At 61.8% G+C, this 47,825-nt stretch carries 43 protein-coding genes and 1 pseudogene (1 of these 44 running past the window's edge); 16 read left to right on the forward strand and 28 right to left on the reverse strand.

The genetic code is table 11. The annotated features are described in order from the left end of the window. Positions 1 to 151, forward strand: the 3' portion of a protein-coding gene (locus HX783_RS22180; RefSeq protein ID WP_106579636.1) for a nucleoside-specific channel-forming protein Tsx. It extends 797 nt beyond the left edge of the window; 151 of the gene's 948 nt are visible here — the last part of the coding sequence; its start codon lies beyond the left edge, outside the window; it ends in the stop codon at positions 149 to 151. 14 nt (positions 152 to 165) lie between these two features. Beyond that, positions 166 to 1,191, forward strand: a complete 1,026-nt coding sequence (locus HX783_RS22185; protein ID WP_177018245.1) for a purine nucleoside permease — start codon at positions 166 to 168, stop codon at positions 1,189 to 1,191. A gap of 123 nt (positions 1,192 to 1,314) precedes the next feature. Here the strand turns inward: HX783_RS22185 and HX783_RS22190 are convergent, their stop codons facing one another. The 4 genes from HX783_RS22190 to HX783_RS22205 form a co-directional block, all read right to left on the reverse strand. Beyond that, positions 1,315 to 1,650, reverse strand: coding sequence for a DUF6124 family protein (locus HX783_RS22190; protein WP_159957388.1), 336 nt, complete (start codon positions 1,648 to 1,650; stop codon positions 1,315 to 1,317). A gap of 476 nt (positions 1,651 to 2,126) precedes the next feature. Continuing rightward, positions 2,127 to 3,086: a zinc-binding alcohol dehydrogenase family protein gene (locus HX783_RS22195; RefSeq protein ID WP_177018246.1), complete on the reverse strand. Its 960-nt coding sequence runs from the start codon at positions 3,084 to 3,086 to the stop codon at positions 2,127 to 2,129. A 30-nt stretch (positions 3,087 to 3,116) separates the two neighbouring features. Then, complete coding sequence (locus HX783_RS22200) at positions 3,117 to 3,290, reverse strand: DUF1427 family protein (protein WP_145166095.1); 174 nt, start codon at positions 3,288 to 3,290, stop codon at positions 3,117 to 3,119. An 89-nt stretch (positions 3,291 to 3,379) separates the two neighbouring features. Then, positions 3,380 to 4,144: a helix-turn-helix transcriptional regulator gene (locus HX783_RS22205; RefSeq protein WP_159957392.1), complete on the reverse strand. Its 765-nt coding sequence runs from the start codon at positions 4,142 to 4,144 to the stop codon at positions 3,380 to 3,382. 119 nt (positions 4,145 to 4,263) lie between these two features. On the opposite strand from HX783_RS22205, the gene HX783_RS22210 reads away from it, so the two are divergent. Beyond that, complete coding sequence (locus tag HX783_RS22210) at positions 4,264 to 4,536, forward strand: hypothetical protein (protein ID WP_159957394.1); 273 nt, start codon at positions 4,264 to 4,266, stop codon at positions 4,534 to 4,536. Positions 4,537 to 4,572: 36 nt separating this feature from the next. On the opposite strand, the gene HX783_RS22215 is transcribed toward HX783_RS22210, so the two are convergent. The 3 genes from HX783_RS22215 to HX783_RS22225 form a co-directional block, all read right to left on the reverse strand. Then, entirely contained in the window at positions 4,573 to 4,743 is a 171-nt protein-coding gene (locus tag HX783_RS22215) for a metallothionein (RefSeq protein WP_177018247.1), read from the reverse strand. Positions 4,744 to 4,831: 88 nt separating this feature from the next. Then, positions 4,832 to 5,287, reverse strand: a complete 456-nt coding sequence (locus HX783_RS22220; protein ID WP_177018248.1) for a DMT family transporter — start codon at positions 5,285 to 5,287, stop codon at positions 4,832 to 4,834. 4 nt (positions 5,288 to 5,291) lie between these two features. Continuing rightward, positions 5,292 to 5,780, reverse strand: a complete 489-nt coding sequence (locus tag HX783_RS22225) for a DMT family transporter (RefSeq protein ID WP_177018249.1) — start codon at positions 5,778 to 5,780, stop codon at positions 5,292 to 5,294. A 117-nt stretch (positions 5,781 to 5,897) separates the two neighbouring features. On the opposite strand from HX783_RS22225, the gene HX783_RS22230 reads away from it, so the two are divergent. After that, positions 5,898 to 6,830, forward strand: a complete 933-nt coding sequence (locus HX783_RS22230; protein ID WP_159961509.1) for a LysR family transcriptional regulator — start codon at positions 5,898 to 5,900, stop codon at positions 6,828 to 6,830. Positions 6,831 to 6,956: 126 nt separating this feature from the next. Beyond that, entirely contained in the window at positions 6,957 to 7,211 is a 255-nt protein-coding gene (locus HX783_RS22235) for a type II toxin-antitoxin system prevent-host-death family antitoxin (protein ID WP_177018250.1), read from the forward strand. A 12-nt stretch (positions 7,212 to 7,223) separates the two neighbouring features. On the opposite strand, the gene HX783_RS22240 is transcribed toward HX783_RS22235, so the two are convergent. The 3 genes from HX783_RS22240 to HX783_RS22250 form a co-directional block, all read right to left on the reverse strand. Next, on the reverse strand, positions 7,224 to 8,543 hold the full coding sequence (locus HX783_RS22240) for an Nramp family divalent metal transporter (protein ID WP_177018251.1): 1,320 nt from the start codon (positions 8,541 to 8,543) through the stop codon (positions 7,224 to 7,226). A 41-nt stretch (positions 8,544 to 8,584) separates the two neighbouring features. Further along, complete coding sequence (locus HX783_RS22245) at positions 8,585 to 10,138, reverse strand: DUF726 domain-containing protein (RefSeq protein WP_177018252.1); 1,554 nt, start codon at positions 10,136 to 10,138, stop codon at positions 8,585 to 8,587. 87 nt (positions 10,139 to 10,225) lie between these two features. Beyond that, positions 10,226 to 11,008, reverse strand: coding sequence for a helix-turn-helix domain-containing protein (locus HX783_RS22250; protein ID WP_177018253.1), 783 nt, complete (start codon positions 11,006 to 11,008; stop codon positions 10,226 to 10,228). A 99-nt stretch (positions 11,009 to 11,107) separates the two neighbouring features. Here HX783_RS22250 and HX783_RS22255 point away from each other — a divergent pair, with 99 nt between their 5' ends. Then, on the forward strand, positions 11,108 to 11,974 hold the full coding sequence (locus HX783_RS22255; RefSeq protein ID WP_177018254.1) for an EamA family transporter: 867 nt from the start codon (positions 11,108 to 11,110) through the stop codon (positions 11,972 to 11,974). On the opposite strand, the gene HX783_RS22260 is transcribed toward HX783_RS22255, so the two are convergent. From HX783_RS22260 to HX783_RS22275, 4 genes are all read right to left on the reverse strand, one after another. Further along, entirely contained in the window at positions 11,922 to 12,167 is a 246-nt protein-coding gene (locus HX783_RS22260) for a hypothetical protein (RefSeq protein WP_256347241.1), read from the reverse strand. The genes HX783_RS22255 and HX783_RS22260 overlap by 53 nt on opposite strands. Before the next feature lie 7 nt (positions 12,168 to 12,174). Continuing rightward, on the reverse strand, positions 12,175 to 12,480 hold the full coding sequence (locus HX783_RS22265; protein WP_159957410.1) for an XRE family transcriptional regulator: 306 nt from the start codon (positions 12,478 to 12,480) through the stop codon (positions 12,175 to 12,177). Beyond that, positions 12,473 to 12,838 (reverse strand): type II toxin-antitoxin system RelE/ParE family toxin, encoded by a 366-nt coding sequence (locus HX783_RS22270; protein WP_177018255.1) that lies wholly within the window; start codon positions 12,836 to 12,838, stop codon positions 12,473 to 12,475. Before HX783_RS22270 ends, HX783_RS22265 begins: the two co-directional genes overlap by 8 nt. Positions 12,839 to 13,042: 204 nt before the next feature. Beyond that, on the reverse strand, positions 13,043 to 23,539 hold the full coding sequence (locus tag HX783_RS22275; RefSeq protein WP_371317702.1) for an autotransporter-associated beta strand repeat-containing protein: 10,497 nt from the start codon (positions 23,537 to 23,539) through the stop codon (positions 13,043 to 13,045). A 304-nt stretch (positions 23,540 to 23,843) separates the two neighbouring features. On the opposite strand from HX783_RS22275, the gene HX783_RS22280 reads away from it, so the two are divergent. Continuing rightward, complete coding sequence (locus tag HX783_RS22280) at positions 23,844 to 25,652, forward strand: monovalent cation:proton antiporter-2 (CPA2) family protein (protein WP_177018256.1); 1,809 nt, start codon at positions 23,844 to 23,846, stop codon at positions 25,650 to 25,652. A gap of 72 nt (positions 25,653 to 25,724) precedes the next feature. Next, positions 25,725 to 26,282, forward strand: a complete 558-nt coding sequence (locus HX783_RS22285) for a hypothetical protein (RefSeq protein WP_177018257.1) — start codon at positions 25,725 to 25,727, stop codon at positions 26,280 to 26,282. A 132-nt stretch (positions 26,283 to 26,414) separates the two neighbouring features. Here the strand turns inward: HX783_RS22285 and HX783_RS22290 are convergent, their stop codons facing one another. From HX783_RS22290 to HX783_RS22305, 4 genes are all read right to left on the reverse strand, one after another. Beyond that, a complete protein-coding gene (locus tag HX783_RS22290) occupies positions 26,415 to 27,134 on the reverse strand; it encodes an alpha/beta hydrolase (RefSeq protein WP_177018258.1) in 720 nt (239 codons plus the stop codon). Between the two features lie 12 nt (positions 27,135 to 27,146). Further along, positions 27,147 to 27,902 carry a precorrin-6A synthase (deacetylating) gene (gene cobF, locus HX783_RS22295; RefSeq protein ID WP_177018259.1) on the reverse strand — a complete coding sequence of 252 codons (756 nt, stop codon included), beginning with the start codon at positions 27,900 to 27,902 and terminating at the stop codon, positions 27,147 to 27,149. Positions 27,903 to 27,947: 45 nt separating this feature from the next. Further along, positions 27,948 to 28,502 carry a histidine phosphatase family protein gene (locus HX783_RS22300; RefSeq protein ID WP_177018260.1) on the reverse strand — a complete coding sequence of 185 codons (555 nt, stop codon included), beginning with the start codon at positions 28,500 to 28,502 and terminating at the stop codon, positions 27,948 to 27,950. A 130-nt stretch (positions 28,503 to 28,632) separates the two neighbouring features. Then, positions 28,633 to 29,181, reverse strand: a complete 549-nt coding sequence (locus HX783_RS22305) for a DUF4865 family protein (protein ID WP_177018261.1) — start codon at positions 29,179 to 29,181, stop codon at positions 28,633 to 28,635. 93 nt (positions 29,182 to 29,274) lie between these two features. On the opposite strand from HX783_RS22305, the gene HX783_RS22310 reads away from it, so the two are divergent. After that, on the forward strand, positions 29,275 to 30,141 hold the full coding sequence (locus HX783_RS22310; RefSeq protein ID WP_177018262.1) for a LysR family transcriptional regulator: 867 nt from the start codon (positions 29,275 to 29,277) through the stop codon (positions 30,139 to 30,141). A 1-nt stretch (position 30,142) separates the two neighbouring features. Here the strand turns inward: HX783_RS22310 and HX783_RS22315 are convergent, their stop codons facing one another. The 4 genes from HX783_RS22315 to HX783_RS22330 form a co-directional block, all read right to left on the reverse strand. Beyond that, positions 30,143 to 30,610 carry a YbjN domain-containing protein gene (locus tag HX783_RS22315; RefSeq protein ID WP_177018263.1) on the reverse strand — a complete coding sequence of 156 codons (468 nt, stop codon included), beginning with the start codon at positions 30,608 to 30,610 and terminating at the stop codon, positions 30,143 to 30,145. A 72-nt stretch (positions 30,611 to 30,682) separates the two neighbouring features. Next, positions 30,683 to 32,011, reverse strand: a complete 1,329-nt coding sequence (locus tag HX783_RS22320; protein WP_177018264.1) for an MFS transporter — start codon at positions 32,009 to 32,011, stop codon at positions 30,683 to 30,685. 43 nt (positions 32,012 to 32,054) lie between these two features. After that, on the reverse strand, positions 32,055 to 33,590 hold the full coding sequence (locus tag HX783_RS22325; protein ID WP_177018265.1) for a class I adenylate-forming enzyme family protein: 1,536 nt from the start codon (positions 33,588 to 33,590) through the stop codon (positions 32,055 to 32,057). Between the two features lie 3 nt (positions 33,591 to 33,593). Continuing rightward, the gene (locus tag HX783_RS22330) at positions 33,594 to 34,772 is read right to left on the reverse strand and encodes an acetyl-CoA acetyltransferase (protein ID WP_159957426.1); all 1,179 of its coding nucleotides are present in this window, start codon (positions 34,770 to 34,772) and stop codon (positions 33,594 to 33,596) included. A gap of 131 nt (positions 34,773 to 34,903) precedes the next feature. On the opposite strand from HX783_RS22330, the gene HX783_RS22335 reads away from it, so the two are divergent. Further along, positions 34,904 to 35,491: a LuxR C-terminal-related transcriptional regulator gene (locus HX783_RS22335; RefSeq protein ID WP_159957428.1), complete on the forward strand. Its 588-nt coding sequence runs from the start codon at positions 34,904 to 34,906 to the stop codon at positions 35,489 to 35,491. A 232-nt stretch (positions 35,492 to 35,723) separates the two neighbouring features. Next, positions 35,724 to 36,287 carry a manganese efflux pump MntP gene (gene mntP, locus HX783_RS22340; protein WP_177018266.1) on the forward strand — a complete coding sequence of 188 codons (564 nt, stop codon included), beginning with the start codon at positions 35,724 to 35,726 and terminating at the stop codon, positions 36,285 to 36,287. 123 nt (positions 36,288 to 36,410) lie between these two features. Here the strand turns inward: mntP and HX783_RS22345 are convergent, their stop codons facing one another. Beyond that, on the reverse strand, positions 36,411 to 37,478 hold the full coding sequence (locus HX783_RS22345) for an NAD(P)-dependent alcohol dehydrogenase (RefSeq protein ID WP_177018267.1): 1,068 nt from the start codon (positions 37,476 to 37,478) through the stop codon (positions 36,411 to 36,413). 148 nt (positions 37,479 to 37,626) lie between these two features. Here HX783_RS22345 and HX783_RS22350 point away from each other — a divergent pair, with 148 nt between their 5' ends. Both HX783_RS22350 and HX783_RS22355 read left to right on the forward strand, forming a co-directional pair. Next, positions 37,627 to 38,445, forward strand: a complete 819-nt coding sequence (locus HX783_RS22350; RefSeq protein WP_177018268.1) for an alpha/beta fold hydrolase — start codon at positions 37,627 to 37,629, stop codon at positions 38,443 to 38,445. Positions 38,446 to 38,588: 143 nt separating this feature from the next. Further along, a complete protein-coding gene (locus HX783_RS22355) occupies positions 38,589 to 39,587 on the forward strand; it encodes an NAD(P)H-quinone oxidoreductase (protein ID WP_177018269.1) in 999 nt (332 codons plus the stop codon). Positions 39,588 to 39,753: 166 nt separating this feature from the next. Here the strand turns inward: HX783_RS22355 and HX783_RS22360 are convergent, their stop codons facing one another. The 3 genes from HX783_RS22360 to HX783_RS22370 form a co-directional block, all read right to left on the reverse strand. Beyond that, positions 39,754 to 40,875, reverse strand: a complete 1,122-nt coding sequence (locus tag HX783_RS22360) for an alkene reductase (RefSeq protein WP_177018270.1) — start codon at positions 40,873 to 40,875, stop codon at positions 39,754 to 39,756. Between the two features lie 79 nt (positions 40,876 to 40,954). After that, positions 40,955 to 41,632 (reverse strand): type 1 glutamine amidotransferase domain-containing protein, encoded by a 678-nt coding sequence (locus HX783_RS22365; protein WP_177018271.1) that lies wholly within the window; start codon positions 41,630 to 41,632, stop codon positions 40,955 to 40,957. Next, entirely contained in the window at positions 41,629 to 42,258 is a 630-nt protein-coding gene (locus HX783_RS22370) for a TetR/AcrR family transcriptional regulator (protein WP_177018272.1), read from the reverse strand. Before HX783_RS22370 ends, HX783_RS22365 begins: the two co-directional genes overlap by 4 nt. A 173-nt stretch (positions 42,259 to 42,431) precedes the next feature. Here HX783_RS22370 and HX783_RS22375 point away from each other — a divergent pair, with 173 nt between their 5' ends. After that, positions 42,432 to 43,373: a GlxA family transcriptional regulator gene (locus tag HX783_RS22375; protein ID WP_159957442.1), complete on the forward strand. Its 942-nt coding sequence runs from the start codon at positions 42,432 to 42,434 to the stop codon at positions 43,371 to 43,373. Here the strand turns inward: HX783_RS22375 and HX783_RS22380 are convergent. After that, positions 43,370 to 43,636 carry a hypothetical protein gene (locus tag HX783_RS22380; RefSeq protein WP_177018273.1) on the reverse strand — a complete coding sequence of 89 codons (267 nt, stop codon included), beginning with the start codon at positions 43,634 to 43,636 and terminating at the stop codon, positions 43,370 to 43,372. The two genes, HX783_RS22375 and HX783_RS22380, sit on opposite strands and share 4 nt — an antisense overlap. Positions 43,637 to 43,716: 80 nt before the next feature. Beyond that, a pseudogene (locus tag HX783_RS22385) lies at positions 43,717 to 44,293 on the reverse strand (GNAT family N-acetyltransferase). A gap of 120 nt (positions 44,294 to 44,413) precedes the next feature. Here HX783_RS22385 and HX783_RS22390 point away from each other — a divergent pair. Both HX783_RS22390 and HX783_RS22395 read left to right on the forward strand, forming a co-directional pair. Next, entirely contained in the window at positions 44,414 to 45,286 is an 873-nt protein-coding gene (locus HX783_RS22390; RefSeq protein ID WP_177018274.1) for an undecaprenyl-diphosphate phosphatase, read from the forward strand. A gap of 58 nt (positions 45,287 to 45,344) precedes the next feature. Beyond that, positions 45,345 to 47,330: an NERD domain-containing protein gene (locus tag HX783_RS22395; RefSeq protein WP_177018275.1), complete on the forward strand. Its 1,986-nt coding sequence runs from the start codon at positions 45,345 to 45,347 to the stop codon at positions 47,328 to 47,330. Positions 47,331 to 47,825 lie beyond the last annotated feature (495 nt).

The raw sequence follows: 47,825 nt of genomic DNA on the forward strand, positions 1-47,825 counted from the left end.
GTTCACTCACCTGCGCTTCACCCTGGTCGGCCGTTACTTTCACAACGGCGGCAACTGGGAAGACGGCAGCGAGCTGAACTTTGGCGAAGGCAACTTCCGCGCCCGCTCGGACGGCTGGGGTTATTACGCCGGTGTCGGCTACCAATTCTGATCAAGGAGTATTAGATGAAAGCATTTACCCGTCTCTCGCTGGCCGTTGGCTTGGCACTGCTGCCTCACGTGGCGCTGGCGGACACTGCGCCGATCAAGCCCAAAGTGATGCTGATCACCATGTTCGCCCCCGAGGCGCAAACCTGGATCGATCGCCTGGAACTCAAGCAGGAAGTACGCGTACCGGGCCTTTCCGCCGAGTACCCGGTGATTCGCTGCAACACCCAGGACGTGTGCCTGCTGGTCACCGGCATGGGCCAGACCAACGCCGCCGCGTCCACGCTGGCGTTGGCCTTGTCGCCCAAATTCGACCTGCGCCAGAGCTATTTCCTGATCGCTGGGATTGCCGGCATCAGCCCTAAACACGGCACCATCGGCACCGCCGCCTGGGCACATTACCTGGTGGAGTTCGGCACCCAATGGGAGCTGGATTCGCGCGATGCGCCTAAAGACTGGCCGACCGGCTACATCGGCATCAACACCAAAGGCCCCAACGAAAAACCGCCGCTGGATTACAAGACCGAAGTGTTTGAGCTCAACCCCAAGCTGCAAGCCAAGGCGTTCGCCCTGTCGCACAAGGTTGAGCTGACCGAAAGCAAGGAGTCCAGCGCCTGGCGCAAACACTACCCGGCCGCCCCGGCCAACCAGCCGCCGCAGGTCACCCAGTGTGACACCCTGGCGGGCAACACCTGGTTCTCCGGCACGCGCCTGAGCGAACGCGCCGAGGTCTGGACCAAGTTGCTCACCGACAACAAAGGCGAATACTGCACCACCCAGCAGGAAGACAACTCCACCTATGAAGCCCTGCTGCGCGCCAGCCGCGAAGGCTTGGTGGATATCCAGCGCCTGGCCGTGGTGCGTGCCGGGTCCGACTTTGACCGGCCGTACCCTGGCTACAGCGAGGTGGACAACCTGTTGAAATATGCCGACCAAGGCGGGTTTGTGCCGGCGCTGGAGAACCTGTATCGAACCGGCAATCCGCTGGTACAGGCCATCCTCAAGAACTGGTCCGCCTGGGAAAAAGGCGTCCCCGAAGCCTAGTGAAGATCAAAATGTGGGAGCGGGCTTGCTCGCGAAAGCGGTGTTCCAGTCAACCTTTCCGTGACTGACCCACCGCATTCGCGAGCAAGCCCGCTCCCACATTTTTGACCGTGTTAACAATCCTTATGCCGTTGGATGGGCCACATTCAGTGCCTTATCCACCAACAACTGCACCCCTTCCAGCATCCGACAAATGCCCAGCGCGACATTACGTTGCGAGCCCTCGATTTCAAACGCCATATGGTTAGCAATCTCGCTGATGGACGCCAAGTCCTGGGAAGCATTGACCAGTAAGGTTTCCGTGCCCAGGTCGGCACGAACGGTGAAGAGCCCGTCGGTGGGTTCGGGGATGGGTTTTGCGGGGTTGAGGTAGTGGTTGATCGCGCGGTAGGCCACTTCGTGCAGGGTGCTGGTATCGAAGTCTGGTTGGCCTGGGGGGTTTGGGCTGTCTTTGATCATGGTGGAACTCCGTCGACAAGTTAAGCTGCCAACGCTCGCGGTCAAGCGAGTTAAGGTGGCAGCTGTACGCGGGTTGACCGACCGGTTGTCAACGAACCCGGCATACCCAAAGGTATCCCGCGCACAACTGCCGCGACACAATACCTCAGGCATAAAAAAAACGCCTGGGATAGGTACAGGGCGTAGCGTTTCGTTAACAAGGTCGGACGGTCAAATCCGATCGCTGAATGGTCAGCGACGGCAGTGAGGTTAGTCAGCGCCCTTCCGACCGACAACCTGAAACCCTTGTGGGAAACGTCTGATCGAGCGCGCCTCCTGAAGCCCAGTGAAGATCAAATTGTGGGAGCGGGCTTGCTCGCGAATGCGGTGTTCCAGTCAACCTTTCAGTGACTGACCCACCGCTTTCGCGAGCAAGCCCGCTCCCACAGTTTGAGCTCAGTACATCAGGTAAATGTGTGTACTCGGTCAAATGTGATTTAAGGCAGGAAGATGATCTTGTCCCCACTGCCCGTGTTCACTTCCTCGTAGCACTGCACGCCATCCGCCAACGCCACTTCACGCAACCCTGTCGGCAGTGGCAACGTCCCTTCATCAAAGAAGCGCCCAAACTGCTCCAGCATCACCGCGCACTGCTCGCAGTTGTAGAGCAACGAGTTGATCCCCACCACCGAACCGCCTTTGCGATACAACGCCAACGCCGGCAGTTGCACGTGCCCATCCACCGGGGCGGCGATGATTGCAATACGGCCGAACGGCGCCAGACCGGCGACCGCCGCCGGCAACCAGAAACCGGTGGTGTCAAAGATCACATCCGCGCCGCCCTTGAACACGGCGTTAACCTGCGCGCCCAATTCTTCCGGTTTGCCCAGGGTAATCGCGTCAAACCCTTGAGCCTGCAGCGCCTCCGCCTGATCAGCCTTGCGCACCGCTGCCAGCACCTGCGCACCGCGGATTTTCGCCAATGCCAAGGCTGCGCTGCCCACGGCGCCATTGGCACCAATCACCAACAACCGCGTGCCTTTGGCGACACCGCTACGCTCCAGGGCATCCCACGCGGTGGTGTACGGCACGCCAAGGCTGGCGGCCTGGGCGAAGCTCAAGTGGGTTGGTTTATGCGCCACGCCTTTGGCCGACACGGTGAGGTATTGAGCGTGGGAGCCGTCAGCAAAAAAGCCCAGGTCTCGGCCCGTGCCCCACACTTCTTGACCGACCAGTTCCTGCGGCCCCTCGACCACAACCCCGGCGAAATCCCGGCCGGGAATTCGCGGTAATGTGGTGTAGGGAAAACGCCCGAGCACGTTTTTAACGTCGCTGGGGTTCAGGCCGGCGGCTTTGACCTGCACCAGTACTTCACCGGCAGCCGGCACCGGCTTGGCAACGTCAACGAAACTCAGGGCGGCGAGGTCGCCGGTGGCGGAAAATTGCAGTGCGTTCATGGCCAATATCCATTGAAGGGAAACAGGGAATCAGGACAACCAACCGCTGACCCACTCGCGCCCCATGGGCCAGAGTTTCTCGCCGAGCAACATGCCCATCAAACCGACCAGGGCAATGGCAGGTGGCGCGGGTGAACGGAAGTCCAAGGCACCGTAGATCACGCCGACAAACAGGCCGATGGCGAGGGAAATCAGGTAGTTCATAGGGGCGGCGCCTTGTAGGTTGATGGGCTCAGTGTAGTGAGCGCCTGCCTGAAGCATCGGCCAAGTGCTTCAGGATTTCGGCCAAACCCTCAACCCGCGTAGTGCGACGGCGCCACGCCGAGTTCACGGCGGAACATGTCACTGAAGCTGCTCGGCGAATAACCCAAAGACCGCGCAATGCCGCTGACCGACTGGCCCTGGATCAGCTCGGCCACAGCCGTAGCCAGTTGCACCTGGCGGCGCCATTCGGCAAAGCCCATGCCCAGGTGGTTCTGGAACAGCCGCGCCAGGGTGCGCACGCTGGCACCGGCCGCCTCGGCGTGTTGTTCGAACGGGATCTCCAGCGATGGCGCCGCCATCACCGCCTGGCAAGCGTTGACCAAACGGCGGTCGGCGTCGACCGGCATGGCGATGCGGATCTGCGAGCGGCGTGCCCGCTGCAATTCCAACAGGGCCAGGCCGACCACCGCCTCGTAGTAAACCGCCTCGCCGTTATCGCCCTGATCGACCAACGTGACGATCAGCTCGCGCAACAGCCCACCCACTTCAATCACCTGCACCTGGCTGTCCAGCGTCGCCGCCAGGGCCGGGCGCAAGTAGATGTTGCGCATCTGCAGGTCCGAGACCACGCGAATCCCATGCTCCACGCCGGGCGGCAACCACACCGCACGCTGGGGCGGCACAACCAGGGCTTCGCGAGGCGTCTCGACCCACATCACGCCGCTCATGGCGTAGAGCAACTGGCCCCAGTCATGGCTGTGGGGCTCTACGTACAACCCACGCGGGTAGGTGCGCGCCAGGGGTTGTACGGGCACGGCGTGATCACTGAGGTCGGGGGGCGCGGCCAGGGCCATGGGCTCTACGTCATTGAGGGTGAACCGCCATGGTAATGACCGCCGCGCGACAATCCGAGTGAATTTTTACCGCCCACAAGGATCTTTTGCTTACACCATGAAGGCAGGGAGCACTCACGATGGACTTTTCAGCACCGGTCAATGGCAAGGCGCGCATTGACTACACCCAGGACACACTGTTCGGGCCGATGGCCAAGCATGCCGAGTGCCAGGTAAGCGTACAGCGCACGCCGGAGCGCACCGTATTGCGGGTGTTCCAGCCACTGCCGGATGATCTGCACGCGGCGCAAACCGTGGTGTTTGCACTGGAGGGGCGGCGTACCAGCGCGGTAGTGAAAGGCCGCCAGCGCATGGCGGACCACAGCGTCAGATTCGAACTCAAACCCCAATAAAAAGAGGCCGGTAAAACCGGCCTCCCGCTGACACGCTTAACCGTGAGCCGACTTGGCGCACTCACAGCCCGTTGGCGCCACACACGGCTCACCATGGGCATGGTGCTCGGCACAGCCCTGGCAGCAATAGCCCTTACCGTCCTTCATTACCGCGTCGGCGCCCAGTACACATTTGCAGTGTGGGCAGGCACAGGTTTTATCTGGCATGGTCAGACTCCTTTTTCATGGTCGTCCCGGTGCAGCGAACGCGGCACCTTAAGAGATGACTCCCGGCAACGCGCCAAGGTTCAGCCCGTTAATCGGCCTGACGGGTATTGCTGCGGTACATGAACACCAGGGCCAGCGCCAGGCAGAGCATCGCCACGATGCGGCTGCCCGACAGTTCGATGGCCGGGTTGCCGAGCCAGCCGAAGTTGTCGATCAGCATGCCCATGCCCAACTGGCCGACGATCACCGCAACCGTCGCTACCGCCGTACCGACGATGGGCACCGCGCCGACCATCACCATCATGTACACCACGCCGAACAACGCGCCGGTCAATTGCCATTTGGGCACGTCCAGCAGGCTGACGGCCTGGGCGGGCTCGAAGAAGAAAATCAACAGCGCGGTGGTGATTGCGCCGACCGCAAAGGTCAGCAAACTGCTGCGCAACACGCCCACCGCCTGGCCCAGGCGACCGTTGATGGCGGCTTGCACACTCAACACCGCACCGGCGGCAATCACCAGTACTAACAACACAATCAGATTCATCGCCTTACCCTCGTGCAATCAAAACAAGTGCCGCCACAATCAACACCAAGGCGATCCAGCGCTCGCCATTGACGCGCTTGCGCGCCGTGCCGAACCAGCCGAAATGGTCGATCAACACACTCTTGCCGACCTGGCCCGAGAGGATCGCGATCATGGTCATGGCAATGCCGATATGCGGCGTGGCCAGGGTCAGCACCACCACGTACATCGGCCCCAGGAAGCCGCCGATCAACTGCCAGCGCGGCAAGTCGGTCAGCGCCGGGCCTTTTTGCGGGCCGCTGAACAGCAGCAGCAAAAACAGGATTGCCGTGCCGACGCCGAAGATGCTCAAGGTCGCCCATAGATGGCCCACCTGCACACCCAGCGGCCCGAGCAGCCCGGCCTCCACCGACAGGCCCATGCCCGCCAAAATCACCAGCGGCAATAACAGCAGCCGTAGAAGGTTTTTCTTCGGCGTGGCCTGGGCCACACCCTCGATTGAACGAGCCTGCATACATCACCTGCGTTTCAAGAAATGAACATGGCGCGCATTATCCGGTGGCCGTGCTGTGCAATAAATGGGAGCATGCGGATAACACCTTTGCGCATTACGCACAGCTTGGAGGCCATGATGCAGGGCTTGAATGAATTGAGTTTCAAGGCATTGCGCCTGTTTGTTGCGGTGTTGGACCACGGCAGTTTTTCCGAAGTGGCGCGCCGCGAGAGCCTGGCGCCCTCTTCTATTTCCCGGCAGATTCAGTTGATGGAGCAGGCGCTCGGCCAACAGTTGCTCTACCGCCACACCCGTGCCGTCAGCCCCACCGAGGCCGGGCGCCTGCTCGGGCACCATGCGCGGTTGATGCTGGAACAATTGGAAACCGCCGGCCAAGCCCTGCAGGAACAGGAAAGCGAACCCAGCGGCCTGGTGCGCATCAACGCACCGATGGTGTTCGGCCAGCGCCACCTTTCACCGTGGCTGGGCGAGTTGTGCCGCCGCTATCCAAAGTTGCAACTGGATATCCAGCAAACCGACACCTACGTCGACCCACTACAAGACGGCACCGACCTGCTGTTTCGGATCGGCGTGCTCAACGATTCCGGCATGCAGGCACGCATCTTCGCGCCGCAACGCTTTCGCCTCGCCGCCAGCCCTGCCTACCTGGCCCGGCATGGCACACCGCGCCACCCCGACGAGCTGGTTAACCACCAATGCCTGGCCTACAAAGGCATCACCGGCCAGCAACGCTGGTTCTTCCGCCGCGACCAGGGCGACTGGACGCCCTACAGCGTCAAAGGCCCGATCACCGGCAACCACGCCGACACCCTCACCCACGCCGCCGAGCAAGGCCTGGGGTTGGTGGTGTTTCCGTCCTGGCTGATCGGCGAAGGCTTGCGCGCAGGCACCTTGCAGGCGGTGCTGACCGAGTACGACGTGGCGACGACGTTGGAGCCGCAGCAGATTGCGGCGTTATGGCCAGGCAGCCGACGGCTGTCGCTGAAGGTGCGCACGGTGATTGATTACTTTGTGGAGTGTTTTGGGGCGGTGCCGTATTGGGATCGGTGAGCTGGCCGGGGTTAGAGGTAAAAATTCCTCGGCGAAAAAGTAGGCTTGTTCTGATTTTGCGGGCCAGCATTCCCCGGCACAGTATGCTGCGCCAGACTCTGGTCACTTCCGTACAGGAGAGACACCATGAAGTCACCGCGCACCGCAATCCCTGTCTCGTCGGACCAGGCCAGCGCCGATCTTTCAAAGCGGTTTCATCAAGCCAGTACCGGCCAAACCATCGTTATTACCGAGGATGGATGTGCCCTTGCCCGGCCTGCGCCAGCCGGGCAATTTCACGGGAAGCGAATCGGTTCCATGAAAGGAAAACTGGTTATTCCGGACGACCTGGATGCGCCACTGCCTGACGAGTTGCTGAACGCGTTTGAGGCAGGCTTATGAACAGAACTCTGATCAGAACAACCACTGCCCAATCAACCACGCATTCGCCCCACTGATCAGCGCAAACAGAAACCACGCCAATAACCGCGTGGGCAGGCGGTTAACAAACGGCCCCATCAATTGCTTGTCATCGGTCATGCGAATCAGCGGATACAGCGCGAACGGCAACTGCAGGCTGAGCACCACCTGGCTGAGAATCAGCAACTTGCCGATAGCATCGTCGCCCATCAGCCACACCCCGAGAAATGCCGGGATCAGTGCCAGGCCGCGGGTGATCAGGCGTCGCTGCCAGCAAGGGATACGCAGGTTGAGATAACCCTCCATGATCACTTGCCCGGCGATAGTGCCGGTAAACGTCGAGCTTTGCCCCGAGGCCAGCAACGCGACGCCGAACAGGATACTGGCGAACGCCCCGCCCACCAGTGGGTCAAGCAGGTGGTAGGCATCCTGGATCTCAACCACGTCGGTGTGGCCGGTCTTGTAGAAAGCGGCGGCGGCCAGCACCAGGATCGCGGCATTGACCAGCAAGGCCAGGGCCAGCGAGCCGATGGTGTCGATGCGCGCCAGTTTGACCGCGTCCTGCTTGCTGGCGAGGTCTTTGCCGATCAGGCGGGTTTGCACAATCGAAGTGTGCAGGTAGAGGTTATGCGGCATGACGGTGGCACCGAGGATGCCGATGGCCAGGTACAACGGCGCCGCATCGCTGATGGCCGACAGTGACGGGGTAAAACCACTCAATACGTCTGGCCAGTAGGGTTTGATCAGCACCAGCTCGATAAAGAAGCACACGCCGATGGTTGCGACCAGCGCCAGCATGATCGCCTCAAGGCGACGGAAGCCGCGGTTTTGCAAGGCCAGGATCAACAGTGTGTCAAAGGCGGTGATGACAATGCCGGTGGTCAGCGACACACCGAGCAACAGGTGAAACGCCAGGGCGCAGCCGAGCACTTCGGCAAGGTCGGTGGCGATGATCGAGATTTCCGCCAGCAGCCATTGCGTGCGCGCGGAGCGTTTGCTGTAGCGCTCACGGCACAGTTGCGCCAGGTCTTTGCCGGTGGCGATGCCCAGCCGTGAACACAGGCACTGCACCGCCATGCCCGCCAGGCTGGCCAACAGCACCACGAATAACAGGCTGTAGCCGTAGCGTGAACCGGCCTCGATGGCCGTGGCCCAGTTGCCGGGGTCCATGTAGCCGATGGAGATCAACAGGCCGGGGCCGGCGAACATCAGCGCCCGTTTGAAAAACGACGCCTTGGGGTCAACGATCACGGAACCCGCCACTTCCGGCGGGCAGAACGGGGCGGTAGCGATTTTCGGCAGGCTGAATTTCACGCGGTATCCCAGGCAAACACACAAGTCAGAGCCGCAGCTTATCAGTCCGACGTGACCGTGCGCATCACCGTCTCCCGGGGCAGGTCAAAGGTGTCGACCACTTGCACCACCAGGTCCAGCTCCTGGTTCAGCGCCTCGCGTTCCATGCGCTGGCGAATCATGCCGATCATCAACACCGACAAGGTGGTAATCGAGTACGCCGGGCCGGAGAACGCCCGCACACCAGTGACGAGCAACATTGCCGCCGCCAATGCCTGGCCCACCACCGGAATCGCCGAGGCGGCGCCACGGCGTACGATAAAACCGGTAAACCCCGCCAACGCCGTGCCGCTCAAGGCGGTGGTGGCCGAGCGGCTGATATCGATACGGTTGAACACGCCCTGCTCTTTTTGCGCGGCGGCCTTGAGTTCGGCGTCGAAGGCCTGCCGGTCAGCGCGGCTGAGTTTGTCTTTGTATTGCTCGATCAACTTCTCGGCAACCTGCGCCTCAATGTCCGCCAGTGCCACGGTTTCAACCGGTTCATCGAACTTGATCCCCAACCGCTGCGCGACATCTTCGGCGATCTGGCGGTAACTCACGCCGTGGCCACGGGCAACGTTCATAAAGCTGTCACCGCCCATGCGTTGCAACTCAATGGCCAGCTTCAGCGGCTCACGCACGCTGGCATCGATTGACGCACTGCGCTTTTGCGCCATCAATTCGGCGAGGAACTTCAGCTCGTCGGGCCGTGCGTGCAGCAATGCCGGGAACAGTTCCCCGTCCTCTTCGGCAAAGCGCACTTCGCTGCTGCGTTGATCGGCGCGGATCATGCCGCGCCGCTCCTGCAACAGGTCAGTGTACTGCACCACGGTCTTGAGCTGCGGCCAATACGCCGCATGGTCGAAAGTGGCCAGGTGCACATTGGTGACCTTGGCCTTGAGCGCAGGCGTGACCTCAATGGCATAACGGCCGATGCAGCGCTCGGTATCCGGTTTCATCGCCAGTGCCCAGTCCTTGCTGGAATGGCAATTGATCACCCGGCCCTTGAGCGGCGCCGACACTTGATCCCACGGGCTCGACGTACAGATCGCCCCGCCCATCAGCAACAGGTTGTTCAACGGCAGTTCACGCGCGACCTCGGGGCTGGCCAGCACACTCTTGACCAGAATGCGTGCGCCGAGGGAATGGCCAATCAGGTTGATGCGCCGTACCGCCAGCGACTCGGCGTGCAGGTAGCTGGCCAGCTCGGGCAACAGGGTCTTGGCCACTTCGTCGACCCGCGCCTCGACACTTTTGTAATGGTCGAGGAAATAGGCAATCGCCTTGCCCACGCCCACCGTCGCCGCACCCAGGCCACCACCGCCGAGCATCGAGGTGATGACGTCTTTGAACGGCGCAAACAGGTTTTCCAGGAAATGCCCCGCCGGCCAGAACAGCATCAGGTTGGTCGAGCCTTCGATGCTCGCCAGCTGTTGCTTGAAATTGCCCAGTTGCTGACGGTTGAAGAACGCCGAATAACCGTGAACGTAGAGATTGAGCACATCCCCCTGGGGCTCGCCGCACTGTACAAAGGTGGGCTTGCGGGTGCGGTGCATTTCATCCCACTGGTGTTGCATGGGCCGGTGACTCCTGGTGACGATGGACGGCGATAGTAACAAAGCATGACGTTGACGAAGGTGAATCCTGACCGACGTGTGCAGTTATCAGAACAGGGATGCCGCTTTGGATTTGGCCAGGTAGCGCGCCGGGGAATCACCGAGGTTGCGTCGAAACACCGAGGTAAAGGCGCTGGAACTGCTGAAACCCAGCGCAAATGCGACCTCGGTGATCGACGCACCTTGGCTGAGCTGCGCCGTGGCTTCGAGCAAGCAAACCTGCTGGCGCCAGGCCACGAATGTCATGCCGGTGCTGTCGTTAAAATGACGCGTGAAGGTCCGTCGACTCATGTTCGACCACTCGGCCATTTCATCCAGGGAGACGGTTTGCGAGGGCGCATCCAGAAAACGCTGGCAAGCGCGGGCCAGACGCGGCTCGGCTGGCAAAGGCGCACTGAGGGGCAATGCCGGCAGCGTGCCAATTTCATCGATCAGCAGCGTCAATACGCAGTGCCGGCGGACACTCGACGCCGCCGCTGGCTCGATCGCCAGCGCCGCTTCCAGCAAATGCCTGAGCAGCGGCGACACCTCGAATGCCTGGCAACCCTGCCCCAGCCCTGCTCGCTCAGCCGCTTGAGCATCGAGGTAGGTATTGAGCATGAGCACATCGCCGCGCATGTGCATTTCATGGGGCACGCCGCCCGGCACCCAAATCGCCCGTTGCGGGGGCACCACCCAATTGCCCAGGTCGGTAAACATTTTCAGCGCGCCGGTGGCGGCGTAGGCAAATTGGCCGCGCGGGTGTGTATGCCGCGCGAACACGGTGCCGGAGGGGTATTTACGCAAAGTAACCAGCGCTTCGGGGTCGTTGTCGTCAAAGGTCTTAATCATGGCCCGATATTGTCAAAGGATGACCTGGCATAGCAAGCGGGCCATCGCCCGGCGCCCTAGCATTCACGCCTTTAATGAAACCTGCTCAAAGGAACGTCCATGCAGAAGAAACACTTGGCGCTTGCCCTGTTGGTCACCTTGGTCTGGGGCCTGAACTTTCCCATCACCAAGCTGGGCCTGCGCTCAATCGACCCATTTGCGCTCACCGGCATCCGCTTTGCTTTGGCCGCCCTGCCGCTGGTGTTCGTGATCAAGCGCCCCGTCGTCCCATTCCGCTATGTGGCCGCTTACGGCGTGATCTTCGGGCTGGGCATGTGGGGCGTGATCAACTACGGCATTCATATCGGTGTCAGCCCGGGAATCGCCTCGCTGATTATTCAACTCAGCGTGTTCTTCACGCTCGGCTGGGGCTACCTGCTGTTCAAGGAAAAAATCCGTGCCGCACAGTGGGTCGGCGCTGTTCTCGCGCTGATTGGCCTGGCGGGCATCATCGCCGGCCAGACCGGCGAGCACGCAGTACTCGGGGTTTTATTCATTGTGTTCAGTGCCCTGGCATGGAGTGTCGGCAACGTCATCATCAAGGCATCCGGGGTGAAGGAAATCTTTTCGTTCATGGTATGGGCCAGCTTGTTTCCGCCGATACCACTGTTCCTCATGGCGTGGTGGCTGCACGGCAACGCCGCCTTCGCTGACTTGCCCGAGCGCCTTGACCTGACCGTCGTGTTGTCGATCCTGTTTCAGGTTTACCTGGCGACACACTTTGCCTACTGGGGCTGGAACACGCTGCTCAAGGCCTACCCCGTGTCGACCGTGGCGCCGCTGTCGCTGTTGATTCCGGTATTTGGAATTGCCAGTTCGATGCTGATGCTGGACGAGCACGTGTCCCTAACGAACCTGATCGCGATTGTTGTGATTATTGTCGGCTTGGCCGTCGGGCTTTATCGCAATCCCACAAGGCGGCCGTGATATCCGGGTACTCGCGATGGAAATCCACCAGCGCCGAAATCAACCGGCAATTGGCAAACGAGGCCGACACACCCACCCGCAAGTGCCCGCCCGGCTTGAGGATTTGCCCGCGTGCGGCGCTGTCCACTTTATCCAGTTCCGCCACCAGGCGCCGGGCACGGACAAAGGCGCGCATGGCGAGGCGTTGGTTCATTCAAGCCTTAACAAGCGAAGTTGTCGATCTTGACCTGGCCATCCGGAAACGTCGCGATAATTTCCAACTCGCCGCCCATGGCACGGATGTAGTCGCGCAACGTACTGATGTACATGTCGGTGCGACGCTCCATCTTGGAAACCGCCGCCTGGTTGATATTCAACGCCTTGGCCAGGCTCTCCTGGCTCAACTGTTGAGCCTTGCGCAACTCGTGCAGCGGCATTTCTTGCAGATGCTGGCGGAACAGTTGCTCGGCCTCGGCCCGCGACTCGGGCGTCATGCGGGCTTGAAGTTCAGCGAATTTTTTAGCCATGGTGACGGCCCTCTTTGCGCAGTGTTTCCAAATGTATGTCGTACAACTTTTCTGCCACAGGAACGTGTTCCTCGTACCACCGCTGCTGTGCGGTTTTATCACCGCCAATCAGCAGTACGGCGCAGCGCCTGGGATCAAAGGCATACAGCACTCGATAAGGCCGCCCCGCGTGCTGGATGCGCAGCTCTCGCAAGTTGCCATGCCGGGAGCCTCTGATATCGCTGCTGTGGGGGAAGCGCAGACCCGGCCCGAAAAGCCCCAGCAGATCAACGCTGGCAGACACCGAGGACTGCTCCTTTGCATCCAGGCCGCCCCACCAGTCTCCGAATTCATCCGTATATTCAATGTCCCAGACCATGCAAATATGCCACCTATGGAATATAAACTCAAGGGCATAACTCTAGGACTTCAAATACCGGTGAGCCAGTCGGGTTCCATCGGAAATTGTATGTACATTCTTCCGCGCAACAATCCCGGCGCATCCAGCAACCGCCGTACAATTCAAGAAATACTTGCGCAAAAAAAACCGCCCTTTCAGGCGGTTAAAGGTGCTCGGCCTTGATCAGAAACCGAGGGAGAAACTGATCGTCATCGCGTGGTCCTTGTCATTGCGCGACAACTGCCCCGAATAGCCCAGGCCCAGTCTGCCGTTCTGGCTGATCTGGTAATCCACGCCCGCTTCCACCACCGCGCTGTCCTTGGCGATCGGCACACCCTGGGTGCTGAACGAAGCGCCGCCGTTGATGAAGCTCAGGTCGGCATCCGGCTTGGTGTCGCCAAACGCATGCCGCCAACCGAGGCTGCCGCGTGGGGTGATTTTCGAGCCGTTGCCCAGGGTGATGGTCTGGCCGATGCGCACGCCCAGGGTCGAGAAGGTCACGTCCTGGTCGGCATCGCCGCGCAGGGCCGCCGAACCGCCTTTCTCCTTGATCGTGTCGCTGTCGTAGTTGACGTAGGCCAGGCCGGCGAACGGTTCGACCGCGACGCTGCCGGTGGTGAGGGTATAACCGACTTCACCGAACACTTGTGCGCTGCGGGCCTTGTAGTCGGCTTTGAGGCGTTGGCCTTCGCCGCCCACCGCCACGTCGCGTTTGCTTTCGATGTCATGCCAGCTGTACGCCACACCCATGCGCGCGGCGAAGGCTTCTTGCTGGTACGCGGTGTAGGCCATCAGGTGGTAGCTGTCGACGTCGGCACTGGAGCTGCGGCGCTTGGCGTCCAGGTCGCTGCGGGTGTAGCCGGCGGCCACGCCGACGCGCCAGGCGTCATCCACTTGTTTGTCGGTGCCGAGCAGGAAGCCGCCGAGGTTGCGGTCCAGCTTGGCGGTGTTGCTGTCGCCGCCCATGTGGCCCCAGGTGCCGAGTACGCGCATCCAGCCGACCATCTCGCCGTGGCAACCGGCGCTGCTCAGGCGGTTTTCACTTGGTGCCAGGCTGTTGCGTGGGTCGTCCTCGCGGTAGCAGCCGGGTTGGCGCAGGCGCTCGTTGACCGCGTCACGGATGTAACGCGAATCTTCAAGTATCGCGCTGGCGGTGCTGGCGTGAATTTCGCCGGACAAGCTGTCGAACGCGGCACGCGCCCCGGCCGCATCAGCGTTGAGCAGCGCATTCTGCACCGCCACCCCGCCCACTGCGGCCCCACTGCCCAATGCCGCCGCCACGCCACGCTGGTTACGCGTGGCCGCCACGCTGGCGTAGCTGACGTTGTTACGGCTGACCGCCAACGCCACCTGCGTCGGGCTGTAGTTCAACGACGTGCTGAGGAACGCCAGGTTCTCCAGGTTGGTATTACTGAAGGTGCCGTTCACCGCGCCCGCCGTCAGCAGTGTGTAGGTGGTCGGGCCGGCATACGGCGCCAGGTTGATCACATTCAAAGTGCCGCCCAGGTTGGCGGTGCCTCCGACCGCCAGGGCACCGGTTACCGACGGTGTGATGACCAGGTTCAGCGCACCCGTGCTGGCGTTGGTGAAGTTACCGGCCACCGTCAGTTTGCCGCCATCGGGGGTGACGCTGCCGTTGTTGACCAGCGAACCGACACTGCCGTTGCCGGTCAGGCCTGCGCCGTTGGCCACCGCCACCTGCCCGCCCAGCACCGTGCCGGGGTTGGCCGCATTGCCGACTTGCAACACACCTTGGTCGACGGCCACGGTGCCGCTGAATGGCTGGTTGCCGGTCAGCAACAGCGCGCCTGTGCCCTGCTTGGTGAGTGCGCCGGTGCCGGCGAGGCTGCCGTTGAAAATGCCATTGGTGTTCTGCACAAACAGCATGCGCGCATTGTTCAGGAACCGGCCTTGCAGGCTCAGCGCGTTACCGGCCAGCGTACCGCCGCTGACGGTGGTGCCGCCGCTGTAAGTATTGGCGCCGGTCAGCACCAAGGTGCCCGCATCGAGTTTGTCGATTGCGCCTGCGCCCACGATCGGCGCGGCAATTTCTGTGGTCACGCCCGAGTTGATGCGCACCGCCGCCGTGCCAGTCGGCGTCAGCGTACCGCCTGCACCCGCCGTCAGTGTGTAGCCAGGGTCAAGCACTTGCAGGCCGGTGAAACTTTGGTTGCCAACCACGGTGACGGTGCCGCCCTGCCCCGCGAACACGGCAAACTGGTTGGTCGACGCCTGGCCTTGGGTGCCGGTCGGGTCGGTCCAGTTGGTGCCTGGGCCCCAGGTGCCGCTGCCGCCGGTGATGGTGCCATCCGGGTTGGTGACGCCGCCATTCCAGAACTGGATTTGCCCCGGCGTGGTTTGCACCAGCAGGTTGAGCTGGTTGGCCAACGCGGTTTGCAGGGTGACGTTGCCCAGGCCGACGGGCAGTGAACCGACCGTCAGGCCGTTGTCGGTCAAGCTGCCGCCGTAGCGGAACAGTTGGTAAACACCGATGCCGAAGCCGCCCGCGTCCGTGACATTGAGCGTGCCGTCCAGGGTCAGGTTGCCCGCCACATTCACTGCCGTGGTGGACGCGCCCGGTGCGCCAAGGGCGAAGTCCAGGCTGGTGCCCGACGACAACGCCAGCGAACCCACCGACAGCGGCGTCGCGGAGCCGGCCTTGAGGATGGCGCCATCGGCCATGTTCACTGCACCGCCCAAGGTGCCGCTGCCGCCAAGGGTCGCGCCATTGGCCACTTGGACTGTCGCACTGTTCAACGTGCCGTTGACCAGCAGACTGCCGGCGTTGACGTTGGTGTTGCCGGTGAAGGTGTTGTTGCCGCTCAGCAGCAATTCGCCGGTGCCGGTTTTATTCAGCACGCCTGCGCCGGTCAGGTTGCCGGTGTAAGCGCCGTCTGCGGCCTGCTCAAAGGTCAGGGTCGCATTGTTGGCAATCGCGCCTTGCAGGCTGGAGGTGTTGCCGGTGGTGGTGCCGCCGTTGAGGGTGGTGCCGCCGCTGTAGGTGTTGGCGCCGGTCAGCAACAGCGCGCCGTTGCCATTTTTCACCAGGCCGCCGGTGCCGCTGACCACGCCATTGAGCGCCAGGTCATGGCTGCCGGCCAAGGTCAGCGGGCCGCCAAGGTTGATGGCATTGGCCAGTTGCAGGTCGGTGCTGCCGTCCAGTTGGGCGGCGCCGCCTACGCTGAGCGCACCGGTGCCCAGGGCAGCGTTGTTGCCGAGGATCAATTGACCGGCGTTCAAGCCCGTGCCGCCGCTGTAGGTATTGGCGCCGTTGAGGGTCAAGGTCGATGGGCCTTTTTTCAACAGGCTGCCGGTGCCGCTGATGCCGCCGTTAAGTGTCAGCGCGCTGCTGCCACCGATAGTCAACGCACCATTGAGTACCGTGGCGTTGACCAATGAGACGGAGCCGTTGCTGTCCAGGGTGGTGCCGTCGGCCGCGGTCAGCACGCCCATACCGAGTGCACTGTTGCTGCCGACCACCAAGGTGCCGCCATTCAGGGCGGTGCCGCCGGTGTAGGTGTTGTTGCCGTTGAGCACCAGGGTGCCGCTGTCGAGTTTGGCCAGGGTGCCGGTGCCGGCGAGCTTTACGCCCAGGGTGGCGGTGGCGTTCGGGTCGACACGGATCGCGGTGTTGCCGGTGCCGCCATTCACCTGGTTAAGCACGCCCGACGTGCCGGAAGCAAGGTTATAGCCATCGGTGACGAACTGCAGGCCGGTGATGTTTTGCGTACCGTCCACGCTCACCGTGCCGGCCGCGCCCTGGAACACGGCGAAACTGCTGGCCCAGCTCTGGTTGAGGCTGCCGTCGACGTTGGTCCAGTTGGTGAGGCCGCTGCCCCAGGTGCCGCTGCCGCCGTCGATGGCACCGTTGCCGAGCAGGTTGGCGCCGTCCCAGAATTGCACGGTGGTGTTGGGCGCCGTCACCAGCAGGTTGACCTTGTTGCTGATCGCGGTCTGCACCTGCAGGTCGCCTGGCGTGACACTGCCTGGCAGGGTGCCGAGGGTCAGGCCGTTGTCGGTCAACGCGCCGCCGTAGTTGATGAGGTTATAGACGCCACTGCCAAAGCCGCCGATATCGGTGACATTGAGGTTGCCGTCCAGGGTCAGGTCGCCGCCGACGTTCAGCAACCCGCTGCCACCGCCGACCACGGGCGCGCCGAGGCCGACGTCCAGGTTGGAATTGCCGCCCAGCACCAGCGAACCCAGCGACAATGTGCTGCCGGAAGCCAGGCCGATATGCCCACCGTCGGCCACTGTCACCGCGCCCGCCAGGGAGCCGCTGCCGGTCAAGGTCGCACCGTTATTCACCGCCACGGTGCCGCTGGCCAGCGAGCCGCTGACATTCAAGGTGCCGCCGTTGACGTTGGCGGCGCCGCTGATGCCACTGACACCACTGAGGTTGAGCACACCGCTGCCGTTTTTATCCAGGTTGCCGGCGCCGTTCAGCGCACCGTCAAAGGTGTTGTTGAGGTTGCTGCCGCCCACCGCCAGCGTACTGCCGCCCGCTACCTGGACCACGCCATTACCCGCCAGCGTATTGAGGTTGGCGTTGCCGCCCAGGTTGAGGCTGGCGCCCGTGCCCACGGTGACGCCGGAGGTATTGCCGAGCGCATTATTGCCCAAGGTGGTCAGGCTACCGCCCAGCACGCTCAATGGGCCGGTGAAGGTATTGGTGCCACTGAGCAGCAGGTCCGCTGCGCCGTTCTTGATCAGCGCCGCGTTGCCGGCGAGCACGCCGGTCAAGGTCAGGTCATTGTTGCCGGCCACACTCAGGTCGCCGTTGAGGTTGACGGCATTGTTCAGTGTCGCTTGAACACTGTTGTCGAGCGTGGCGGCGCCGCCGACGGTCAGCGCGCCCGAGCCCAGCGCGCTGGCGGTGCCCAGGGTCAGCGTGCCGGCGTTCAGCGTCGTCCCGCCGCTGTAGGTATTGAGGCCATTGAGGGTCAGGGTGGCCGCGCCGTTTTTAGTCAGGCCACCGGCGCCGTTGACGACACCGGTCAGGGTCAAGTCGTTATTGCCGGCATACGCCAGGTTGGCGTTCAACACCAGGTTGTTACCCACGTTCAGCAAGGTGGTGTTGTCCAACGTCGACGTACCGCCGACCGTGAGGCTGCCCAGGCCCAACGCCGAATTACTGCCCAGGGTCAGTGTGCCGGCGTTCAATGTGATGCCGCCGAGAAAGGCATTCGGACCGCTGAGGATCAGGTTGGCCGCGCCATTTTTGCTGAGGCTGCCGGCGCCATTGATCGCGCCGCCCAGCGCCAGGTCGGCGGTGCCGCCAATGCCCAGGTTGCCCGCCAGGTTGACTGCGTTAGTGGTGCTGACGCTGCTGCTGGCGTCCAGCGTGGTGCCGTTCGCCGCATTCAACGCAGCATTGCCCAACGCCGTATTGCTCGCCAGGATCAGCCCACCTGCGTTCAAGGCCACGGGGCCGAGGAAGCTGTTATTGCCGCCCAGCGTCAGGTTGGCCGCGCCGTTTTTGATCAGCCCGCCGGTGCCGCCAATCGCACCATTGAGGGTCAGCGCATTGCTGCCCGCGACCGTCAGGTTGCCGTTCAGTGTGACGCCATTGCCCAGCGTAGTCGCGGTAACGCTGTCGAGGGTGGTACCCGCTGCGGCCGTCAGTTGGCCGGTGCCCAGGGCCGTGTTGCTGCCCACCACCAGCGTGCCGCCATTGAGCAAAGTGCCGCCGGTGTAGGTATTGGCGCCACTGAGTAGCAAGGTGCCGGTGTCCAGTTTGGCCAAGGTGCCCGTGCCGTCGATATTCACGCCGATGGCCGCCGTGGCGCCCGGATCGACACGCAGCGCCACGTTGCCACCAGTACCGTTGACCGCGGTCAATTGCCCGGCCGCGCCGTTGACGAGGTTATAGCCGTCGGTAACGAACTGCATACCGGTAAAGGTTTGCGTGCCGTTCACAGTGACGGTGCCCGCCGCGCCCTGGAACACTGCGAAATCGCTGGTCCAGGGTTGATTGACCAAGCCGTTGGCATCGGTCCAGTTGGTCCCCACGCTGTTCCACGTGCCGCTGCCGCCATTCACCACGCCATTGGCGATGGTCTGGCTGCCGTCCCAATAACGCAGCGCGGCATTGGGAGCCGAGACTTCGATGTTGATCTGGTTCGCCACGCCGGTCTGCACCACCAGGTCGCCCAGGGCGTAACCCACCGGCACGCCGGCCACATTCAGGCCCAGGTTAGTCAGGGCGCCGGTGTAATTGAACAGGCGGTAGACGCCGACGCCAAACCCACCGGCATCCGTCACGTTCAGGTTGCCGGCGAGCGTCAGGTTACCGCCCACATTAAACAAGGACGTGGTGGACGGTGTGCCCAGGGCCACGTCCACATTGGCACCCGAAACCAATACCAGTGAGCCGGCCGACAAGGTATTGCCGCTGCTCAGCGCCAGGTGCCCGCCATTGTTGATATTCACCTGCCCCAACGCCGCGCCGGTGCCGGTCAGCGTACCGCTGTTGTTGACGTTGAGCTGGGTGCTGGCCAGGGAACCGCTGAGGTTCAAGGTACCGCCATTGATGGCAGTGTTGCCGGTGAGGCCGTTGATACCGGTGAGGTTGAGCGTACCGGTGCCGACTTTGATCAGCCCACCCGTACCGCTGATGCCGCCGTCAAAAGTGCTGGTGCTGTTGTTGGCGCCAACGGTCAGGAGGTTACCGCCGACCGCCACATCACCTGCACCGCTCAAACTGGCGACGTTGGCGTCAACCCCCAACTGCAGGCTGGCGCCCGCACTGACATTGGCGCCAGGGCCGTTGCCCAGGGCGTTGGCGTTCAACAGCGTGAGGCTGCCGGACAGCACATCCACGCCCCCGGTGAAGGTATTGTTGCCAGCCAAGGTCAGGTCAGCCAGGCCAGTTTTGATCAGGTTACCCGCGCCGCTGATCAGGCCATTCAGGCTCAGGTCGTTGTTGCCGGCGATGCTCAGGTCGGCGTTGAGTGCAATCGCATTGCCGATGCCAAAAGACGCGCTGTTGTCCAGCGTCGCCGCGCCGCCGACGGTCAAAGCGCCGCTGCCCAGGCCATTGGCGTTGCCCAGGGTCAAGGTGCCGGCATTCAGTGTGGTGCCGCCGCTGAAGGTGTTGTTGCCGTTAAGCGTCAGGTTGGCCGCGCCGTTCTTGGTCAAGGTGCTGGCGCCGCTGATCAGGCCGCCGAGGGTCAGGCCATTGCTGCCGCCCACGTTCAGGCCGGCATTCAAGGCCAGGTTATTTCCCAGGGTGACGGGCGCGTTGCTGTCCAGGGTGGCCGCGCCGGCAACGATCAGGTTGCCGAGGCCCAGGGCCGTGTTGCTGCCGACGGTCAGGGTGCCCGCATTCAGGGTGGTGTCGCCGAGGAAGCCATTGTTGCCATTGAGGATGAGGTTGGCCGTGCCATTTTTGCTCAGGCCGCCTGCGCCATTCACCCCACCTGCGAGTGTCAGGTCGGCACTACCGCCGATGTTCAGGTTACCGGCAAGGTTTACCGCATTGGCCAAGCTGACCGCCGCATTGGCATCCAACGTGGTGCCCGCCGCGGCATTCAACGCACCGTTGCCCAGCGCGCCCGCAGCGCCGACCACCAGCGTGCCGGCATTCAGCGCGGTGTTGCCCAAATAACTGTTTGCGTGGTTGAGGACCAGGTCGGCCGCGCCACTCTTGACCAAGCCACCGATGCCGGCGATGGCACCGCCCAAGGTCAAGGTGTTGGTGCCCGCAATCGTCAGGTTGCCGCCCAGGTTGATGGTATTGGAAAGGCTTGCCGCCGTACTGGCATCCAGCGTGGTGCCCGCCGATGCGTTTAACGCCCCGGTGCCCAGCGCCGTGTTGGAGCCGACAATCAGCGTGCCGGCGTTAAGCGCGGTGGCGCCGCTGTAGGTGTTGGCGCCACTGAGCGTGAGGCTCGAGGCACCGGTTTTGATCAAACCCGACGCACCACTGATGAGGCCGCCGAGGGTCAGCGCATTGGCGCCGCCTGCGGTCAGGTTGGCGTTGAGGGTGATCGCATTATTCACGGCGAGCGCCGCACTGCTGTTTAGGGTCGCTACGCCGCCCACGGTCAGGGCACCGGTGCCGAGCGCGGCGGCGTTGCCCACTGTGAGGGTGCCGGCGTTCAGGGTGGTGCCGCCCTGGAAGGTGTTGGCACCGCTGAGCACCACACTGGAGGTGCCGTTTTTGATCAAGGCGGCGGCGCCGTCAATCACCCCGTTCAGGCTCAGCGGGTTGGTGCCGGCCAATGTCAGGTTGGCCCCCAGGTTGATGGCATTGGCCAGGTTGATACCGGCACTGTTGTCCAGCGTCGACGCGCCGGTCACGCTCAGCGCGCCGGTGCCCAGGGCCAGATCGTTGCCGACATTCAAGGTGCCGCCGTTGAGCGTGGTGCCGGCAATAAAGCTGTTGGCGCCGCTGAGAATCAAGCTGGCCGCACCGCTCTTGGTCAACCCGCCTGCGCCGCCGATAGCGCCGGTCAAGCCAAGGTTACTGGTGCCGGCAATGTTCAGATTGCCGCTCAGGCTCAGCGCGTTGTTGAGGCTGATCGCAGTGCTGGCATCCAGTGTGGTGTTGTCGGCGGCGGTCAGCGTGCCGGCGCCCAATGCCGCGTTGTTACCCAGAATCAGCGAACCGGCATTCAGGCTGGTGTTGCCGGAGAAGGTGTTGGCACCGCTGAGGGTCAATGCGGCGACCCCGTTTTTGATCAGGCCGCCGGTGCCGGAAATGATGCCATTCAGGCCCAGCGCCTGAGTGCCGCCGAGCGTCAATGCGCCCGTCAGCGCGACGGCGTTGCCGAGGCTGACCGCAGTGCTCGCATCCAAAGATGTGCCCGCTGCGGTATTCAGCGCGCCTGTGCCCAGTGCGGTGTTGGAGCCCACCACCAGGCCACCGGCGTTGAGCGAGGTAATACCGCTGCGGGTGTTGTTGCCGGTTACGGTCAGCAGGCTTGCGCCGGTTTTGATCAAGCCACCGGCACCGGACATCACGCCGCTGAGGGTCAGCGGGTTGGTGCCGGTCAGGGTGAGGTTGCCGGTCAAAACCACGTTATTGTTCAACGCAGGCGCGCCGCTGGCGTCCAGGTTGGCGGCGGCGGCAACCGTCAGCGCGCCGCTGCCCAGGGCATTGCTGCTGCCCAGCACCAAGGTGCCGGCGCCCAGGCTGGTAGCGCCGGTATAGCCGCTGTTATTGCCGCTGAGGGTCAGGCTGCCGCTGCCGGTTTTGCTGATGCCCGCAGCGCCGGTGATTGCGCCCGCGAGGGTCAGGGCGCCGGTGCCGGTGGTGGTCATTGCACCGCCCAGGCTGATCGCGTTGTTCAGGCTGATCGTGCCGGGTGCCGACAGCGATGTCGCACCCGTGAAGTTAATCGTGCCGGTACTCAAGGCCTGGTTGTTGCCCAGTTGCAGCGTGCCGCCGTTGAGCGTGGTGTTGCCGAGGTAGGTGTTGGCGTTTGTCAGCAACAGTTGGCCGCTGCCCACTTTGGTCAAGCCGCCTGTGCCTGAAATCACCCCGGACAAGGTGGTGGCGTTGGTGCCTTGTACGGTGAGGCCGCCAGCGCCGACGGACAACAGGTTAGCGATGTTCAAGCCGGCGTTACTGGCCTGCAGAATACCGCCGTTGGAGGTCAGCACGCCGGAGCCGAACGTCGCATTGTTGTTGAACTGCGCAACCCCGCCGTTGAGCGTGGTGCTGCCGGAGACGACCGGGCCTTGCAGGGTCCAGGTGCCGCTGTTGAGGGTCAGGTTGTTGAAGTTGATATAGGTGGCGCTCGATACCGTGCCAGTACCGGTAGTGCCGCCGCCAACGCCGATCGGGTTCTGCAGGATCAGCGAGTTGGTGCCCCCGGCCCCGCCATCGACTGTGCCCGTAGGGCCAAAGGTCAAATTGATGCCAACCAGCCCGCCCAAGCCCACGCTGACTTGCACACCGTCACCGACGCTGACGCTGGAGCCGGTAATCGCGGTAAACGTGTTGGTACTGCTCGCGCCCATCGACACGCCGCCGGTGATTGCACCGGCGTTGGTAAAGGTGTTGCCCGCGGCGGAGGTTTCGAACGCGACCCGCCCGTTGATAACCCCGGTACTGCTGTTGGTCATGTTGACCTGGGAGCCGCCGTATATGCCCACCACTGGTGTGTCGGCCAGGGTAATGCCGCCCACCGATAAACCGGTGGAGGTAATCGTACCGTTGTTGGTGATGCTGGTGGTGCCGGCCGCCGCGTTATTCACCGCCAGTGCCAGGCCGTCGATGCTCGTCAGGTTGAGCCCGAGCAACATGCCGGTGCCGCGCATGATCCCGCTGGCATTGTTGAGGACGCTGACCGTGCTGGTGGCGCCCGTACCGATAAAGGCCCCGCCGCTCAATACCGACACCAGGCCCAACAGGGCCGGGTCAAGGGTGCCGGAGTTGTTCAAGCTGATGTTTACGCCGGTGAGGTCCATCACATGGCCGCCCAGCGTCGCGTTCATCTGCGCGCCGGAGTTGACGTTGACGGTCAAGCCGTTGGTGGCACTGCTGAAGTTATTCAGAAACAGCGGCAGGGTCGGCACGCCCGTACAGGTCACGGTAGACCCGGCCGTGGAACACGTGGCCAATGCCTCGGGACTTGCCAGGCCCATCATCAACCCCACAATCCCCATGCGAATCGCCATATTCAGCGGGGCAATACGCGACACACCGGCAGCAGCAAGTCTTCTTTCCACGTGACACTCCTTCGTGGTTCAAGCCTTTCATCCATGAATGCGCAGCAGCCCAGCACTAGTGACCCACACGCATCGAATTCGAAATACCTGACCGTGGCGACAACTGATCTAGTTTGTCGAAACGGTAGTAGACCTACAGAAAAGTCATTGAATTAAATGGTATTAATACTTTCGTAAACACCGCGTAAGAATGGGATTACAGCCAACATTCATTGACTGTCGCGACATAAATACAAGTTTCAAAATGTAAAAAGGCGCTCTAATAGCGCCCTGTCGATTCGCTTTAAAGATCCTGGAGTTCGCAATGCCCCATGAAGGCAACCTGTTACAAGCAGCCGTGGTGTTCCTGCTCGCCGCCGTGCTCACCGTGCCGTTGGCCAAGCGTTTGCAACTGGGCGCAGTGCTGGGCTATCTGTTCGCCGGCGTGATCATCGGCCCGTCGGTGCTGGGCCTGATCGGCAACCCGCAAAGCGTGGCGCAGTTCTCTGAACTGGGCGTGGTGTTGCTGTTGTTCATCATCGGCCTGGAGCTGTCGCCGAAACGTTTATGGGTGATGCGCAAGGCGGTGTTCGGCGTCGGTTTGGCCCAGGTGTTGCTGACGGGTCTGGTGATGGGCGTGGTCGCGCTGTGGCTGTTTGGCCAAGCGTGGAACAGCGCAATTGTGCTGGGTCTGGGCCTGGCGCTGTCCTCCACCGCGTTCGGCCTGCAAAGCCTGGCCGAGCGCAAGGAGTTGAACCAGCCCCACGGGCGCCTGGCGTTTGCGATTCTGCTGTTCCAGGACATCGCCGCGATCCCGCTGATCGCCATGGTGCCGTTGCTGGCCGGCAGTGATCACCCGACCACCGAAGCCCAGGGCCTGCAGCACGTGCTGCAAATCCTCGGCAGCATCGCCGTGGTGATCATCGGCGGGCGCTACCTGTTGCGCCCGGTGTTTCGCATCGTCGCCAAGACCGGCCTGCGCGAAGTGTCCACCGCCACCGCGCTGCTGGTGGTGATCGGCACCGCCTGGCTGATGGAACTGGTGGGCGTGTCGATGGCCCTGGGCGCGTTCCTCGCCGGGCTGCTGCTGGCCGATTCGGAATACCGCCACGAGCTTGAATCGCAGATCGAGCCGTTCAAGGGCCTGCTGCTCGGGCTGTTTTTTATCAGCGTGGGCATGGGCGCCAACCTCAGCCTGCTGCTCAGCTCGCCGCTGGTGGTGATTGGCCTGACCTTGTTGCTGATCGGCTTGAAGCTGCCGCTGCTGTACGCAGTGGGCCGGCTGGTCGGAGACCTCAATCGCGAAAGCGCGCTGCGCCTGGGTGTGGTGTTGGCCGCCGGCGGTGAGTTCGCCTTCGTGGTGTTCAAGATCGGTCGCGATCAGGGTTTGTTCGAGCCGCATCTCTACGATGTGCTGGTGCTGACCATCACCCTGTCCATGGCCGTGACGCCGCTGCTGCTGTTGGTGTGCCCGAAGCTGTTCAAGCCCAAGGTCAAACCGGTGGAAGTGCCGGAGGAGTACCGCGCCATCGAGAGCGATGCGCCGCGCGTGGTGATTGCCGGCATGGGCCGTATGGGCCAGATCGTGGCGCGGATCCTGCGCGCGCAAAACATCTCGTTCATCGCCCTCGACACGTCAGTGGAAACCATCGAACTGACCCGCAGTTTCGGTGGCATGCCGGTGTTCTACGGCGACCCGCAGCGCCCGGAAATCCTGCACGCAGCCAAAGTCGATCAAGCCGAGTTCTTCGTGATCGCCATGGACGACCCGGAGATCAACATCAAGACTGCCGAGCTGGTGCGCAACCTCTACCCGCACATGAAAATCATCGCCCGCGCGCGTAATCGCCAGCACGTCCACCGCCTGGTGGACCTCGACGCTTCACCGGTGCGCGAGACGTTTTACTCCAGCCTGGAAATGAGCCGCCGCACCTTGGTCGGCCTCGGATTGAGCCAGGCCCAGGCCGATGCGCGCATCAACCGTTTCAAAAACCATGACCTGCAAGTACTCGCCGCGCAGCACGCGGTGTACGACGACGCCGCCAAGGTCATGCAAACCGCCCAGGAAGCCCGTACCGAACTGGCGCGGCTGTTTGAGATGGATCGGCTTGAAGAAGAGTCCGACAAACTGTGAGAGCACGGATGAACGATCTTGCGAAATTTCTGACAGAATACGCCGCAACTTCGTTCATCCCTGGAGCGCTTCATGGCCACTTTCACCAAGACCGCCGTCCTGCTGGCCCTCGCGCTCACCGCCGGTAGCGTGTTCGCAGCAAGCAAGCCGAGCAGCACACAGACCATCTCGACCCTGGGCGGCAAGTTCACCTTCAGCTTGCCCAAGGCCTACATCGCCGACACGCTGCCCACCGGCAAGGTTGAAGATGGCACCGCCGATACCCAAGGCACGCTGTACGCCAACTCGACCACCAAGAGTGTGGTGATCGTCGCCGAAACCGTGCGCAACGATGGCGCTACGATCAAAGACAATGACCCGCAATTCCTCGATGGCGCCGTGGCGGATTTCGTCAAGGACCAGAGCGCCGCCCTGCCCGACTTCAAGAAGCTCAACGAGAAAAAACTGACCTACAAGGGCCTGGGCCTGCGCCAAGTCGACAGCACCGCCACCCAGGGCGGCGGCAAGACCTTGAACTCGACCTTCCTCGGCGGCTCGGGCAACCACTTGCTGGTGATCCAGGCCATTTCGCGGGCGGATGATGTGAAGGGCCATGCTGAGCTGGTGAAGCAGATTACTGGCGGCAAGTAGCTCAATCGCCCAAGCAACACAAAACCAATGTGGGAGCGGGCTTGCTCGCGAAAGCGGTGGATCAGTCGACTAATTCAGTGACTGACACACTGCATTCGCGAGCAAGCCCGCTCCCACATTTTTTAACCGAGTTTAGCGCAGGCTTTTCTCCAGCCAAGCCTTCAGGTCCTGCACCTCTGCCTCACTCACGGTATGCGGCATGCCCGGATAACCATGAAACTCCGGCTTCAACCCCAACCCCACCAACACCTCATTCGCCCGTGTCGCCGAGTTGTACGGCAGCGCCTGGTCCAACGTACCGTGGCCGATAAAAATCGCCAGCTTGCCCAGTGATTCGCTCGGCTTGAGCTCAGCCTTGAGCACCGGCAACACACTGCCGCTCAACGCCGCGATGCCGCGCACCAACTCAGGCTGTCGCAAGCCCACCTCGTAAGACATGATCGCGCCCTGGCTGAACCCCACCAGGAACACCCGATCGCTTTGCGTGTGGTATTTGGCCGTGGCTTGGCCGACAAACTCTTCAATCAGCTTGGCGCTGCGTTGCAGGTCGGTGGTCTCGCCATTGTAATCGCCGTCGCCCGGCGTCTTGGTAAACCAGCGATAGCCGTGCGGGTCCACCGGCATCGGCGCGCGTGCCGACAGGTAAGTCCAGGTCGACGGCAGCGCGTCCTTGATGCCAAACAGGTCTTCCTCGTTGCTGCCAAAACCGTGCAGGAAAATCACCAACGGCTGATTACGCGCATCGCCCTGGGTCTGTTCCAGGTACGACAGCGGCAAGTCCGTGTGCAAGATGGGATCGGCGTGGGCGGCACCGGCCACCAGGGTCAGTGCCAGGGCAAACAGTTTGAGCATGGGGAAGTTACCTCAGGGTTTGCGCAACAGATAAGTGTCCATGATCCAACCATTTTCCAGGCGCGCCGCCTTGCGCACCCGTTCGATTTCTTCAGCCACTTCACTGACTTTGCCGCTGATGAGGATTTCGTCCGGCGTGCCCAGGTAGGCGCCCCAGTAGATATCCAGGTCCTTATCGGCCACGGTGCGGTAGGAATCTTCGGCGTCGAGCATTACCACCAAGGTGTCGGCATCACTCGCCTGCCCTGCCGCCAAACGGCGCCCGGTGGTGATCTCGATGGAACGGCCGATGCGGTTCAGCGGCACTTTGTGCTGGGCTGCCAGGGCCTGCACGCTGGTGATACCGGGGATGACTTCGAACTCGAATTCGCTGCGGCCACTGGCGAGGATCGCCTGCAGGATACGGATGGTGCTGTCGTACAGCGCGGGGTCGCCCCAGGCCAGGAAAGCGCCGACTTCACCGTCAGCCATTTCCTCGTTGATCATGCGCTCGAAGGTCTGCTGCTTGTCGCGGTTGAGGTCTTGCACGGCGGTGGTGTAGTCGATATCGCCGCGCACACGCTCGGGGCAATCGGCCTCGACGAAGCGGTAGCCGGGCTCGGTGATGTAGGTCTCGCAGATCTCGCGGCGCAGGTCGATCAGCTTGTCTTTGCTCTGGCCCTTGTCCATCAGGAAAAACACGTCGGTGCGGTTCAGCGCTTTCACGGCCTGCATCGTGATGTAGTCAGGGTTGCCGGCGCCAATGCCGATGATCAGGATGCGTTTCATGGGGTGCTCTCATTGCGGGGCGTGAATTTTGCCATGTTCAGGCGCTCAGGCGTGAGTTTCCAGGCGCAGGCGCCAAACGTTGTTGAAGCGCAGTTCAGTGGCGGACAGCGGCTCGACGTCGATCCGGTAGAACATTGACATCGGGAACTGCAACACGTACAGCATCGCGGCGCGAATCACAAAGGGGTGGGTGATTGCCACTACGTGGCCCGGTTGGGTTTCCAGGGTTTTCATCCACTGCCCGACGCGTGCGCAAAGCTGCTCCACCGACTCGCCGCCGTGGGGCGCACGGGTGCTGTCGGTCATCCAGGCGGTTAATTGGTCAGCGTCGAGCTGGCTGATAGCCTGGCCTTTCCAGTGGCCGAAATCAGCGTCGCGCAGGGCTTGCTCGATCTGCGCGTTATCGCCAAAAAGCCCCGCTGTTTGCCGGGTTCTGGCCTCGGGCGCGCACACCAGGCGCGGGTTTTTCTTGAAGCGCCCGGCGTGGGATAACGCCGCGCTCTGCCAATCCATCGCGACGGATTCATCATCGGGAAACCGCCCCTGTTTTTGCAGCGGCGTGGCGGCGTGGCAAATCAGGGTCAAACGGGTGGCCTGCATCACAATTCACTCTGTTTCGACGCGCAGCCAGCGTAGACTGCTGAAGCTATTTCAACATGTTACAACGAACATGAATGAGAAAGCCGGTTCAATGCTTCGGCCTGTCTACCGGCTCGGTTCAACTCCTGAGTCAAATGCCGGGGCGGGCCAGGTAAAACACCTGATAGCCCGTCCCGGGATGCTCCGCGTTCAACGCCTGGCCCGATAGGGTGATCCGAATCAGGCGCCACGCCTGCACATCCAGCGCCAAAAATACTGCGAAGGTATCAGGGCTGTCAGCCAACTGCTGATTGCGCCGTTTGCCCTCGGCCAATACCGCGGCGCGATCCACGCCAGGCTCCAGCGCCCACTCTTCTCGATACAGACTCAATGCGTTCTGCGCTGGCCCGCGCTGCACGTCCAGCGGCAGCCAGCTCTCGATATGCGGGCGGCCGAAGCTGTCGAGCACCTTCTGAAAACGCTCGCCGAGCAAAAAGTCGGCGGCCTGCAACGGGTCGGCCCACAGGTACACCGACGCGTACACATTGCCCGGCGCCTGCCCACGCTCCTGGGCAATAAACGCCTTGAACAGCAACCCTTCTGCGTGATCCCACAACGGCCCCAACTGCGCGGCGCGGCGGCGAATCACGCCCATGTCGTAGTCGGCCGGCAGGCGGTGTGAATACTGTTTGGCAAACATGGCAATGCTCCTGTGCAAGATGAGGTTAGAGCTTGCGCAGTGGCGATGATTTCAACAAGATATGAGCGGATATAGGTGCGATAAGGATTTGATATGACTGACGCGCTCAAACCCCTGGATATCGACACCGTACAGGCCTTCGTGCTGGTCGCCGATTTCGCCAGTTTCACCCGCGCCGCCGAAGCCCTCGACACCTCCCAGGCCGCCATCAGCCTCAAGCTCAAGCGCCTGGAGGAACGCCTCGGTTATCGCCTGCTTGAACGCACCCCACGGCATGTGCGGCTGTCGCCCCAGGGCGAGCAGTTTATCGTCGCTGCCCGCGCCCTGCTCAACGCCCATGAGCGCGCACTCGGTGACATGGGCACCCACGCACCACGGCGCCTGGTGATTGGCATCAGCGACCACGTGGCCGGCCCGGACTTGCCCACCTGGCTCAGCCGCCTCGCGGCCTACGACCCGCTGGTGATTCTTGAAGTGCGCATCGCCTCGTCCCGCGACCTGATGGCTGCGTTCGACCGCATCGAGCTGGACGCCGTGATCGTGCGCAACGAAGGCGACCGCCAGGACGGCGATGTGTTGGCGGTGGAACGGTTTGGCTGGTTCGCTGCGCCGACCTGGCAACACAGCCCCGGCACACCGTTGCGCATGGCAACCATGGCAGCGCCGTGTGGCGTTCGGCATCTGGCGGTGAGGGCTTTGGACGCGGCGCGTATCGACTGGACCGAAGTGTTTGTCGGCGGTGGCGTGATGGCGGTGGGAGCAGCCGTGAGCGCCGGATTGGGCGTGGCCGCCCTCGCCCATCGCGTGGCCCCGGCCGGGGCGGTGGACGTGAGCGAGCAATACGGTTTGCCCGCCTTACCGGTCAGTGAAGTGGTGCTGCACAGCCGGATCAGCGACGCGCGGTCCCGCGAAACATTGCGCGCCTTGAGCGCAACGTTTCGCGGTGCGCTGCAGCGCTGACTCAGGCGACAGGTGCTTCCTCGCCGACAGCCGCCGCTCGCGTTTGCAACTGCGCGGCCTGCTGGCTGTAGTCACGCAGGTAGACGATGAACTCCTGCAACAGGCGATCCCACAATTCCAGTTGGCTGCGCAGGTGCAGGGTGCCGACACCGGCCACCACCACGTCCATTTCCATCAACAAAAACTCGCCCTGCAGCGACAACCGCGCAAAGCGTCGCGACGCGTTCCACACCTGGGCCAGGCCTTCAGGCAGTTCACCTTGCACGCGCAGGGCGCAGCTGTAGGTGAAGTCCACGTAACTGCCCTGCTCCGCCGCCGCGTTGCCGAAGCGCACGGCAAAGCCGATGCCCTGGCTGGCACTGAGCAATTGCACGACGCCGTTCTGTTCGGTCTGGTTGACACGGTAGCCGGCCTCTTGCAGCAATTCGGTGAGGCTCTTGGGGGTAACGCTGTTGATCAGTTCACTCATGGTCAGTCTTCCTTGTTGATCAATGAAATGCGCCTGCAACAGCGTAGTCGGATTTTCCGCCTGCGTAATCGATCAGGCGGCTGGCGCCAAACCGGCCCCCAGCGGCGGCGTCACCGGGTTGCCACTGGCAACAAAATCTTCCTTGCGCAGCACCACCAGGGCAATCAACGACACCACGCCGGTGGCCACGTAGAAGTACCACGGCGAGGTGATGTCGCCGGTCACCTTGATCAGCCACGTGGAGATCAACGGCGCGCTGCCGCCAAACACCGCAACCGGCACGTTGTACGCCACGGCAATCCCGGTGGAACGGATGCGCGTCGGCAGCAGTTCACTCATCAGCGCGTAAGTGGACGAGGCATACAGCCCGAACAGAATCGCCACCGCCATCAATGGCGCAAAGAACGTCGCAGGCGTGGCGGTCGGCGCCGACTTGAACAGCCAGAACATCGCCAAGGTAGCCAAGGTGCCGATCACCATCAGGAACGGTTTGCGCCCGTATTTATCCGTGAACGCGCCGCCGAACGGCATCACGAAGGCCGCCGAAAAACTCGCGACAAACACGTAGAGCAAGGTGGTGCCGCTGTCGAACTTGAGGATCTTGGCCATGTAGGTCGAGGCGAAGGTCAGCACCAGGTAAAAGATCGAGCTGTGCAAGGTGATGATAAAAAACACCAGGGCAATTGCGCGCTTCCACTGCCAGACTTCGCGCAGCGGCGCGCGGGAGGTTTGGCCGGCGCGTTGCAGGGCGAGAAACTCCGGGCTGTCTTCGAGCTTGAGGCGGATGTACATGGAGATAAAACCCAGCGGTGCGGCGATCAGGAACGGCACGCGCCAGGCCCATTCCTGCATCAGGTCGGCGCCCAGGATCCAGGTCATGCCATTGGCCACGGCGCCGCCAAGCAGCAGACCGAGCACGGCGGTGACCATCAACCAGCACGTGGCAAAACCGCGTCGGCCGGGGCCGGCGTATTCGGAGATAAAACTGGTCACCGTGCCGATCTCGCCACCGGCCGAAAAGCCCTGCACGCAGCGCACCAGGATCAGCAGGATCGGCGCGGCGATGCCGAGGGTGGCGTAAGTCGGCAGCAGGCCCAGCAACACCGTGGAGCCGGTCATCATCACCAGCGCCATGATCAGGGTTTTGCGCCGGCCGATCTTGTCCGCCAGCGGGCCGAAGAACAGCCCGCCCAGTGGCCGGATAAAGAAGCTCAGGGCAAACGCGGCGAAGCTCGCCAGCAGGCTGGTGGTGGGGTCATCGGAGACGAAAAAAGCCTGGCCGATGTACACGGCGAGAAAGCCGTAGACGCCGTAGTCGTACCACTCGATCAGGTGGCCGGAAGTGGCACCGAGAAACGCACGGCGCCGCTTGCGAACCGTGTCTTGCGCGTGATTGCCCATCGAAGGGACTCCTTGTCTGATGATCTGTCCATGAAAAACGGGTCTAGGGAAGCGCGGCGATACTCGCTGCTTTCAGCCACTGCCGCAAGTCGGTCTTGAGGATTTTGCCGTAACTGTTCTTCGGCAGCTCGCCTGGAAACAGGTACTTTTTCGGTTTTTTGAACGAAGCCATGCGCTGTACAAACCACGCCGTCAGCTCGGCTTCATCGAGGGGCCGCCCGCTGCGCGTCACCACAAACGCCACCACCGATTCGCCCCATTGCGCATCCGGCTCGCCCACCACACACACCTCGAACACCTCGGGATGCTGCGCCAGGACTTCCTCGACTTCACGCGGGTACACGTTGCTGCCGCCGGTGATGATCACGTCCTTGGAACGGTCCGTCAGCGTCAGGTAGCCGGCCGGGTCGAGAAAACCGATGTCGCCGGTCAGCAACCAGCCCTCCACCAACGTCTGGCGCGTGGCCTCGGGGTTGCGCCAATAGCCTTGCATCACCGTGGCGCCGCGCACGGCAATTTCGCCGCGCTCACCGGTGGGCACCGGTTGGTGCCGGGCGTCGAGAATGCGGATTTCCACACAGGCTTGCGCGTGCCCGACCGAGGCGGCCAGGGTGGCCCAGTCGGCGCGTTGGCGGTCGGCGATCAGCGCGCGGGGCAATACGCTGATGGTCATCGGGCTTTCGCCCTGGCCGTAGATCTGCACCAGCCGCGGGCCGAAGGTGTCGACGGCCTCACACAGATCCGCCAGGTACATTGGGCCACCGCCGTAGACAATGGTCTTGATGCCTTCGCCTGCATAGCCCTGAACGCGCGCCTGTTCAACCATGCGTTTGACCATGGTCGGCGCGGCAAACAGTGAAACATCGCCCAATTCGGCGGCCAGGCCGAACAGCTCGGCGGCGTCAAAACCCTGGGACGCCGGCACCACATGGCGTGCGCCGCAGCGTACATGAATGAAGTTGTAGAGCCCGGCGCCATGGGACATGGGCGCGGCGTACAGCACCGCGTCATCGCTGCTGACCGAATCGACGTCCGTGGTGTAACACAGCGACATCGCGACCAAATTGCCGTGGGACAGCATCACGCCTTTGGAGCGCCCGGTGGTGCCGGAGGTGTAGAACAGCCACGCGAGGTCCTGGTCCAGGCGCGGCACCGGCTGCTCCAGGGTCGGCCAACCACGGGTTGGCGGCCGTGTGTGGCCGTCCAGTTCCTTGCAGCGTTGCGGCAAGTCCCGCGATGCCGAGAACACCCGGCCGCCATCGGTAAAGATCAAACGCGCCTCGGCATTATTCGCGATCCACGCGGCTTCGGCCGGGTGCAATTTGGCGTTGATCGGCACCACTACGCCGCCCATCCACCAGATGGCGTAGAGCAATTCGAGGTAATCACAGCTGTTCTTCATCAGCACGGCGACCGCATCACCCGCCACCAACCCATGCTGGTCGACCAGGTGTGCGGCGCGTTGGCGAACATGCGCGGCAAAGGTGGCGTAATCGGCCACCTGCCGCGTGCCTTCGAACAACGCCGGGCGTTGCGGGTGGCGACGCTGGGTGTCGTGCAACCAGTTGGCAATGTTCATGGTTCAGTACCGGCGCGCGTGCAGGACCGAGGCGTAGTTGGCGACGGCCATGCCGCCCATGTTGAACACCAGGCCGAACTCCGGGTTGGGCGCCGCCAGGCCGATCGGTTCACCGGTCAACTGCCGGAACGCCAGGGCATGCATTGACACGCCAGTGGCGCCCACCGGATGCCCCTTGGCCTTGAGCCCGCCGGACAAGTTCACCGGCAAGCGCCCGCCCGCGCGCACCACGCCGCTGTCGAGCACGCGATGGCCCTCGCCTTTGGGCGCCAGGCCCATGGCTTCGTAGATCAGCAGTTCGGCGATGGTGAAGCAGTCGTGCACCTCGGCGAAACTCAGGTCGGCCAGGGTGATATTCGCCCCGCGCAGGGCGGCGTGGATCGCCCGTTGCGGGCCTTCAAAAGCAAGGATGTCGCGCTGGGCAATCGGCAGGAAGTCGTTGACCTGGGTCATCGCGCGAATCTGCACGTCACGGCGAAACGCCCGCGCGCGCTTGGGCGAAGCCAGGATGATCGCGGCGGCGCCGTCGCTGATCAGCGAGCAGTCGGTCAGGCGCAGGGATTCGGCCACAAACGGGTTGCTCTTGGACACATTGTTGCAGTGCTCGAAATCCATCACCCGGTGCATCTGCGCCAACGGATTGGCCATGGCATTGGAGTGGTTCTTGGTGGCGATGGCCGCCATCGAGCCCAGCGGGCAGTGGTAGCGCTCGGTGTATTGGCGCGCCGCGCGGCCGAACAACTGCGGGAAACTCAAGCCGGCTTCGGCCGGGTCATTCTGATAACCAGCGCCGGCCAACGCCTGGGTAACCTCGGCGGTAGACGTGTGGGTCATTTTCTCGGCGCCCACCACCAGCACCAGCTCGGCGCTGCCGGACAGGATCGCATTGACCCCGGCCTGAATCGCCGCCGAGCCGGACGCGCAGGCGTTTTCACAGCGCGTGGCCGGCTTGAAGCGCAAACCGGGGTCGGCCTGCAGCAGCAATGACGCCGCAAACCCGTCGGGCACCAGCCCCGCGTTGAAATGGCCGAGGAACAACGCATCGATTTCTGACGCATCAATGGCCGCGTCCGTCAGGGCTTCGCGGGTGACCTGCACGATCAGGTCCTCAAGGGTGGTGCCTTCCAGGCGACCAAAACGCGAATGACCGGCGGCAACAATGGAGACGCAATCAGCTGGCATAATCAATTTTCTTCTGTTTTTGATGCGGACATTTACCTACAATGACGCACCGCTGGGCGCTCGCCAATTCGTGTAACTACTTACACGGATAAGTAGCCCCACGTGAGAAAAGCAACGAGGCAGGATGCCCAATGAACGCGTTTACACAGCCATTCCCCGACATCGAACGCCTGGCGTTCCAGCTCTCCCCCGCCCCGCAACTGGTCACGCGCAACCGCGTGATGGTCGATTGCAACGAGGCCTTCCTGCAGTTGTTCGGCTATTCGCGCGACGAATTGGTCAACCAGCTGACCCTGCTGATCTACCCGTCCCAGGCCGACTATCACGCCATCGGCAAGCGTAGCCACGACTGGCTGCTGGAGAGCGAAAACGGCTTCTATTCCGACGAACGCTTCATGCAGCACAAAAACGGCGAAGTGTTCTGGGCCAAGTCCCACGGCTACACCCTCACGCCCAAAGACCCGTTCAAGCTGATGATCTGGCACTTCGAGCGCCTGGACCGCACCCACCAAGGCACCGGCGACCTGACGCCACGGGAGCGCGAAGTGGCGATGCACATCGTCAACGGCCTCAAGTCCAAGGAAATCGCGCAACGCCTGGGCATCTCGCACCGCACGGTGGAAGTGCACAGGGCACGACTGATGAAGAAACTCGAGGTCAAAAACATTGTGGAGCTGGTGTCGAAGATGATTTTCGTCGGCGGACGCGCCTGGTTGTAGCTCGGTTTTTAACGGGCGTTGACGGAATTTTCATATTCGGCTGTCTATGCTGCGCACCTTCGTTGGGGAGTAACCGGCTTCTGACCCGCTCAGAAGCGTTCGTATCAACATATTCGGCAACCTGCCGTGGTACGAACACCGTTGAGGTTGGTGAGACCAGCGACACATCCATGCCTAAAGTCGGGCGTGTGGTTGTGTCGTTGACTCATACAGCCCGACTGGAAGCCTTACCGTGAACCCCATTTCCCTTATCTTTCTCGCCCTTGCCATGTCCACGGACGCCTTTGCGGCGGCCATCGGCAAAGGCTCCAGCCTGCACAAACCACGCCTGATCGAAGCCCTGCGCGCGGGCCTGATCTTTGGCGTGATCGAAGCCATTACGCCGATGATCGGCTGGGCCATCGGCCATGCGGCCACCCGCTGGGTGGAAGATTGGGATCACTGGATCGCCTTTACCCTGCTGGTCGCGCTGGGTCTGCACATGATCTACAACGGGTTAAAGGCCGACGATGACGAGGTTGAAAAACCGACGCAGCATTCGTTCATGATCCTGGCGGTCACCGCCTTTGCCACCAGCATCGATGCGTTGGCGGTCGGCGTGGGCCTGGCATTTGTGGATGTGAACATCCTGGTGGCGTCGGCGGCGATTGGCCTGGCGACCATGACCATGGTGACCATCGGCATGATGCTCGGTCGCGTACTGGGGACGGTGGTGGGCAAGCGTGCCGAGATGGTCGGCGGCGTGGTGTTGATGCTGGTGGGTGCGACGATTCTTTACGAGCACCTTTCGGCCTAAAGTACACACATAGCAAATGTGGGAGCGGGCTTGCTCGCGAAAGCGGAGTGTCATTCAACAGACTCATTGACTGATCCACCGCTTTCGCGAGCAAGCCCGCTCCCACATGAGGTCTACAGCGCTTTAAGCCGCGTGGCTTTCCTTCTTCAAACTCTCCATATCAATCACGAAGCGATACTTCACATCGCCCTTGAGCATCCGCTCATACGCTTCGTTGATGCCCTGGATATCGATCATCTCAATGTCCGAGACAATCTTGTGCTTGGCGCAGAAGTCCAGCATCTCTTGGGTTTCCTGGATACCGCCGATCAACGAACCGGCAAGGCTGCGGCGTTTGAAGATCAGGTTGAACACCGTTGGCGACGGGTGCGGGCTGTCGGGGGCGCCGACCAGGGTCATGGTGCCGTCGCGCTTGAGCAGGTTGAGGAAGGCATCCAAATCGTGCGGCGCGGCCACCGTGTTGAGGATGAAGTCCAGGCTGTTGGCGACCTTGGCCATTTCGTCCGGGTTCTTCGACACCACCACTTGGTCGGCGCCCAGGCGCAGGCCGTCTTCGCGTTTGTTCGGCGAGGTGGTGAACAGCGTCACATGCGCGCCCATCGCATGGGCGATCTTCACCGCCATATGCCCGAGCCCGCCAAGGCCAACCACGCCAACCTTTTTACCCGGGCCGACCTTCCAGTGATGCAGCGGCGAATAGGTGGTAATCCCGGCGCACAGCAGCGGCGCCACGGCCGCCAGGTTCGCATCATCGTGGGAGATGCGCAGCACGAACTTCTCCTTGACCACGATGTTGTCCGAATAGCCGCCAAAGGTATTTTCGCCACCGAACACCGGGCCGTTGTAGGTACCGGTAAAGCCGTTCTCGCAGTATTGCTCCTCGCCCTCGGCGCAGGAGGCGCAGTGCTGGCAGCTGTCGACCATACAACCGACGCCGGCCAGGTCACCGACTTTGAATTTACTCACATTGGCACCGACCGCCGTGACACGGCCGACGATTTCATGGCCCGGCACCGACGGGTACAAGGTGTTGTGCCACTCGTTACGCACAGTGTGCAGGTCGGAGTGGCACACGCCGCAATACAGAATGTCGATCTGCACGTCGTCCGCCCCCGGCGCACGGCGCTCGAAGGTGTAAGGCTTGAGCGCATCCTTGGAATCCCGAGCGGCGTAGCTGTAAGTCTTGGCCATTTGGTTCACCTGTTGAACTGACGGTAGAGGTCAGTGGACCAATATAGACACTGAACCGTTCAACCGAGCACATCCGTACAAGCCCTTCGTCGGGTTTGACGCAATAGTGAGGCTGAGCGTTTTGCCCCCTGAACCCAAGGAGTTTTCGATGAGCACATTTGTTGCCAAAGACGGTACCCAGATCTACTTCAAGGACTGGGGCAGCGGCAAGCCCGTGCTGTTCAGCCACGGCTGGCCGCTGGATGCCGACATGTGGGAATACCAGATGGAATACCTGAGCAGCCGTGGCTTTCGCACCATCGCCTTCGACCGCCGTGGTTTCGGCCGCTCGGACCAACCGTGGACCGGTAACGACTACGACACCTTCGCCGATGACATCGCCCAACTGATCGAACACCTGGACCTCAAGGACGTGACCCTGGTGGGCTTCTCCATGGGCGGCGGCGACGTGGCGCGCTACATCGCCCGCCATGGCACGTCCCGCGTCGCCGGCCTGGTGCTGCTGGGCGCGGTCACGCCGATCTTCGGCCAGAAACCCGACTACCCGCAGGGCGTGCCGGCCGACACATTCGACGGCATCAAGGCCGGGCTGCTGAAGGACCGCGCGCAATTTATCAGCGACTTCAACACGCCGTTCTATGGCATCAATAAAGGCCAGAAAGTCTCGGAAGGCGTGCTGACCCAAACCCTGCAAATCGCCCTGCTCGCCTCACTCAAGTCGACCGTGGACTGTGTCACCGTGTTCTCCGAGACCGACTTCCGTCCGGACATGGCCAAGATCGACGTGCCGACCCTGGTGATCCACGGTGACGGCGACCAGATCGTGCCATTCGAGACCACCGGCAAAGTCGCGGCCGAGATGATCAAGGGCGCGCAACTGAAGGTCTACAAGGATGCGCCGCACGGTTTTGCGGCCACCCATGCCCAGCAGCTGAACGAAGATTTGCTGGCGTTCCTGAACCGCTGAAACGACTGATTCACCCGCTCCTTGTTTGGCCGGGCTTGCCCGGCTTTTTTTCGACTACTGCCAACCCTCGGTATGATGCTGCTGAACCGGCGACTGCCCGACGCGGTCCCAACTCATACGCTCATCGCTGCAGGTAAACGCAAATGTCGCTCCCAAAAGAAATGACCCTGATCGAAATCACCGCCCCCGGCGGCCCTGAAGTGCTGCAACCGCGCCGGGCTGACGTGCCGGTGGCGGGGCCGGGTGAAATCCTGATTCGCGTACACGCCGCCGGGGTCAACCGCCCGGATGCGTTGCAACGTGCCGGCAAGTACCCGATGAAACCGGGCATGAGCCCGATTCCCGGTTTGGAAGTGGCCGGTGAAGTGGTCGCATTGGGCGAAGGTGTCAGCGAGTACGCCATTGGCGATAAGGTTTGCGCCCTGACCAACGGCGGCGGTTATGCCCAGTTTTGCGCGGTGCCGGCCAGCCAGGCGTTGCCCATTCCGGAAGGCATGGACTGGATTCAAGCCGCTGCCGTGCCGGAAACCTTCTTCACCGTCTGGGCCAACCTGTTCGGCCTGGGCGACGCCCACACCGGCCAGCGCGTGCTGATCCACGGCGGCACCAGCGGCATCGGCACCACCGCACTGATGCTGTGCCGCGAGTACGGTATCCAGGCGTTCGCCACCGCCGGCAGCGCCGACAAATGTGCGGCGATTGCCAAGCTCGGCGCCGAGCCGATCAACTACCGCGAGCAGGATTTTGCCGAGGTCATCGCGCAAAAAACCGACGGCAACGGCGTGGATGTGATCCTCGACATCATGGGTGCCTCCTACCTCAACAACAACCTCAAGGCCCTGGCCATGGACGGGCACCTGGTGATGCTCGGGTTCCTCGGCGGTGGCAAGGCCAACGACGTCGACCTGCTGACCATCCTCGGCAAACGCGCGGTCATCACCGGCTCGCTGCTGCGCGCCCGCACCAAGGACGAAAAGGCCGCCATCGCCGAACAACTGCGCGAGTACGTGTGGCCGGTGCTGTCAGCCGGGCGCTGCCTGCCGATGATCGACAAAGTGTATGAATACACCGACGCCGCCCAGGCCCATGCGCGGATGGAAGGCGGCGACCATATCGGCAAGATTGTGTTGCGGGTGGAGTGAATACTAGCGCCCCCTTGTGGCGAGGGAGCTTGCTCCCGCTGGGGTGCGCAGCCCCCCTAAAACCAGCGACCGAGATCAGCCAGGCAAATCACTGGTGCAGGGTTTGGGAGGGCTTCGCCCTCCAGCGGGAGCAAGCTCCCTCGCCACAGGGATCAAGCAAACCAGGCTATCCGGCGTACACCGGGTAATCGGTATAGCCCTGCTCCGAACCACCGTACATGCCTTCAGCCCGCAGCGGGTTCAGCGGCCAGCCGTTGAACAGGCGCTGCGGCAAGTCCGGGTTGGCAATGAACGGGCGACCGAAGGCAATCAAGTCCGCCAGCCCCGCCTCCAGCAGTTTTTCACCGCGCTCAGCGGTGTAGCGGCCGGCGTAGATGATCCGCCCGCTGAAGGTGCTGCGCACGGCCTGGCGGAAGGTCTCGGGCAAGTCCGGGGCGTTGTCCCAATCGGCTTCGGCGATGGACACATAGGCAATCCCCGACGCCTCAAGCACCTTGATCGCTTCAATGTAAGTGTGATGCGGGTCTTGCTCCACCAGGCCGATGTACACGCGGTCCTGGTCGGTGCCGCTGAACAACGGTGAAAAACGCACACCGAGGCGTTCCGGCCCGACCACGGCGGTCACGGCTTCGACGATCTCGCGCAGGAAACGCAGGCGGTTGTGCAGCGAGCCGCCGTACTCGTCATCACGCTGGTTGGCGTGGGCCGAAATGAACTGGTTGACCAGGTAACCATTTGCCGCGTGGATTTCCACCCCGTCAAACCCGGCGTCCAACGCATTGCGCGCCGCCTGGGCGTAATGCCCGACCAATTCCTCGATCTCAAGTACGCTCAAAGCACGCGGCACGGGCGGCTGTTTCAGCTCGCCGATGCCAGGCCCGGTTTCGATAAAGGCTTTGGCTTGCTCAGCGGCAATTGCAGACGGTGCGACCGGCGCGGCACCCTCTGGCTGCAACGCGTTATGGGACACGCGGCCGACATGCCACAGTTGCGCAAAAATCACCCCGCCTTCGGCATGCACCGCTTCGGTGACGGTGCGCCAACCGTCGATCTGCGCCGGTGTGTAGATGCCCGGCGTCCAGGCGTAACCCTGGCCGCGCGGCTCGATTTGCGTGCCTTCGCTGACCATGAAGCCGGCGCTCGCGCGTTGGCGGTAATACTCGGCCATCAGGCCGGTGGCGGTATCGCCAGGTTGCGCGCTGCGTTGGCGCGTCAGAGGCGGCAATACAACGCGGTTGTTCAAGGTGTGATGCCCCAGTTTTACTGGGGTATTCAAACGACTGCTCATGTGCAAATTTCCAAATTCAGGACGAGCCAAAGCGTTGGCGGCTCTTGAGAGCCGCCAATTCATACAGCGATTAGTTGATTTAAGCGGTGAGTTTCAGCAGTGCTTTTGCCACATCGCTGGAGCTGGCCGGGTTCTGGCCGGTCACCAGCAAGCCATCTTCAAGCACAAAGGACTGCCAATCAGCCCCCTTCTCATAGTGGCCGCCGAGTGCCTTGAAATCATCTTCGATCAGGAACGGCACCACGTCGGTGAGGCCCACTGCGGCTTCTTCGGAGTTGGAGAAACCGGTGACGCGACGGCCCTTGACCAGCGGCTCGCCATTCACGGCCTTGACGTGACGCAGCGCGCCCGGTGCATGGCAGACAAAACCAATAGGCTTGCCGGCGCGCTCGAACGACTCGATCAGCGCGATGGACACTGGTGATTCCGCCAGGTCCCACAGTGGCCCGTGACCACCTGGGTAGAACACCGTGTCGAAGTCGTCGGCGTTGACCGTGTCCAGCTTGACGGTGTTGGCCAGCGCCTGCTGCGCCGCCGAGTCGGCGGCGAAACGCCGGGTTTGCTCGGTCTGCGCGTCAGGCTGGTCGCTGACCGGGTCCAGCGGTGGTTGGCCGCCGGCCGGGGATGCCAGCACCAGCTCGGCACCCGCATCTTTGAAGGTGTAATAGGGCGCAGCAAACTCTTCGAGCCAGAAGCCGGTTTTACGACCGGTAGTGCCCAGCTGGTCGTGAGAGGTCAGTACCATTAATACTTTCATTTTCCAGTGCCTCGATCGATGTGAATGTCAGTAGGTTCAGGGCAACCCAACAGCTGTCGGGTCAGCAGCAGCGCCTCGTCAAAAGGCGCGGATGTTCGGGTGATCTTGCTCATGACGCTGGTCCCCAACCACAACGCATACAGGCGTTGGGCCAGGCTTTCGGGAGCTTGTTGTACCGTCAGCGAGCCGTCTGCGACGCCGTGCTGCAACGCCTCGACCAGCAAGGCGATGGTGCGTGCAGTGCCGCGTTGCAGGGCCAGACGCATCGGCTCTGAAAGGTCTGACACCTCGGCACCGAGTTTGACGGCAAGGCATTTACCCGCATCGGTGCAGCCGGTCTGGTTGTCGACCCAGGTGTGCCAATAACGCATCAACTTGGCGGCCCCGGACAGTTCGGGTTGCTGGAACAACTGCTCCACGCCCTGCACGTAGTGGTCAAAATAGGTGTCGAGCAGAACAACGCCAAAGGCATCTTTGGAGCTGAAGTAGTGATAGAACGAACCTTTAGGCACATCGGCGGCTTGAAGTATTTCGTTCAACCCCACCGCAGAAAATCCTTTGCGGCTCACAATCAATTGCGCCGTATCCAGAATGGTCTGCCGTGCACTTTTAGTGGCGTTAGTCATGGTTCATCCCGTCCGATTAGACCAGTCGTCTAGTTCGTTAAGGGGATGTTAGGCGCCATGAAAAACTTCAACAATGTCATATCCGCAAGGATTCCGGACATGCGCCAAAGGCGGTTGCCGTTTGCCCGTTACACGCCGACAATCCCCTCTCCCGCGCCCCTTGGAGAATGACGATGCACAGCGTTGCGCTGATGGTTTACCCGAACTTCCAGTCCCTGAGCCTCAGCCTGGGCTCGGTGTTCGAGTGCGCGAACCTGCTGCGCGGCGAACCGGCCTATGAGTTTCACCTGGTCTCGGAAAGTGGCGGCGCGGTGATGACCTCCCAGGGCTTTTCGGTGAATACCACGCCGATTCGCGCGCAAGGCTATGACACCCTGATCGTCAGCGGTTACCTGGAATTTCGCTTGCCCGAGGCCAATTTGCTCGAACTGGTCAAGGCGGCCTCCGCGCAGTCGCGACGAGTCGCCTCGTTGTGCATGGGCATTTTCGTATTGGCCGAAGCCGGTTTGCTCGAAGGCAAGCGCACCACCACCCACTGGATTCACGCGCCGGCGTTTCGCAAGCGCTACCCGGCTATTCACCTGGAAGAAGACAAACTGTTTGTGGTCGACGGCCAGGTCTGGACCGGCGCCGGCATGAGCGCCGGTGTGGACATGGCCCTGGCCATGGTCGAGGCCGACTTGGGCAGCGACCTCGCCCGGCGCATTGCGCGCAAGTTGGTGATTGCCCAACGTCGCGGCAGCGAACAATCGCAATTGTCGGCATTGCTGGAACTGGACCCCAAGTCCGACCGCGTGCAACTGGCGCTGGCCTACGCCCGCGAGAACCTGACCCACGACCTGTCGGTGGAAGCCCTGGCCGACGTGGCGCGGCTGAGCCCACGCCAATTCAGCCGGGTGTTTCGTGAAGAAACCGGGCAAACACCGGCCAAGGCCATCGAGTCGCTGCGGGTAGAAGCGGCCCGGGCGATGATGGAAACCAGCCGTCACCCGGTCGAAGTGGTGGCCCGCGAAACCGGCTTCGGTGATCGCGAGCGCATGCGTCAGGCGTTTTTGCGCGCGTTCGGGCAGCCGCCGCAGGCGATGCAGCAGGTGCTGTTCAACGCGGGTGCCTAGCGGCAGTGATAAGGGCTTTCGCTCTTGAGTTCTTTACCCGTTTCCAGGTCACGGATGGTCACCGTGCCCTTCGGGTTGTTCATGCAGAACGCGTTGCGCACCGAGTAGATGCCGTGGCCTTGGGTGGTGAACACCATCTTGGCCGGCGTGCCGTTGGCGTCAACGGCGGTGACCTTGTAGTTACCCGACATCGTCAGGCAACCGCCCAAGGTCAGCAAAACGCCAGCGCAAACAACGCGTTTGAATGAAGTGAAGGTGTTCATTTCGCATCCTTTTGAAATTCAGGGCCCAACCGGCCGACGCGTCTAGGAGCCGCCGTGCCCGGTTAAGTTCAACGTTGTGTTTAATGCAGCGCCGCACGCGTGATCAAGTAACTCACCAACTGCGGATCATCCTCCAGCTCAATCATCTGCGCCGGGCGCGGCAGGTCATCCAGCACCGCACGCCAGAACGCCTGGGACACTTCGTCCTGGTCATAGAAACGCACCAGCCAATTCGCCTCGCCGCTGCTCAACACCTGGGTGGCGATGGCGCGGCCGATGCCTTTGCGGCGGTAGCGCTTGAGGATAAAAAGGTCGGCCAGCTCCAGCGCATCCATGCCCGGCAGCTCACTGCCCTCGATCAGCAGGAAGCCGGCGATATAGCCATCTACCAGCAGCAGATTTGCGCTCCATTGCGGGTCTTGCCAGTAGCGGGTCAGGTGCTCGTCATGGATGTAGAAACGGCCATCCGCCTCGACATCTTCCTGTTCCCAATCCGACGACTCGTAGGCGTAGTACTGGTAAAGATTACGGATCAGCTCAGACGCATCGGGGCCGGTCTGGATCAATTCGACGGTGGTTTCAGGCATTGGGCTCTCAGTGAAAATTACGCAAGGCCTCATTGTTCACAAAACCCGTACACACGCCAATACATTGCACAACCTTTCTGTTTGCTGAATCGATTGCGGATTTTTTTGGCTGCGCCCAAAATCCTGAAACATTTAGAATAAACTTCGCTGAATAGTTCTTTTCTCACGCCCTTTTTCAAGGACACGCACTTTGACCAACGTCTGTTCCGCCGGCCTGGATGTGGGCTTTGCCTCCCTGGATTACCTGCAGATTTTCATCCTGGGTGTGATCCAGGGCATTACCGAACTGCTGCCGGTGTCGTCCACGGCGCACATGCGCGTGGTGCCCGCCCTGCTCGGCTGGCAAGACCCCGGCTCGGCGTTTTCGGCGGCGATGCAGTTGGCGGCGCTGGCGGCGGTGGTCAGTTATTTCTGGCGTGATGTGCGCCAAGTCACCACCGGAAGCATCGGCGCAGTGCGCCGGGGCGACTACAACGACCCCTGGTTCAAGCTGGCCGTGGCGATTGTGTTGGCGACCATCCCGATCGGGATTGCCGGCCTGGCGCTGTCGTCGACCTTGAACACCTGCAACTCGCCATTGCGCGGGCTGATGGTGATCGGCATTTCCTGCGTGGTCATGGCGGTGTTGCTGGCTGGCGCCGAGCTGCGCGCGCGCCACACCCGCGACATGAGCCAGATGCGCCTGCGCGATGCGCTGATCGTCGGCATCGCGCAGATTGGCGCGCTGATTCCCGGCGTGTCGCGTTCCGGCTCGACGCTGACCGCCGCGCTGTTTCTGAACTTCAAGCGTGAAGAAGCCGCGCGCTTTTCCTTTCTGCTGGGCCTGCCCGCCATCGCCCTCGCCGGCCTGAAAGAGCTGTGGGTGCTGCTGCACGCCGACATGCCCGCCCATGCCTGGTCGCACTTGATCTTCGGCCTTGTGGTCGCCAGCGTCTCGGCGTTCTTCGCCATCTGGGGCCTGATGCGCTTCCTCGAGCGGTTCTCCACCTGGCCGTTCGTAATCTACCGCGCGCTGTTGGGCGTCTTTTTGATTGTGGCGGTCAGCACCGGGTTGCTGAGCTGATCAGTGCGCGCCTTTTCGTCTGGTAGACTTCAGCAATCACAGTTCACGATTATTGAGCATGTCATTCGTCAAACGTGTACAAAAAAATGAAGTTTCCCGTCCCAATCAAAGGAGCTTCTGCCCAGAAAAGTGGAACACCGAGCTCGACTACGACACCGCCGATGATCAAGAAAAGAGCTTGCATCAGGCGGGGTTGTGGTTTCATCGGGCATTCGGCGAGCTACGCAAGCAGCTCAGTTATGCCGGTGATAAAAAAATCGCGAAGAAAAATAAGCTTTTGGCGTTCATCACTCGTGCCAACCTGAACGCACTTAGGTATGACGACGCCACGCGGGCGATACGCGAAAACATCACAGACATCGACCCGATAGAAGTCACACGACAACAGATCGTGCCGAAGTTTTCCGACAGTGAAGGCGCCGAGCACTCTATTGATGAGGTTATCCAGGCCGATATTGACGGGCTGCAACTGCCGATACAGATGGTACTGGGGCAAGCAGACGATGCCTTGGAACTGGACATCTTCACCGCACACTTCGACCTCCAACGTGTAGAGCGCGACTACCAACTCGGCGCCTTTTACGGCGTGCTTGAACAATATTGGGAAGACTGCCTATGGAACGATTACAGGGTGGAGCTCGATAACAGGCTCTTGCTCACCCCGGGTACCCCGTTTTTCGCGGCCTGGAAGGTCATCGGACAATTTCGGCGCAATATTCTGGTTCATTCGAATACCACTGCTCAGCTCATGGGCTTTTACAAGCACCACAGGCATAAAACCCACGACGAATTGGGGCTTCCGCGACCTATCCGTGCGATTGAGACGACTCAGGGAGGCATCCGCTACTGTCTCACCGATGACGTAGGCCTCAAACGCTCAGCCGTTGCCACGTACTTGCTCATTCATGACGCCATGGAGCCCTACTACTCGGGATACTCCGCATTCCATTCGCCTCGACTCGGTGGTGCAACTATTGCGGAAGTGGTCAGATGTTGGGCCGTTCTGTGCAGCCTGGCGAAATGCCTGCAGGACACGCCCCAGGCACCGCCGGCAACGTTGATGGGTGACCCGCTAATGGTGCACGTCGCCGCGCCGCTGGTGGATAAAACAGCACTGCTCAATGCAGTGTCTGAGTCGCTGGAAATAGGCATGGAGCGCAGTCTGGCGCTGATCGACTTTTTGACTTTTGATCACACCGAAAAATCGGACAGCGGAAAAAATGAGCTATGGACTCAACCACTGATTCCCTACAGCGAAGACAAACTGCTGATTTTATTCGCGCCACTTCTTTGGGGTACCACCCAACGCAACGTTAATATCTGGCTACGCCAAATGGGCGCGGACCTGGCTGCGCGCGGTAACTTCTTCGAAACGCACGTGCGCCAGGCACTGGAACACTCCGCTCACCAATCTCGCCTGAAAAAGCACACGCGTGTGATGAAGCATGCTTTCACCTTCAATCTGCCTAAACCCGCTACCACCCGATATGAAGATATCGACCTGCTGATGCTGATAGGCAATACCCTTCTGGTCGGCGAGGTGAAATGTTTCCTGCAGCCCGCAGACTCGCTGAGCACCTTCAGCCATAGGGACAAGGTCATCAGTGCCTGCGATCAATTGGCACGGAAAATTGACTGCATCAGGGACTACGAAAAATCATTCAGAAAACAGTGTTTGAAAGCCAACTTCCCTCTCCCTGACAGGCTCTCGATCCAACCCGTCGTGGTATTGAATGGACCTGCCCACTGCGGAATTCCCTATAACGATATCCCGATTGTCGATACCGCCATTCTTTCGAAATTCCTCACCGGCGTTATCCGACAAAATATTACCGAAACGGCCAACGACGGCGTAATTTCCGAAGACAGGATCATTCTCTTCGCAGATCTTGCCGACGCCGAATTGAACCTCGCCGGTTACTTGTCAAACCCGCCGCAGCTGGCCTATATAAAAAATGGGCTTAGCGAGCGGGACGCCAGCCCAAAACATACGGCCAAGAACATCGGTCCGATCTGCTATCGATATTTCGACGTCGCCTTATAGCTCACACGCTCGGTCGGCCAGTTCGTCGAGCAGGTCGGCCGAGGGGCATGTTGTCGCGCAGGATCTTCACTACCTGGACCTGTTTGACCATCTGCAACTGAAAGCGGTGATCTTTGAAGCTGAACTCAATCAAATGTGGGAGCTGGCTTGCCTGCGATGGCATCAACTGGTTCTGCCTGATACACCGAGGTGTCTGTATCGCAGGCAAGCCAGCTCCCACAGAAAAGCAGAGCACAGTGGTCTGGCGGCCGAACTCGGTTGAATTGTGGGAGCGGGCTTGCTCGCGAATGCGGTGGGTCAGTGACAGATGAATTGACTGACACACCGTATTCGCGAGCAAGCCCGCTCCCACATTTTGGATCTCAGTACATCAGGTAGATGTGCTTTTGCCCTGCTCTTGCTGTGCTTTTGCTTCTACCACTCAGGTCGGCTACTAGGCCGCCGTGCTGTAGATCTTGATCTTGATCTTGATCCGGGATCGCCCCATCAACCACG

Origin of the sequence: Pseudomonas sp. D2002, from assembly GCF_013385735.1 — a bacterium.
Classification (GTDB): Bacteria; Pseudomonadota; Gammaproteobacteria; order Pseudomonadales; family Pseudomonadaceae; genus Aquipseudomonas.

What these genes read in the sequence shown, in the direction of transcription:
- HX783_RS22185 (WP_177018245.1), top strand. Translation starts at nt 166, where the DNA reads ATGAAAGCATTTACCCGTCTCTCGCTGGCCGTTGGCTTGGCACTGCTG.
- HX783_RS22190 (WP_159957388.1), bottom strand. Translation starts at nt 1,650, where the DNA reads ATGATCAAAGACAGCCCAAACCCCCCAGGCCAACCAGACTTCGATACC.
- HX783_RS22195 (WP_177018246.1), bottom strand. Translation starts at nt 3,086, where the DNA reads ATGAACGCACTGCAATTTTCCGCCACCGGCGACCTCGCCGCCCTGAGT.
- HX783_RS22200 (WP_145166095.1), bottom strand. Translation starts at nt 3,290, where the DNA reads ATGAACTACCTGATTTCCCTCGCCATCGGCCTGTTTGTCGGCGTGATC.
- HX783_RS22205 (WP_159957392.1), bottom strand. Translation starts at nt 4,144, where the DNA reads ATGGCCCTGGCCGCGCCCCCCGACCTCAGTGATCACGCCGTGCCCGTA.
- HX783_RS22210 (WP_159957394.1), top strand. Translation starts at nt 4,264, where the DNA reads ATGGACTTTTCAGCACCGGTCAATGGCAAGGCGCGCATTGACTACACC.
- HX783_RS22215 (WP_177018247.1), bottom strand. Translation starts at nt 4,743, where the DNA reads ATGCCAGATAAAACCTGTGCCTGCCCACACTGCAAATGTGTACTGGGC.
- HX783_RS22220 (WP_177018248.1), bottom strand. Translation starts at nt 5,287, where the DNA reads ATGAATCTGATTGTGTTGTTAGTACTGGTGATTGCCGCCGGTGCGGTG.
- HX783_RS22225 (WP_177018249.1), bottom strand. Translation starts at nt 5,780, where the DNA reads ATGCAGGCTCGTTCAATCGAGGGTGTGGCCCAGGCCACGCCGAAGAAA.
- HX783_RS22230 (WP_159961509.1), top strand. Translation starts at nt 5,898, where the DNA reads ATGCAGGGCTTGAATGAATTGAGTTTCAAGGCATTGCGCCTGTTTGTT.
- HX783_RS22235 (WP_177018250.1), top strand. Translation starts at nt 6,957, where the DNA reads ATGAAGTCACCGCGCACCGCAATCCCTGTCTCGTCGGACCAGGCCAGC.
- HX783_RS22245 (WP_177018252.1), bottom strand. Translation starts at nt 10,138, where the DNA reads ATGCAACACCAGTGGGATGAAATGCACCGCACCCGCAAGCCCACCTTT.
- HX783_RS22250 (WP_177018253.1), bottom strand. Translation starts at nt 11,008, where the DNA reads ATGATTAAGACCTTTGACGACAACGACCCCGAAGCGCTGGTTACTTTG.
- HX783_RS22255 (WP_177018254.1), top strand. Translation starts at nt 11,108, where the DNA reads ATGCAGAAGAAACACTTGGCGCTTGCCCTGTTGGTCACCTTGGTCTGG.
- HX783_RS22260 (WP_256347241.1), bottom strand. Translation starts at nt 12,167, where the DNA reads ATGAACCAACGCCTCGCCATGCGCGCCTTTGTCCGTGCCCGGCGCCTG.
- HX783_RS22265 (WP_159957410.1), bottom strand. Translation starts at nt 12,480, where the DNA reads ATGGCTAAAAAATTCGCTGAACTTCAAGCCCGCATGACGCCCGAGTCG.
- HX783_RS22270 (WP_177018255.1), bottom strand. Translation starts at nt 12,838, where the DNA reads ATGGTCTGGGACATTGAATATACGGATGAATTCGGAGACTGGTGGGGC.
- HX783_RS22280 (WP_177018256.1), top strand. Translation starts at nt 23,844, where the DNA reads ATGCCCCATGAAGGCAACCTGTTACAAGCAGCCGTGGTGTTCCTGCTC.
- HX783_RS22285 (WP_177018257.1), top strand. Translation starts at nt 25,725, where the DNA reads ATGGCCACTTTCACCAAGACCGCCGTCCTGCTGGCCCTCGCGCTCACC.
- HX783_RS22290 (WP_177018258.1), bottom strand. Translation starts at nt 27,134, where the DNA reads ATGCTCAAACTGTTTGCCCTGGCACTGACCCTGGTGGCCGGTGCCGCC.
- cobF (WP_177018259.1), bottom strand. Translation starts at nt 27,902, where the DNA reads ATGAAACGCATCCTGATCATCGGCATTGGCGCCGGCAACCCTGACTAC.
- HX783_RS22300 (WP_177018260.1), bottom strand. Translation starts at nt 28,502, where the DNA reads ATGCAGGCCACCCGTTTGACCCTGATTTGCCACGCCGCCACGCCGCTG.
- HX783_RS22305 (WP_177018261.1), bottom strand. Translation starts at nt 29,181, where the DNA reads ATGTTTGCCAAACAGTATTCACACCGCCTGCCGGCCGACTACGACATG.
- HX783_RS22310 (WP_177018262.1), top strand. Translation starts at nt 29,275, where the DNA reads ATGACTGACGCGCTCAAACCCCTGGATATCGACACCGTACAGGCCTTC.
- HX783_RS22315 (WP_177018263.1), bottom strand. Translation starts at nt 30,610, where the DNA reads ATGAGTGAACTGATCAACAGCGTTACCCCCAAGAGCCTCACCGAATTG.
- HX783_RS22320 (WP_177018264.1), bottom strand. Translation starts at nt 32,011, where the DNA reads ATGGGCAATCACGCGCAAGACACGGTTCGCAAGCGGCGCCGTGCGTTT.
- HX783_RS22325 (WP_177018265.1), bottom strand. Translation starts at nt 33,590, where the DNA reads ATGAACATTGCCAACTGGTTGCACGACACCCAGCGTCGCCACCCGCAA.
- HX783_RS22330 (WP_159957426.1), bottom strand. Translation starts at nt 34,772, where the DNA reads ATGCCAGCTGATTGCGTCTCCATTGTTGCCGCCGGTCATTCGCGTTTT.
- HX783_RS22335 (WP_159957428.1), top strand. Translation starts at nt 34,904, where the DNA reads ATGAACGCGTTTACACAGCCATTCCCCGACATCGAACGCCTGGCGTTC.
- HX783_RS22345 (WP_177018267.1), bottom strand. Translation starts at nt 37,478, where the DNA reads ATGGCCAAGACTTACAGCTACGCCGCTCGGGATTCCAAGGATGCGCTC.
- HX783_RS22350 (WP_177018268.1), top strand. Translation starts at nt 37,627, where the DNA reads ATGAGCACATTTGTTGCCAAAGACGGTACCCAGATCTACTTCAAGGAC.
- HX783_RS22355 (WP_177018269.1), top strand. Translation starts at nt 38,589, where the DNA reads ATGTCGCTCCCAAAAGAAATGACCCTGATCGAAATCACCGCCCCCGGC.
- HX783_RS22360 (WP_177018270.1), bottom strand. Translation starts at nt 40,875, where the DNA reads ATGAGCAGTCGTTTGAATACCCCAGTAAAACTGGGGCATCACACCTTG.
- HX783_RS22365 (WP_177018271.1), bottom strand. Translation starts at nt 41,632, where the DNA reads ATGAAAGTATTAATGGTACTGACCTCTCACGACCAGCTGGGCACTACC.
- HX783_RS22370 (WP_177018272.1), bottom strand. Translation starts at nt 42,258, where the DNA reads ATGACTAACGCCACTAAAAGTGCACGGCAGACCATTCTGGATACGGCG.
- HX783_RS22375 (WP_159957442.1), top strand. Translation starts at nt 42,432, where the DNA reads ATGCACAGCGTTGCGCTGATGGTTTACCCGAACTTCCAGTCCCTGAGC.
- HX783_RS22380 (WP_177018273.1), bottom strand. Translation starts at nt 43,636, where the DNA reads ATGAACACCTTCACTTCATTCAAACGCGTTGTTTGCGCTGGCGTTTTG.
- HX783_RS22395 (WP_177018275.1), top strand. Translation starts at nt 45,345, where the DNA reads ATGTCATTCGTCAAACGTGTACAAAAAAATGAAGTTTCCCGTCCCAAT.